Here is a 54,759-nt window from a genome sequence, read left to right as displayed (position 1 = left end):
CGGCGGCGAGGCGGTCCACCGCAACGCCAACGCCCTCATGTACGACTCCGTCTTCGACGTGGTCGACCTCGACCCCTTCGGCACGCCGATGCCCTTCGCGGACCCCGCCTTCGCCAACACCCGGGACCTCGTCTGCGTCACCGCCACGGACACCGCCCCGCTGTGCGGTGCACACCAGAAAAGCGGAATCCGGAAGTACGGCTGTCTCCCGCAGAACACCGACTACCACCCCGAGATGGGCCTTCGGACGCTCCTTGGCGCGATGGTCCGCACCGCCGCTCGCTACGACAAGGCGGCCGTCCCAATTCTCTCGCACGCGACGCGCCACTACGCGCGGGCGTATCTCGAACTCGACGAGCGGGCGACGAAGGCCGACGAACTCCTCGAATCGACCGGCTTCGTCTATCACTGCGAGGACTGCCTCCACCGCGAGGCAGAGCACTCGCTCATCGCCCACCCACCCGAGGCGTGCGCCAACTGCGACTCGACCCGGATTCTCGAAGCCGGCCCCATCTGGCTCGGTCCCGTCTCCGAACCCGCGTTCGCCGAGGCCGTCCGCGACGAGGTGACGGACGACTTCGGGACCGCCAAGCGCGCCCGAAAGCTCCTCGACACGCTCGCGGTCGAACTCGACACGCCGACCCACTTCGACCAGCACCGCCTGTGTAAGCTCTGGGGGCGCTCGGCCTCGAAGATGGAGACGTTCCTCGAAACCCTCCGCGACGCAGGCTACGACGCTACCCCCGCGCACTACCACGGAACCGCGTTCAAGACCGACGCGACGGTCGCGGAGATTCGCGAGGCGACCGCCGCGCTCGACCCCGAGGCCTGAGAGCAACCCCGCGGCCCGAGCGCCCCGAACCCGAGCAACCGCCCCCGGAACCGCCTCACGCCGCCGCGTCGGCGAGTAGCTTCTTTGTCTCCCGTGTCGTTTTGGTGATACGTGAGCGCCAAGATTCGAACCGCCGTCCCTCTCGCACGGACCGTCGTCGACACGATTCGGGAGAAGGAAATCTCGTTTCTCGCGGCCAGCATCTCGTACTACGCGCTCGTCTCGCTGATTCCGCTTCTCGTCCTCGGCGTCGTCGTCGCCACCGCGGTCGGCGGCGCGGAGTTGCAGGCGCAACTCCAGTCGCTCGTCGAGCAGTATCTCGTCCCGACCGGGCAGGACCTCGTCGAGGAGGCCCTCACGGACCGAACCGGACAGGGAAGCGTCGGGGCGGTGAGCCTCGCGTTGACGGTCTGGGGCGCGCTGAAGCTCTTTCGTGGCCTCGACATCGCTTTTTCGCGGATCTACGGCTCCGAGGCGGGCGGTATCCTCGACCAACTTCGCGACGGCACCATCGCCCTCGCCAGCATCGGCGTCGGCACCATCGGCGTCGCGGTGGTGACCGCGCTCCTCGGCCTCCTCGACGTGCCGTTTCTCCAACTGCTCTCGCCGCTTCTGTTGCTGCTCACGCTCTGTGCGGCGTTCTTCCCGCTGTACTACGTCTTTCCCGACGCCGACCTCTCGCCGCGGCAGGTCGTCCCGGGAACCGTCCTTGCGGCTGTCGGCTGGACCGTCCTCGGGATTGGCTTCGGCATCTACGCGTCGGTGGCCGGCGCGTCGGTCGCGGGTGCGCTGGGGACGCTCCTGTTGCTCGTGACATGGTTCTACTTCTCGGGGCTCATCCTGCTTTCGGGCGCGGTCGTCAACGCGGTCCTCGCGGGGGTCGGCGGCGACGCGCCGCCCGCGGAACCGCGTGACACGCCGGGGGGACCGCCCGGAGTGGACCGGCAGGTACAACATACGGGAGGCCGACATGACGCTCGTACGGATATGAGCGACGACCGAGGTGACACCGATGGGCCGCGGACGGAGGACGCCGGCGACGCGAAGACCGGCGCGTCCGTCTCCCCGCGCGGCGCTCCCGACATCGAGGAGCTGGAATCGCAGGTCGAGGAACTCCGGGCCGACCTCGACGCGTTCGAGGACGACGTGACGGACCGGACGGTCGAAAAGCCCAAGCTCGAAGCCGAGTTGAAGCGCTACGTCCGCCGCCGGATGCGCCGCGGCAAGGCCCGCGGCTGGGGTCCCTACCTCGTGCTCGGCTACGGCGTCGTCCTCACGCTCGGCGCGTTCTACTACCTCCAGTCGGACCTCATCGCGGTCGTCGCCATGCTCATCATCTTCCTGTCGACGCTCGGGCTCTACGTCCTGTTCGTCATTTTCGGCATCGGCCTGAACGCGCTCGGCCTCCCCGGCCGCGCCGTCGACGCGGTCCGCGAACGCCGCGGCTGAGATGTTCCGGTTCGCACTTCCCCTCCAGACCCGCGGCTTCGGCGAGCTAGCGCTTGCGGACGCACCGGACGCGCTCGTCTTCCTGTTCGGGCTCGTCACCCAACTCGGCGACCAGTGGTTCTTCTTCGTCGCGTTCACGTCGCTGTACTGGCTCTGTCGCCCTCGAATCACGGCGCGCCCGCGGCGGACTGCGGCCTCCTTCGTCGGCCTCGCGTTTATCTCCCTGTCGCTGGTGACGGCGCTCAAAGTCGGCTTCGCGCTCCCCCGCCCGCCGACGGCCGACATCGCCTCGGCACCGAACTGGCCTGCCCCGCTCGCGGACCTGTTCGTCTCGTTCACGACCGACGACGGCTTCGGGTTCCCAAGCGGGCACGCACTCGGGACCACGGTCGTCTACGGGGCCGCCGCGCTGCTGCTCGACGTGTGGGACCGACGGCGACGCGTCCTCGCCGCCGCGGCTATCGTCGCAACAGTCGCACTCTCCCGCGTCGTCATCGGGGTTCACTACGGTATCGACGTCGTCGTCGGCGTGCTCCTCGGGCTCGTCGTGTTGAAAACCGTCTTCACCGTCGCTGCCGCAGACGACGCCCCCGGCCACCTCGACCCGACGCGACTGTTCGCACTCGCGGTCGGGCTCAGTGCCGTGGCCCTCGCAGTGGTCGTCGCGAGCGGGGCGTCGCACCACACGGCAAACGCGTCTGCCGCTCTCGGTGGGTCGCTCGGCGGCCTCGTCGGCTGGTCCCGGCTTTCTGACCACGAGTCGCTGCCGACACTGTCGCTTCCGGCCGCATTCGTGTCGCTCCTCGCTGCGGGCGCGCTCTGGGTCGCTGCCGACGCGCTTCAGGTGGTTCCAATCGCGATTCTCGCGACCGGAACTGCCGTCGCGTTCATCCTCGTCGCGCCGCGGATACAGGGCCGACTGAGCAACAATGCGGCGGCTGGGGAAGCTGCCGGACGGTAGTCGAACAGGGTACCGATTTAGGACGCTAGTCGGGCGGCGAAGAATGTCCACGGGTCGCTGTCTTCCCCGTCGCCGTCTGCTTCTTCGGCCTCGGTTTCTGCGTCTACGTCCTCAGCCTCGGTTTCTACGTCTGCGTCCTCGGCGTCAACGTCTTCTCCGTCTCCTTCGTCCGGGTTCAACGTCTCTGGCGCGCCCCACGTGTCGGTGACGCGGAACCCCGCGTTCTGTAGTTGCGCGCGCGTCTCGTCCGCACCGGCGATGTTCCACTCCATTCGAACACCGCTTTCGAGCCAGTCGGGGTTCTCGCCAGCCCACTCGTCCGACCCTTCACACAGGAGGACGCGGCCACCGGGCCGAAGGACCCGCGCGAACTCGTCGATGACTGTCTGGTGGTCGTCCATCGGAACGTGAATCAGCGACCAATAGGCAACGACGGCATCGAAGGTGTTCGATTCGAACGGGAGTGTCGTCATATCCCCCTGCAGAAGCGGTGCGTTGGGGACGTTCTCGGCGGCCCGCGACAACTGCCCGCGCGAGAAGTCGAGTCCAACCGGGTCCGCTTCGGACGCCAACCGAGACAGAATCGGTGTCCCCTGCCCGCAGCCCGCGTCGAGTACGCGAGGTGACGCAGAGAGCGAATCGAGAAACTCCGCGAGAATGTCTGTTCCATCTCCATCACCAGTGCGCTGTTCGGCGTACACTGGAGCCAAGTCGTCGTATCCCCGACGAACGTCGTCTTTGTTCACTCTCACTGACCACTGGTGGCTCTCGATGTTGTAAGTGCCTTGTGCTGTTCTGAGAACAAGTCATCTGACTATCCGCCCGGTTCTGCCGCTCTCGGTGGTGGGGTCCGAAAGATAAGAGACTGCGTGGAGTTCGTCGCGCTTAGAACGTCTCGAGGTACCGGTCGAGTTCCCACTGGGAGACGTCGACGAGGTAGTCCTTGAACTCGGAGCGCTTGGCTTCGACGAACTTCTCGTAGACGTGGTCGCCCAGGGCGTCCTGGATGACTTCGTCCTCTTCGAGGGCGTCGACGGCGCCGCCGAGGTCCTTCGGGAGCGTCTCGATGCCGTACTCTTCGCGCTTCTCCTCGTCGAACTCGTAGATGTTCTCGCGGACCGGGTCGGGACAGTCGAGGTCCTTCTCGACGCCGTCGAGACCGGCGTGGATGAGCGCGGCGAACGCGAGGTACGGGTTACAGGACGGGTCGGGGAAGCGGGCCTCGATACGCGAGGCGGCCGGCGTGCGGGCGGCCGGCTTGCGGATGAGCGCCGAGCGGTTGCGGTCGGACCACGCGATGTAGACCGGCGCTTCGTAGCCGGGGACGAGGCGCTTGTAGGAGTTGACCGTCGGGTCGGCGACGGCCGTGATGGCAGGCGCGTGCTCGAGGATGCCCGCGACGAAGCTCTTGGCCGTGCCGCTCAGGTCGAACTCGTCGTCGCCGTCGTGGAACGCGTTCTCGCCGTCCTGGAACAGCGAGATGTGGGTGTGCATGCCGGACCCGTTGATGCGCGGGATGGGCTTGGGCATGAACGTCGCGTGGAGGTCGTGTTCGGCCGCGATGGCGCGGACGACGGACCGGAAGGTGGCGACGTTGTCGGCCGTCGAGAGGGCGTCGTCGTACGTGAAGTTAATCTCGTGCTGACCCTCGGCGACCTCGTGGTGCGAGGCTTCGATGTCGAAGCCCATGCTCTCGAGGCCGTAGATGATGTCACGGCGCACGTCGGACGCGAGGTCCTTCGGGGCGAGGTCGAAGTAGCCGCCGGCGTCGTTCGTGACGGTCGTCGCGCGGCCGTTCTCGTCTTCTTCGAACAGGAAGAACTCCGGTTCGGGGGCGACGTTCACGTCATAACCAAGCTCCTCGGCGCGGGCGATTGCGCGCTTGAGGACGCCACGCGGGTCGCCGCTGAAGGGCTCGCCGGTGGACGTGTTGAACACGTCACAGATGAGACGGCCTGCGGCACTGTTTTCCTTCTTCCGCCACGGGAGGACGGCGAACGTCGACGGGTCGGGTTCGAGGCGCATGTCGGACTCCTGAATGCGCACGAAGCCGTCGATGGAGGAACCGTCGAAGTAGATGCCCTCAGTGAACGCCTTTTCGGCCTGCGAGGCCGGGATGGAGACGTTTTTGACCGTTCCGAGAATGTCGGTGAACTGGAGTCGGAGGAAGTCGACATTCTTCTCTTCGATCTCGTCGATGACTGCCTGTGCCTCGTCGCTCAGGCCGCCGTCGGTGAGTGCGTTGTCTTCCGTCATTTTCCTGAACACGCGATTCGAACACCCGCACTATAAAGACCTTTCCGCTTAATGCAATTCCCCGCACCTTGCCACAGAATTGGATATTCGTAAAATTCTAATGCCCCGGGACGGTGTGTAGATGTAATGACGTACGAAAACCTCGACGCGAAGCTCATCAACGCACTCCTCGGCGACGGCCGAGCGAGTCTGCGAAGCCTCGCCGAAGAACTCGACGTGTCGGTCACGACCGTCTCGAATCACCTGCGAGATCTCGAAGACGAAGGCGTCATCGAGGGATACACGCCCCGCGTCAACTACGACGCGCTCGGCTACGACGTAACCGCCGTCATTCAACTCAAAGTCGAGGGCTCAGCGCTCCCCGACATCACCGAACGCCTCCGCGCCGAAAAACAGATGATCTCGGTGTACGAGGTCACCGGTGACTACGACATCATCGCCATCGGCAAGTTCCGCGACACCGACGGCATGAACACGCAGATCAAGAAACTGCTCACCGACGCGGACATCCGCGAGTCCAACACCTCGGTCGTGCTCAACTCCGTCACCGAAAACGAGCAGTTCGAACTCGACCTCGACCAGTAACGCCGTCAGACGATTCGCGTTTTCACGTCTCGCATCTCCGACTTACAGTAGGGGCACCGATACCTCGTGTCGAAGCCGTCGGGCGTCGTTTTCGTCGTGGTCTCTATCTCGTGAACCGCCACGTCGCGTCCACACTCCCGGCACTGAACCGCTGGCATCGATTCGTGTTCGTCGATTATTCGAAATAAACCTACTGGGGTATGTGTATTGTTGTCACACTCCTGTCTATAGACGGAAGGGCACCGCTTCGACTGGAGAATCCGCGGGCTTCGGTCGATACGCTCCGTCCGAACCCCACGTTTCCGTGTCGATTTCGGCGGCTGTTAGAAGGCTCCTGTTTCGACTGGAAAACCCGACGACGCAAAGCGATTCTCCGGGAGATAAACTGGAGACGAAATGTTGCGAGTTGTCCGCGAACGGGAGAGCGCGTCGCCGACCCGGTCAGAACTCGTCTTCGAAGACGAACGTGCCGTTCCGCTGGACGACCTCGCCGTCGACCTCGATGACCGACTCTTCGGACATGTCGACGATCATGTCGACGTGCTCGGCGCTCTCGTTGAGTTCGTTCTCTTCGCCGACCGTCTCGGGGTACGCCGAGCCGACGGCCATGTGGACGGTGTCGCCCATCTTCTCGTCGAACAGCATGTTGTAGGTGAACTGGTCGATGCTGCGGTTCATGCCGATGCCGAGTTCACCGAGGTAGCGCGCGCCCTCGTCGGTGTCGAACACGCCGTCTAAGACCTCTTCGTTCCCCTCGGCGGAGTAGTCGACGACCTCGCCGTCCTCGAAGCGGACGCGGACGCCGGAGACCTCGCGGCCCTGCCGGTACAGCGGCAGGTCGAAGTAGACCTCGCCGTTCACGGAGTCCTTCACGGGCGCGGTGAACACCTCGCCGCCGGGGAGGTTGTGTTCGGCCGTGTCGTTGATGGCGGTGTTGCCGGCGATACTCATCGTCACGTCGGTCTCGTCGCCCGACTTGATGCGGACCTCGTCGCCGTCGTTGAGGATGTCGACCAACTGCTGTTGGAGTTCGCCCTGTGCGTCCCAGTCGAGGGTGACGGCGTCGTAGACGAAGTTCTCGTAGGCCTCGGTGCTCATGCCCGCGAGCTGGGCGCTCCCCTTCGCGGGGTACTGGGTGAGACACCAGCGCTTCGAGAGCATTTCGCCCTGCACCGGTTTGTACGCGCGCTTGTACGCGGCGTTCGTCTCCGGCGGCACGTCGCTCTGTTCGGTGGCGTTCGTCTCGCCGCGGACGCGAATGATGACGTCCGTCTCCTCGTAGAGCGCCAGCACGTGCTCGGGGGTCTCGTAGTCGTCGTCGCCGGCGCGGAGGAACGCGCGGGTAAACCGCGGGTTCGCGTCCATCGCGACGACGTTCGCGCCGCGGTCGCCGAGCAGTTCGTGAATGGCCGTGACGAGGTCCTCGGCCACCGAGGGCGCGGAGACGACGACGTTGTCGCCGGCCTCGACGCTCGTGGAGTGGTCGACGATGGTCTGTGCGTGCTCGCGGATGCGCGGGTCCATACCGCGTCGTGTGTGTCCCCGGGGCAAACACCTTTCGAAGCGCAAATATTGCGACACCGCGGGGAAACGCCCCGCGGACCACCGTTTATTTCTCCGTCGGCGCGGTCTCTCCGCGCATGATCGACCTCCGAAGCGACACCGTCACGCTCCCGTCCGACGAGATGCGTGAGGCCGCCCGCGACGCCGACGTCGGCGACGACGTGTACGGCGACGACCCGACCGTGAACGAACTCGAAGCGCGCGCGGCCGAACTGGTCGGCACGGAGGATGCGCTGTTCGTGCCGTCGGGGACGATGGGCAACCAAATCGCCGCCCGCGTCCACGCCGCCCCCGGTCAGGAGGCGCTCGTGGACGCGAAGGCGCACGTCTACAAGTGGGAGGTCGGCGGCTTCGCCCAACTGTCGGGCCTGCAGGTCCGCGCCTACGACGCCGGCGAGCGCGCCGCGCCGACGCCCGAACAGGTCCGCGACCACGCCCGCGAGGAGTCGCTTCACGTCGCCGGCACGGGCGTGCTGTGTCTCGAAAACACCCACAACGCCCGCGGCGGCGTCGCGATTCCGAAAGCCGATATCGACGCCGCGGCAGCGGCGGCTCACGACCTCGGAATTCCCGTCCACCTCGACGGCGCGCGCCTGTTCAACGCCTGTGTCGCCCTCGACGAGGACCCGACGGCGATGGTCGAACACGTGGACACGGTGATGTTCTGTCTCTCGAAGGGGCTCGGCGCGCCCGTCGGCTCGGTGCTCGCCGGTTCCGAGGCGTTCATCGAGGACGCCGTCCGCGTCAGAAAGCAGTTCGGCGGCGGTATGCGACAGGCCGGCATCATCGCCGCGCCGGGGCTCGTCGCGCTCGACAATATCGACCGCCTCGCCGACGACCACGCGAACGCGACGGTCCTCGCCGAGGGTCTCGACGCCGTCCCCGGACTGTCGGTGCCGACGCCCGATACGAACATCGTCGTCGTCGATTCCGAGGGTGCGGGGCTGACGGCCGACGACTTCGTCGAACTGTGCGACGACGCGGGCGTCCTCGGCGGCACGTTCGGCGAGTACCACACCCGCTTTACGACGAATCTGAACGTGTCGCGCGCGGAAGTCAAAGAAGCAGTCGAGCGGGTCGCACAGGCGGTCGAAACGCGGTAGGTGTCCTCAGCCAGTCGCAAGCGCGACGACGAACCACAGCACGCCACCGAGGGCGAGTGTGATACCTACCCCCGTTGCCAACTTCCGTTGGAGCTTCTCCGCCTTCGCTGGTGCCTCCACTCCCGGGGCGAAACGAGGTTTTTCGCCGACATCGGCCGCCTGTAGATGTAGCCGCCGGCGGCGACGAACATGACCGAGGGGGCGATTTGCGTGAGGTCCATCTACAGTTCGGGTTCGATGTAGACGAAGTGAACCCGGTTGTCGGCCGCCTTGAGTTCGGCCTCGATGTCGCTGATGTGGTCGTCTATCTCCTCGGTGTCGAGTTCGGGGTCGAAGCTCACGTCGAGGGCGACGAGCAGTTTCTCCGGGCCGACGTACGACGCGCGGAACTTGTCGATGTGTGCGACGTGGGGGTGCTCGCGGACGAGTCTCCGAATCTCCTGTTCTTCGTCCACGGGGACGCTCTCGCCGATGAGCAGGCGCTTGTTCTCCCACGCGAGCGCGATGGCGAAGCCCATGAGCAGTATCCCGATGAGGAGCGCCGCGCCGGCGTCGAACAGCTCGTTGCCCGTGAGTTCGGTGAGGCCGATGCCGACGAGTGCAAGCATCGCGCCGGCGAGGGCGACGGTGTCCTCGGTGAACGCCGTGAGCGTCGTCACGTCGCTCGTCTCCCGGAACGCCTCCACGAGACCGCTCCACTCGTACTCCTCCATCTGCCGGCGGAGTTCGGCGTTCGCCTTCAGGAAGGCGTAGCTCTCGAAGGCGATTGCGCCGAGGAGGATGGCGACGTTGACCAACACAGGCTCGATTTCGAAGCCGAGCAGGAAGAGCGCCTCACCGCCCCCGCCGTGGCTGGGGTGCATCAGGGCGTCGTAGCCGTGTTTGGCTGACTCCCAGCCGGCGATACCGAACAGCATCACGGAGACGAGAAACGAGTAGAAGAACTGCGATTTCCCATAACCGAAGGGGTGCGACTGCGTCTCGTCGCGCTTGCTGTCGCGGATGCCGATGAGGAGGAACACCTGGTTACCGGTGTCGGAGATGGAGTGATACGTTTCGGAGAGCATGGAGGGGCTCCCGGTCGCGAGATAGCCGAGGAACTTGAGAATCGCAATCGCCCCGTTCGCGAAGAGCGCGGCGACGACGACGGACGTACTGCCTGCCATGTCGTGGGCCACTCCCCCCGCTCGGATAGAGCTACCGACGAAGAACTGGGACACCGCTCGCCGACTGCGGCGACCCCGTCCGCCCCCGACCAGCCTCGACCGGTCCCGACGACCCGACACCGCAGTCGGTAGGTTTCAATCCCTCCGGCGCTTACCCCGGCGCATGCTCGTCATCGTCTCCGACACCCACAGCACGGACGGCCATCGTCTGACGAACCGAACCCTCGACGCGGTCCGCGAGGCCGACCTCGTCGTCCACGCGGGCGACTTCATGCGCGAGTCCGTCCTCGACGCGTTCATCGACGAGGCCGACAGCTTCCTCGCGGTCTACGGCAACAACGACGGTCCCGAGATTCGCGACCGGATTCCAGTCGCGCGAAACGTCACCTACGGCGGCGTCGAGTTCGCGGTGACTCACACCCGCCGCGGCGGGAACACCGCGCTTTCGATGTTCGGCCGCGAGCGCGGGGCCGACGCGGTCATCTTCGGCCACAGCCACCGGCCGGGCTTCGACGGTACCGGGCCGATTCCGCTCCTCAACCCGGGGAGTCACGCCCAACCGCGGGGCAACCGCAAGGCGCACGCGGAACTGGAGGAACTGCCGGACGGCGGACTCCGCGGGCGACTCGTCACCGTCGACGGCGACATCTTCGAGACGTTCCGTATCGTCCCTGACGAGTGATGCAGTGGAGTCCGGCGGAGGGCCGGAAGAATCAGCGGGAACAGGCTGGGGAAGCCTGTTGGGGACAGTCCGAGGCCGCGCGAGACGACGGGGTGAGGGGCAGGGGCACGGATGGCAGTCCCGTCGCCGTTGGGGGCCACGCGCGACCTCGTACTCACTCCTACGGGTGACGGTATCAAATACGCACCGTAAGCTCAAACAACCGTTTTAGTCACGCAGCACGCCCACCGCGACCCACGCGAGAAGCACGGTCAGCCCCCCGAGGAAGAACAGCGTCCCCGGCGAGAGCGACCCGATAGTCTGGGCGAGTCCGCCCGACCCGCTCGTGAGCTGCGCCGCGGTCTCCGTAGCCGTCTGTGCGGCCGTCGTGTCCGGAACCGCCGTCGGCGTCGGCGTCGCGGCCGCGGTTTCCGCGGCGGTCTGTGTGGCTTCCGTTACCGTCCGCGTCGACTCGACCGCGGTCCGGGTCGCCTCCGCGGTCTGCGTCGTCGAATCCGCCGTCGTGGTCGCTTCGGCGATGCTGAACCCGCCGTCGCCGTCGGTCGTCGTCGCGGTTTCGGTAGCTGTCTGCGTCGCGGTCTGCGTCGTCGAGTCCGCCGCGGTCGTTGCGTTGGCCGAATCGGCCTGATAGGTCGCGTTGAGGTCGCCTCCCGACCCGCCGCTCTGGCCGGCCTCGGAACCGCCAGCGCCGTCCGCACTGCCGGCCGAGTTGCCGAAGCCGAACGGGAGCACCGACCCGGTTCGAGCGAGTCGGTTTACCACGGCCGCGCCGATACCGAGGACGCCGACCCCGCCGATGAGGCGCGTGAGCGCGCCTTTCAGTCCCTTCGTCTCGTCCTCGCGCCCGGCGACGACGACGAGCGCCCGGTCCGCGGGCGTGTACACCTTCATCTCGCGGCCCTTCTCGGAGTACCTCGTGTCCGCGACTTCGATGAGGCCCGCTTCCGAGAGGTTTCCGAGGTGGTACTGGACGTTCTGGAGAGACGTGTCGACCTCGGTGGCGAGGTCGGAGGGCGTCGCCGGCGACTCGTGGAGCGACGCGAGGACCGACCGGGCGGTCGACGAGGAGATGGCACCGAGCAGGTCGTCGGCCTCGTCGCTGTCGAGGCCGATAACCTTGGGGTCTCGGTCGTCCCGGTCGTCGTCCGGGTCGCCCGGGCTGGAGGGGATGAGGTCGGCCATCGAATCCGCGTTACTCGCGTTTTCTCATGAGTGTTCGTATTCTTTCACGACCCGTCGCCGAAATTGCTATACCTCGTGCCCGCCGAACCCATCCACATGACCGACCCTTTGGTCGTAGACGGCCTCGTCGACTTTCTCGCGGGGAATCCCGTGTTCGTCGGGCTGCTCGTCGCGTTGTTGCTCTTCGTCTTCTTCGGGTATCTCCTCGTCCGTCGGACGCTCCTCGGCCTGAGCGAGGGGTACGACGAGGCGCGCCGCCGCTGATGGACGGGACAACAGCCGACGCCGACGACCGCCGGGGTGTCGCCCCGTGGTAGCCGCCGCGACGCTCGCCACGTTCGTCGTCGCCGCTCTCGCCAGCCTGTTCATGGCGTGGGCCATCGGCGCGGGGTCGTCGGGGTCGACGCCGTTCGCGCCCGCGGTCGGAGCCAACGCCATCTCGGTGATGCGCGCGGGCTTCATCGTCGGCCTGCTCGGCTTCGCCGGGGCGTTCCTGCAGGGCGCGAACGTCACCAACGCGGTCGGGACGGAACTCATCGGCGGCGTTACGCTGACCGCGGGGGCTGCGGTCGTCGCGCTCCTCACCGCGGCGGTGCTCGTCGCGCTCGGCGTCTTCGCGGGCTACCCCATCGCCACCGCCTTCACCGTCACCGGCGCGGTCGTCGGCGTCGGCCTCGCCATGGGTGGCGACCCCGCGTGGGCGAAGTACCAGCAAATCGTTTCGCTGTGGGTTCTCACGCCGTTCGTCGGCGGCGGGGCGTCGTACGCGACCGCCAGACTCCTCCGCGCCGACGGCGTCTCCGAGCAGTGGACCGTCCCCGCGCTCGCCGGACTCGTCGGCCTGCTCGTCGCCAACATGGAGTTCGCGGGGCTGGGTGGCGCGTCGGGTTCGGCCTCAGTCGCCCGGGCCGCTGCAGTCGAACTGACCGACCTCGCCGGTCTCGGCGAGACGGTTTGGTTCGTCGCCGCCTCCCTTTTCGTCGCGCTCGTCGCGGCCGCGATCGTCGGTCGCTGGGTGACGACCGACAAGACCCGCGGTCAGCGGCGATTCCTGCTCGTCCTCGGCGGCCTCGTCGCCTTCTCGGCGGGCGGCAGTCAGGTCGGCCTCGCCATCGGGCCGCTCGTTCCCCTGCTGGACGCGGTCGCGGTCCCGCTCCCGGCGCTCCTCGTCGGCGGCGGAGTGGGCCTCCTCGCTGGGTCGTGGACCGGCGCGCCGCGCATGATTAAGGCGCTCGCGCAGGACTACTCCTCGCTCGGGCCGCGGCGCTCCATCGCGGCGATGATTCCCTCGTTCGCCATCGCCCAGACCGCCGTCGCCCTCGGCGTTCCCGTGTCGTTCAACGAGATTATCGTCAGCGCCATCATCGGCTCCGGCTACGCCTCCGGCGGGTCGGGCGTCTCCCGGCGGAAGATGCTGTACACGGTCCTCGCGTGGGTCGGCTCGCTCGCGCTCGCGTTCGGGCTGGGCTACGGCGTCTTTACGCTCGTGTCGAGCGTACTCGGTCTGTGAACGTTCGTGGGCTCCGCGTCGCGCTCGCCACCCTCGTTTCTGCCCTCTGGGCCGTCTTCGGCGTCTACCACGTCGCGATGGCGGTCGTGACCGGCATCTCGCTCCGCGGGTTCGCCTTCGGGAGCGTCGGCCTCGGTGCGTTCGCGCTGGCGATTCGCTTTCGCGGGCGGGCGCGACGCCTCGGCGACGGTACCGCCGACGCGACCGGGTTGGCCTTCCTCGCGCTGGTGTCGCTGGCGCTCGTGGTTCTCTCGTTTACGCTCCTCGGGTGAGTCGCGCCGACGACGGTTCGAAAACGAGTTCAGTTGGATGTCGGGACGAACGGAGTTCGGATCGGGACGAAACGGGTTCGGTCGGGTTGGACCGGTCAGGGCCGGTCAGGTGTCGGGCTCGACTTCCGCTTCCTCGTCGCCGCCGTCCTCGTCGTCGCCGTTGCCGTCGGTCGCTTCGATGCCCGCGTTGGTCCGGATGCGCGCTTTCATGATGCGCGTGTTGTCGACCTGCTCGATGCGGATGACGATGTCGTTGTAGCTGATCTCCTCGCCTTCCTCGACGAGGCGGCCGGCGCGGTTGAAGATGAAGCCAGCGAGCGTCTCGAACTCCTCGCCCTCGGGGAGTTCGATGTCGAGCATCTCGTTGACCTCGTCGATGTTGACCTCACCGCGGACGAGGTAGGTGTTCTCGTCAACCGCCTCGAACGGCTCTTCTTCGTCGCCTTCGAGGATGTCGCCGACGATTTCCTCGACCATGTCTTCGAGGGTGATGAGCCCCTCCGTGGTCCCGAACTCGTCGATGACGACGACCATCTGCATCCGAGTGTCCTGCATCTCGGCCATGAGTTCGTCGACGTTCTTCGACTCGGGGACGTGGAGCGTCGGCGAGACGATGTCGGCGATGCCGACGCCGCGTTCGCCGTAGTACTTCTCGCGGACGAGGTTTCGGATGTTGACGATGCCGATGATGTTGTCGAGGTTACCGTCGTACACGGGGACCCGCTCGTGGTCGGCCTGCACGCACGTCTCGATGGCCTCGTCGATGGTCGCGTCCTTCGGGACGGCGGTCATGTCGAGGCGCGGGGTCATGACCTCCTTGGCGATCGTCGAATTGAACCGGAAGATGCGGTCGAGCATCTCGCGTTCTTCCTCCTCGATGACGCCCTCGCGCTCGCCCGTCTCGATAAGGTTCTGAATCTCGTCGCGGGTGACGTAGGTCGTTTCGATGGCGGTCTGACCGCCGGTGACCTTGTTGATGACGCGGGTCAGGTAGTCGAAGAAGACGACGAGCGGGAGCAACAGCAGCTCGGCGTACTTGAGGGGCCGCGCGATGCGGAGTGCCCACGACTCGGTGTTTTCGACCGCGTAGGATTTCGGCGCGCTCTCGCCGAACAGCAGGACGACTGCCGTAATCCCGAACGTCGCGATTGCGACCGCCTCTCCCTGTTGGAAACCGACGAAGACGAGCAGTCCGGTCGATATCGAGGACATCGCGATGTTCGCGATGTTGTTTCCAACCAGAATGGTCACGAGAAGCCGGTGCGGGTCGTCCTTGAGCGCTTTCACCCGCTCCGCGCCCGGCACACCGTCTTCGACCATCGAGTCGACGCGGTGTTTTGCGAGCGAGAACATCGCAATCTCGGACGAGGAGAAGAACGCCGAGAGGCCGATCAGGACGATGATTCCGATCACGCCGAGGACCGTTATCGTCGTGTCGTCCAGCGGAATGTTCGAGACCTGTGCGGCCGCGAGTGTCGTGGCTGGTGGTGACTGTAGCGGCGGCAAACCCATGTAACTACACTGTCTTGCGCGGGACCGGAATTAAGAGTTGCCCTCGAACCCCTCTCGGTCGGCGTCTCGTCCGCCCTCGTCGGCTCCGTTGGCGAACCGCGAGAACGCCGATTCGATGCCCCCGGCTCGGCGCGACACCGTCTAACTGGCCGAGGCGGTACGTCGCCGACCCGATCTTGCGGCGCGGATGCCCGCGAGCGAAGGGCTTAGGCGACGCTCTTCCCAACAGCCGTCCATGTCCGACGAGCAACCGGCGATTACGCTGTACCGACTGCAGGCGTGCCCGTACTGCGAGCGGGTCGTCCGCACGCTCGACGAGCAGGGCCTCGCCTACCAGTCGCGGTTCGTCGAGCCGATGCACTCCGACCGGAACGTCGTCAAGCGCGTCTCGGGCAAGCGCTCGGTTCCGGCCATCGTCGACGACAACACCGGCGTCACGATGTCCGAGTCGGCGAACATCGTCGAGTATCTCGAAAACACCTACGGGGAGGGAGCCTGATGGTCGACTTCGACGTCGTCGACCTCCCCGAGCACGACGCGCCGGAACCGGGCGACACCGCCCCGGACTTCACCCGTCCGCTCGTCAACGACGAATTCTGGGAGGACGCGTCTCTCTCGGACCTCACCGCCGACGGCCCCGTCCTCCTCGTGTTCCACACGATGGCAGGCGCGTTCCCGGCGACGTACGTCTGGAACGAACTCCGCGACCGCGGCGTCCCGGAGGACGTGCAGACGGTCGGCGTCTCCATCTCGTCGCCCTACGAGCACAAGTCGTTCCTCGAAGAACGCGGGGTAGACGCCCGCCTGTTCTCTGACCCCGCGGCCGGCGTCGCGGCCGACTACGACCTCGAACACGACCTCGACGGGATGGCCGGCGTCACCGAACACCGCCCCGCCGTGTTCCTCCTCGACGAGGTGCGAACGGTCCAGTACCGCTGGGTCGCCGACGAGTGGCCGGACTTCCCGGACTACGAGGAACTCGCGGACGCGCTCGCCGGCCTGTAGGCCACGCGCTCGATTCCCGTCGCGCCGTCCTGCGCTGTTCCACACCTCCGCCCCGCACGGAATCGCCGTTTCGTCACGCTTTTTCGCCCGTTGCGCGTCCGTTCGTCCATGAGCGACGACGACGTACAGCGTGCCGCCGCCGCCATTCGCCGCGGCGAGGCGGTCGTCTACCCGACCGAGACGGTCTATGGCATGGGCGCGGACGCGACGAACGCCGACGCGGTCGAACGCGTCTTCGATATCAAGGGCCGCGACCGAGACAAACCGCTCTCCGCCGGCTTTCCCGACGTGGACGCCGCGCTGGCGCACGTCGTCGCCGACGAGCGCGAGGAGGCGTTCATGCGCCGGTTCCTCCCCGGTCCGGTGACGGTCGTCGTGGAGCGACGCGACAGTCTGCCGGACGCACTCGTCGCCGGGAAAGAGCGCGTCGGCGTCCGCGTTCCCGACCACGAACTCGCCTTGGATCTCTTCCGCGCGGCCGGGACGCCCGTCACGGCAACCAGCGCCAACCGCTCCGGCACCGGGAGCATCACGCACCCCTCGCAGCTCTCCGACGAGATTCGGGACGCCGTCGCTGTGGTCCTCGACGGCGGGACGACGCCCGGCACCGAGAGCACCGTCGTCGACCCCGGTCGCGGCGTCGTCCACCGCCGCGGCGCGATGGCAGACGATATCGAGGCGTGGTTAGACGAACACGCCGCCGACGCGTAGCCCGACGGGCGTGCCAACGAGGCGACGCGTAGCAGGCGGCGTCGCCGCCTGCGGAGCCTAACCTCACCGGCCGAGCCCCATCTCACCGGCCGAGCAGCGACGACAGCGACCACGTTTTCACGCCACAACGCCCCCGGTAGGCGCACGACTCGCACTTCGAGGAGTCGCGGAGCCGCGACGGGACGAAATCGAGGTTGCGGGCGATGTGGAGCGCCCGCCGGTACGCCGCCTTGTTCCCGGTCGTGAGCCTGACCGTCCGGACGACGCCGACCGCCGGGTACTCGACCAGCGCCCGCGACACCGACGCCTCGCGCTCCCACGAAAGCGCCTTCGCCAGCGCGACGGCCCTGACGCGCTGGGGTTCCCAGACGCCGCGCTCGGGCGGTTCGCCCGGCGAGACGAGCGACGGAACCGGCGGTTGGTCGTCCTCGTCGCCGTCGTCGGGCGACCGCACGAGTTTGTGCGCGATGCCGCGGCAGTCTTTCCCCGAGAGGAGCACGTCACGGGCGACGGGGTCGGTGAGCGCGTCCCAGTCGTCGCGGTCGTGGAGGCGAGCGAGGTTCTCGCGGTACGCCGACGGCGACACCGAAATCGGTCGCGTCGCGAGTTCGTCGGCGGGGCCGTCGAGCAGGGCGGGATACTCGAAGGCGAGCGCGCGAGCGTCGCGAACCGCGGGCGGCGGCGCTCGGTCGTCGTCGCGGCGGGCGTAGTAGAGCTGTCGCGGACAGTACGCGGCGCGGGCGAGATCGGATGCGGCGACGAGGGAGGACACGGGACGGGCTGGCTCCGTTATCAGATAAGAAGGTTCGCGCGAGTGTGTCGCAGAGGCGGCGGGGTCGACCACCCCACGCGTCGTCCGGCTCGCCGCCGTGGGTGAATTAATACGGCCGCGCCCCTTGGCTTACTGACATGGCATCGACCTCCATCGGCTCGTGGTTCCGGATGACGCGTCCCGAACTCGCCGTGTTCGTCTCCGGGGTCACGAGCATGGGGTTGGAGATTCTCGCCGGTCGGATGGTCGCCCCCGAGTTCGGCAGCAGCATCTACACGTGGGGGAGCATTATCGGCGTCTTCCTCGCGGCGCTGAGCCTCGGTTACCACCGCGGCGGGCAGCGGGCCGCAGCGGCGTCGAACGGCGCGCTCGTCCGCGTCTTCATCGGCACCGCGGCCTACATCGCGGGCGTCATCCTCCTCGGCGACCTGTTCATCCAGTCGACGGCGAGCCTCCCGCTCCCGAGCCGATTCGCGTCGCTTCCGGCGATTACGCTCCTGTTCGGGCCGCCGACCTACTTCCTTGGCTTCATCAGCCCCTACGCGGCCGAACTCTCCGGGCGGTCCGACGTGGGCGCGGCGTCGGGCCACGTCTACGCCGTCGGCACCGTCGGCAGCATCATCGGCGCGTTCGCCACCACGTACTTCCTCATCCCCTCTCTGAGCGTCACCAACATCGGGCTCGTCTTCGGACTCATCTCGGTCGTGACGGCGCTCGCACTCGCCCGCCCCGACATCGGCCGCGACGAGGCGGTCTGGAGCGTCGGTATCGCCGCAGTCCTCGTCCTCGCGTCGCTGACCGGCGGCGTCGGTCTCGACTCCCGCGGAACGACGGTCTACCACACCCAGACCGCCTATCAGGAGCTCCGCGTCGCCGACGCGGGCGGAACGCGGACGCTCCACCTCGACGGACAGCCCCACAGCGCGATGGACCTCGACGACCCGACGCGACACGTCTTCGACTACACCTCGTACTTCCACGTCCCGTTTCTCCTCTCGGACGACATCGACCGGGTGCTGTTCGTCGGTGGCGGCGGGTTCACCGGCCCGCGCGTGTTCTTGGAGCAGTACCCGAACGTGACCGTCGACGTGGTCGAACTCGACCCGGAAGTCGTCTCCGTCGCCGAGGAGTACTTCGGCGTCGAGGAGTCGCCGCGGCTCAACGTCCACACGATGGACGGTCGGCAGTACCTCAGAGAGACGAACCGGACGTACGACCTCATCGTCCTCGACGCCTACCGGAAGGACAAGGTCCCGTTCCAGTTGACGACTCAGGAGTTCATGCAGCTCACGTCGGACCGCCTCGACGAGGACGGTGTCCTGTTCGCCAACATCATCTCTGCGCCGAGCGGCCCGGCCTCGCAGTTCTACCGCGCGGAGTACAAGACGATGCGGTCGGTCTACCCGCAGGTGTACAGCTTCCCCACCGCGGGGAGCGTCGCCGTCCAGAACATCGAGGTCGTGGCGACGAAAGACGAGACGCTCGTGACGGCCGAGGAGCTACAGGCGCGTAATCAGCGCCGCGACATCGGCATCGACCTCGCGGCCGAACTCACGTCCTACCGGAACGACGAACCCACCGACGACGTGCCGCTTCTCACTGACGACCGCGCGCCCGTCGATAGCCTCTTGGACCCGATGGTCGGCCAGCGATACGTCGTCCAGCGGACGAACGAGACGAACGAGAGCGAAGCAGACGCCGCCGCCTCCGCCGTCGATGCGCCTCCGGTCACCCCGTTTGTCACGGTGGTCCGCGCCTGACGACCCCGTCGTCCGGGTGTTTATTGTGACCCGAGACCCCCCGGTTTCGCATGGGAATGAGCGACACCGCGGTCGGGTCGGCGACCGGCGAACACGAACACACGAGTCGGTGGCCGCTTGTCACCACCGGTGGTGTCGCTGGACTGTACGCCGGTGCCGGCCTCTTTCTCGTGGGATCGCCCCTCGTGCCGACTGCAATTCCGCTCGTTCTCGTCGGCCTCGGCGTCAAACAGGACATCTTCCCCAGTCAGGAGCAAGTCGCACGCACTCGCGCGACCCAGACCGGTGAGTACGACCTCTACTGCGCCGAACTCTGTGGAACGGGACACAGCAGGATGCACGGGCAGGTCGTCGTGATGGCCCAATCGGAGTACGACTCGTGGGTCGACGCGAAGACCGCTTCGAGTGGCACTGCGACAGTCGAATCGGCGACGAACAACTCGACGGCATCGGCGGTGGCGAGGAATCCCTCCTCGACGCCGGCGTCGACGACGACCGACGCCGCGGTCCGTCCACCTACCGCGTAACGCTCGCGGGAGACCTGGCTATCCCGTTCTGTCGAGTGCCCTGCGGTACGCTCGCGGTCCCGCCACGGCGGCAGTTCCCAACACCATGAGCATCGCGCCGGTTTCGAGTCGCTGGCTGCTGGTGCTACCGGGCGCAATGAGACCCGTGATGAGCAGGACTCCCGCGAGGAACATGAGGCCGCCGAGAACGTCGAGTGGTTGAATTGACACCGTAATCGAGAGGATTCCCGCTCGCTGCAAAAATCTTCTCGCCGCCGTTCCGTGGGATCGGGTCGCCGACTGTTTGCGACGGAGTTTGCGTGTCTCTCGGACGCTTTGGATGCTTGACTGTCGCGCTCGCGTCGAAACACGTCGCTAGGTAAAACCGAGTTGAGACTCCTCTCTGTTGGGTTGGACGTAGCAGCAAAACGGGCCGATTTGTTCATGAACCCAATGGGACCACCCGACTGTTGAACCAAGCCGAGACCTCACTTCGTTCGGTCTCGTCGGGTTCAAATCCGTTTTTTGTCCATCCACCACGAACTCGGTGTGCTCGCACACGCTATGCGGTGCTCGGAGGTGAGTTCGCGTAGAAGTGGGACCGCCCGGATTTGAACCGGGGTCACGGGCACCCAAGGCCCGAAGTATACCAGGCTAACCCACGGTCCCGCATATACGTCTCTCCCCGTCGCGGAGTAAAGGGTTTCGTTCCGCCCCGTCAGGTCAGGGGGAAGAAGTACGCGACGCCGAGCGTCGTCACGACCCCGAGAAGCAACTGTAGCGGGCCGCCGACGCGGATGTAGTCCGTGAACTTGTAGCCGCCGGGGCCATAGACGAACAGATTCGTCTGGTAGCCGACGGGAGTCATGAAGGCTGTCGAGGCCGCGAACATGACCGCGAGGACGAACGAGAACGGGTCGGCCCCGAGCGTCGTCGCGGCCTCGATGGCGACCGGAATCATGAGCACGACGCTCGCGTTGTTCGAGATGACGTTCGTCAGGAGCGCCGTCACGAAGTAGAACACCCCGAGGACGGCGATAAGGGGGAGGAAATCACCGGTCATCACGACCAGTTCCGCGAGGAGTTCGGCGGCCCCGGAGTTCTCCATCGCGATGCCGAGCGGGATGACGCCCGCGAGGAGGAAGATGATGTCCCACTGAACGGCGTCGTACAACTCGGTCGGCCGGAGACACTTCGTGGCGACCATGGCGAGCGCGCCGAGGAGCGCGGCGACGACGATGGGCAGGAAGTTGAGCGCGGCGAGCGCGACAACGCCGGCGACGATGCCGACTGCGACGGGAATCTTCGACTCGCGGTAGTCGTGGCGCTCGATTTCCTGGGCGACGATGAAGTTGCGGTTGTTGTCGAGGCGCTCGATGCTCTCGACGGTCGCCTGCACGAGGAGCGTGTCGCCGACGCGGAGCGGGAGGTTGTCCATCCGCCGGCGGATGAGTTCGCCGCCGCGGCGGAGCGCGAGCACGGTCGCGTCGTACCGCTGTCTGAAACTCGCCGAGGCGAGCGACTCGCCGACCAGTGCCGACCCCGGTGCGACGACGACTTCGACGAGGTTCTGGCCGCGGTCGGCGAGTTCGAGTTCGTCTTCGGTGACGGTCGCCGGTACGAGGTCGAGTCCCTCTACGTCGAGCAGTTCGACGAGCGTGTTGCGGTCGGTCCGGAGGGTGAACACGTCGCCCGGCTGAATCTCCTTCGGGCCGAGCGGTTCGAGGAAGACGCTCTCGCCGCGGATCAGCTGGAGGAGGTCCACGTCGAACTCGGTTTCGACGAGCGCCCGCTGGACCTGTTGGCCGACGAGCGGGGAGTCCTCGCGGACGACGACCTCGGTCAGGTAGTCGGCCATCTCGAACTCCTCGGTGAGGTCGCGCCGGGGCTCGATTCGCGCCGGCGTGAGCCGCCGGCCGATTGTCATGAGGTAGACGACGCCGACGGCCATGACCACCGCGCCGAGCGCAGTGAACTCGAACATCGAGAAGGGCGCTTCGCCCGTGATGCGCGAGTAGACGTCGCTGGCGAGGATGTTGGTCGAGGTCCCGATGAGCGTCAGCATGCCGCCGAACATCGAGGCGTACGACAGCGGTAAGAGGAGCTTCGAGGGTGAGGTCTGCCCGCGCTCGGCGAGATCGGTCACCATCGGCAGCAGGATGGCGACCGCGGCGGTGTTGTTGATAAAGCCGGAGATGGGGCCGACGACGCCGACGGTCGCGCCGAGTTGCCGGAGTTCGCTATCGCCGGTGAACGTCGATATCTTCGCGCCTAGAAGCTGGATGATACCGGTTCGCTGGACGCCCTCGCTGAGGATGAACATCGCGAGGACGGTCAGCGTCGCCGTGTTGGCGAACCCTGAGAGGGCGTCGCCGGGGTAAGAGTCGAAGAGAACGATAGGTGCGCCGAGCATCCCCGCCGAGGCGAGCGCCTCCGAGGCGGGTTGAATCAGCATCAACGACACCATCACGCCGATTGCCGTCACGTCGACCGGCACGGGCTCGGTCGCGAAGAACGCCAACGCGACGAGGATGACGGCGAAGACGACGAGGATATCCGGCGTTATCGCTACCACGCGGTCATCGACGCGTCGGCGGCCAAAAAGCGTGCGGGATTCGGAATATCAGCCTCGGCCGAGCGTGTCGGTCGCTACCGGCCTTCCTCGTCGAGTTCGAGGTCGGCGACGATTTCGTACGGTGACGACCCCTTTCGGATGCCGTCGAGGATGGCGAACGCCTCTCTCGGCGAGAGGAACTGCCGCGTCACGGCGAGCCCGAGCGGGGTCGGGTCGAGGCCGTCGATGAAGCCCCACTCCAGAAGCTTGCCCACTGCGTGGGTCGTCGGCACCTCGCCGAGCATCCGGTTGTTGAGCGCCTTCGCTTTCTTGCCGGCGACGACGATGTTCGCCAGCGTCTCTTCGACCGCCGAGGACTGGTCGTACTCCGTGCGAACCTCTTCCATCTCGCCTTTGAGGAGCTTGAACGCGACCTCGTCTTCGGTCATCTCCATCGTGTTGTGATAGCTGGCGTCGGGTTCGACGAGCAGGTAGACGACGCCCTTGTCGTGGTAGTCGGGGCGGCCGGCGCGGCCGAGCATCTGGCTGAACTCCTGGACGGAGAGCCACTCGATGCCCATCGCCAGCGTGTCGAAGATGACCTGTGACGCCGGGAAGTCGACGCCGGCGGCGAGCGCGGCGGTCGTCACGACGGCCGCGAGGTCCTGATTGGCGAACTGTCGTTCGACGCGCTTTCGCTGGCCGTAGTCCAGGCCGGCGTGGTACGCCGCGGCGTTGTAGTCTATCTTCCGGGAGATCTCGTGACACCGCCGCCGCGAGTTGGTGAAGATGATGGTCTGGCCGCGGTAGCCCTTCGAGGACTTCGAGTCGAACGCCTGCCGCACGAGGCGGTTTTCGATGCGCGGCTTCTCTTGGCCGTCGGCGAAGGTCACGTGGCGCTCGATGGGGACGGGGCGGTCCTCGTACTCGACGAGATTGGCCCGGAGGTTCTGGGCGAGCCACTTCGGGTTCCCGACGGTCGCAGAGAGGTAAATCCACTGCGCGCCGCCGTAGCTCTCGCGGCGCTTCGCGCGGGCCTCGCAGTAGTGTTTCAGGCGGGCTATCATCCCGTCGAGGCGGTGGCCGCGCTCTTCTTCTTTCAGGGTGTGGACCTCGTCGATGACGACCGTGCCGATGTCGCCGAGGTCCTTGCCCGTCCGGAGCGCGTGGTCGATGCCCTCGTAGGTGCCGACGATGACGTCGGCGTTCGGGTCGAAGCGGTTGCCGTCGTCGTTGATTCGGCTCGCGCCGACGCGGATGGTCACCTTGCCGAGGTGGCTGTAGCGCTCCTTGAAGTCCTCGTGCTTCTGGTTCGCGAGCGCGACCAGCGGGACGAGAAACAGCATCTTCCCGTCGTCGTTCAGCATTCGGTTGATACCGGCGAGTTCGCCGACGAGCGTCTTCCCGGTCGCCGTCGCGCTCACGACGAGTTGGTCGTCGCCGTCGAGCAGTCCGTTGTCGATGGCGAGGCTCTGGACGGGGAGCAGGGTGTCGAAGCGCTCGGTCAGCATCGACTTCAGGTTCGGGTGGAGGTCGAGCGTCTCCGTTTCGACCAGCTCCACGTCCTCGGTCGTCGCACTGATGGTGTCGAATTTCGTCAGGTCGGGGTCCAACTCGCCCTGCAGCAAGTTCGTGATGCGGGTCAGGTCGCCCGTCTCGTAGAGGAGTTCCTCCAGGCGCTCTTGGGCCGCCTGCGTGAGCCCGCCCGCGAAGGAGAGTTCACCCTCCAGTTCTTGGACGGCGCAGTCGCGACAGATGTGCTCGTGTTCGGCCTTGATGGCCGTGTCGTCGGTGATGGGCGAGTACCGACCGTTGACGGCGCAGCGGCGGCAGGTCCGAACCGTCAGCGCCTCCAACTGGTAGCCGTCGAGCATCTCTTTCAGCTCGTCGCGGCCGGCTTTCGGCGTCTGTTGTGAGATGCGGATACGGGCGGCTGACCGGGCGAGCTCGACGAACTGACTCGGGTCGCGCGGCGAGTCGTTTCCCTTTCGAGTCACCAGAAAGCGCAGGGGACGAGGCCCCGCGTTCGTCTCTTTGAGTTCGAGCTTGCCGCGGAGCACCCGCTTTCCGTCCCGGCGGGCGACGACGAGGTAGTCGTCTCCCGTCTGGTGGAGAAACAGCGTGTCGACGCGGGTGACCTGTTTAGACACGGTGCCTGCTACGGCGACGTGGTATTTCAGCGATTCGCCTGCGAACGCTCTCGACAGCGACCCGCATGCGGCTCCGCACCTCGACCGCTACGGCCACCGCCCCTTGACCACGCTCAGGCGTCGGCGTCGTCGGCGAGTTCGATGGCGTCGTCGCCGTTGGGGACCGCACAGAGGAACGACCCCTCCTCGTCGGACTCGTTTCGGTACCAGTGGACGACGCCGGCGGGAATCAAAAGCGAGTCGCCGGCTTCGACCTCGTACTCTTCGTCGCCGATGCCGACGACGTACCGACCCGAGAGGACGTACTGCTCGTGTTCGACCTCGTTGGTGTGTTTCGGCACCGACGCGTCGGGGTCGAGGACGAACCGCCGGATGGCAAAGTTCGGCGCGCCGTCGGCCTCGGAGACGAGGACGCCCTTCGACATCCCGTCGGCCGCGCCGACCCGCTCGTACTCGATGTCCGCGCTCCGCTTGACCACCGGCTCCGGTCGGGAATCGCTCATGACTCCCCGTCGATTGCCCGCCCGCGTAAGCATTTCCCCGTCTCTCCGCCCTGACTGCTTAAGGCCCCTCCGGGGTTACTACGGGTATGCGAGGAATCCGCATCGGTAGCGCCTTCGGCATCCCGATAAAGTTGGATCTCACGTTCCTCATTGTTCTCCCGCTTTTCGCGTGGCTCATCGGCTCGGACGTGGCGAATCTCGCGCTCGTCGTCAACGACCTCTTCGGCGCGAACATCGACGGCGCGGCCATCTCCGCGGGGTCGATGCAGTGGGTGCTCGGGAGCGCGGCCGCCATCGGCCTGTTCGCGGGCGTCCTGCTCCACGAGTTCGGCCACTCGCTCGTCGCCATGCGCTACGGCTACGAAATCGAGTCCATCACGCTCTGGCTCTTCGGTGGCGTCGCCCGGTTCAAGGAGATACCCGAGGACTGGAAACAGGAGTTCACCATCGCCGTCGCCGGCCCGCTCGTCTCGGTCGCCATCGGCGTCGTCTCCTACGCCGGCTTCCTCCTGCTCCCTGAGTCGCAGGCCCCCGCGCAGTTCGTCCTCGGCTACCTCGCGCTGGTGAACGTCTCGCTCGCCGTGTTCAACATGCTCCCCGGCTTCCCGATGGACGGCGGGCGTGTCCTCCGGGCGCTTCTCGCGCGCAACCGTCCGCACGCGAAAGCGACCCAGATGGCCGCCGAGGTCGGCAAGGTGTTCGCGTTCCTGCTCGGCCTGTTCGGCCTCTTCTTCAACCTGTTTCTCGTCGCGCTCGCCTTCTTCATCTACATGGGCGCGTCCGGCGAGGCCCAACAGACGGTCCTCAAGGCGACGTTCCAGGACGTGATCGTCCGCGACATCATGACCGGCCGCGAGGACCTCGACGTGGTCGACGAGCGGACCTCCGTCGCGGAGCTTCTCGAACGCATGTTCGTCGAACGCCACACGGGCTACCCGGTCCTCAGAAACGGCAACCTCGTCGGTATGGTCACTCTCGACGACGCCCGCGGCGTCAAAGAGGTCGAACGCGACGCCTTCCGCGTGGACGACATCATGAGCGACGAACTGGCGACCATTACCCCCGATGCCGACGCGATGGACGCCATCGCGCTCATGCAGGAACGCGGCGTGGGCCGCCTCCCGGTCGTCGACGAGGCGGGCGAACTCGTCGGGCTCGTCTCCCGGTCGGACCTCGTCACCGCCTTCAACATCATCCGCAGTCGCGGGTCGCTCGACGCCATGCCCCGCTCCGACGCCGGCCTCGCCCAACTCCGCTGACCGGCCAGCCGCCCGCTGGCTCGGTTACTCGCCGTCCGTTTTCTCTCCGCGCGCCGCCATCACGGCCGCCTCGCTCTCGTAGAGGTCGACCGCCGCGTTCGCCCGGAACCACGCCATCGCCTCGTCGAGCACCGCCGGGTCGCCGCCGGTGAGTTTGATTCGCGTCGGCCCGCCGCTGTTGGGGTAGCTCCCGACGCCGACGCCGAACCGCTCGGCGACCTCCCCGAGTTCGCGGGCGACGGCCCCTTCCGGTGCGTCGGCGTAGCACTCCCGTGACTGCGCATCGCCCGCGAACCGCTCGGCGATGCCCTCGAACATCGGCTTCATCTCCGTGGGGATACCCGGCAGGACGTAGACGTTCCCCGCCCGACAGCCGGGTGCGAGGCCCTCTTCGTTCGGGAGTACCTCGGCGTCGGCGGGCATCGAGGCGTACCACTCCGGTTCGAGGTCGAAGTCGATGTCGGGTCGGCGTTCGAGAATCGCCGCGATGGTCGCTTCGACCTGCGTTTCGGCCTCGTCGTTGACGACGAACGCCCTGTCGAGACCGGCGGCGACGGCCTCCATCGTGATGTCGTCCGGCGTCCCCCCGAGGCCGCCGGTGACGAGCACGGCGTCGAAGGCGGCCGCCCAGTCGGCGACCGTCTCCGCGATGACCTCGTGGTCGTCGGGGACCGTCTGAATCCGCGCCACCGTCGCCCCGCCCTCGGTGAGCCGTCTGGCTAACCACGTCGCGTTCGTGTTCTCGATGTCCCCCGCGAGCAGTTCGTTGCCGACGGTGACGATGGCGACCTGCATGGCCGGGTCGTAGGACGCCCGATAGAAAGACGTGCTCGTTTCCGGTGTTCCCATCGGGTTGTCGGCGACGGCCCCGCTATCGACGGTTCGAGACGGCTCTCGCTCGGCGTTCGAGCGCCGAAAAACGAGGTGGACCGACGGCGATACTGCGGAGCGACGGTCACCCCGTCGGAACTGTTGGGCCGACGGGTGCTTCGTTGTCCTCCGGGTCGCCGCGGTTGAGTATCGCGTCGCGGATGCGGTCGAACACCGAGTTGTCCGCGCGGAGTTGGGTACTCATCCCACGTTGAATGTTGTTCAATGACATACTTGGTTCTGGTGGGCGTGTCGTCAGTTCAGGTGCGAGAATTGAACGGCGTGAGGCTCCGCCTCACGTACTCACGCTCGTTTCACTCGCGTGAACCTCGGTCGCTCTGCTCACTTCGTTCGCATCGCTCCCTGATTCAATCTCGCAGCCACACCTCACAGTACAGTTCGAGAATGGGTTCGCGCACGCTACGCGGCGCTCACCGGTCGAAATGTAAAGAAGAGGTCCAGGTGCGAGAATTGAACCCCGGTCGCTCACTTCGTTCGCTCCCCGATTCAATTCTCTCGGTTCGACGTCGCACATTCTCGTGAGTTCTCGCGGTGCTCGCTGACGCGAGCACACGCTCGAAAGAGTGAGAATGTGAAGAAGGTCCAGGTGCGAGAATTGAACCTCGGTCGCAACAAGTTGCTCCCTGGCTCAATTCTCGCAGTCGTCCCTCACAGTACATTTCGAGAATGGGTTCGCGCACGCTACGCGGCGCTCACCGGTCGAAATGTAAAGAAGAGGTCCAGGTGCGAGAATTGAACCCGCGTCTCAGCCTCCACAAGGCTGAAGGATAGTCCACTACCCCAACCCGGACACGCTGCAATCCTTCCTAATCCGCTACGACTAAAATACGTTACGCTACGGTCCCGGAATGACAGTACGTAACAGAGCTCACCCGCGTCGCCGACGCTGCGTCGGCGAGCGGGACGCTTTTGCCGCGGAGGCCCGAAGTCACGGGTAGCAGTGGCTATCACCGACAAGATTTATCTCAAAAACCACCGCCAAATCGTCTCGCAACTGGATACGAACATCCCCAAGCGCGTCTTCAGTGGTGCGACCCTCGAAATCCTCTACTCCGGCGAGGGGCTCGCCAAGGTTGACGACGCCACCCGAGACCGCCTGCTCGACTTCGCGCAGGACTTCCTCGACTGCGAAAATTCGGACGACATCTACACCGGCTACCCCGAGCGCCAGTTCATCGAGTACCTGCTCGAACTCCGCGCGCAGGGCCTCGGCCCCGACGCCATCGTGGACGTGATGAGCGACGACTACATGGTGTACGCCTACCCCGGAGACGTGCTCTCGTTTCTCGACGACGCGGTCCGGACGCTCGAATCGGTCGAGGCGCTCGCGGACGTGGAAGGAAACAGAGAGATGCAGGACGACGCGCGGCGGGCGAAGCAGGACCTCGTCGGTCCTCGCTGAATATCGGTGAGCGTGGACGCCACAGAGGACAGTACAGCGCTTAGCCGAGGCGGAACGACGGCTCGTCGCCCGTGTCGAGGTCTTCCAGTTGGATGACCTCTTCGACGTCGTCGTGGTCGTTTTCGACCTGCTCGCGCAGGTAGTTCACGTAGCCCTTGTGCTCTTCGAGCTGTTCGCGGAGGTGTTCGGCCTCCAGTTCGAGGCGCTCGTGCTCGCGGATGAAGCTCTTGGGAACCTCCACGGTCGGGGGGAACGACTCGTCTTCCCCCTCGCGCAGCTTTTCGAGTTCGTGTTTGGGGACGACCTGCACCTGACCGTCGTGGGCAACTAACGTGTCCACGTAGTCGCGGAAGACGGCGGACAGGGAGATGTCCCGCTCCTCGGCGATCTCCCGAAGGGTCTCGAACGCGTCCTCGTTGACGCGAAACGAGATGGTCTTGTTCTTGTTGCCCATGATATTCGTCGGTCCGTGGTGAGGCCACTTAATGGTTCGTCAGACGAGGGGTCGCGGGCGTCGTGATTCGTCAAAAAAGGGGCGTATGACGGTGGAAATCGGCCGTCAGTCGGCGTTTGATACGTTTGGTGGGTTCGTCGACCGGTGCGCGCCCCGCTGACGCGTCTGGTCGCGGGCGAGACGCTCGCTTACGCGCTCAGTTCGTCGGCCTGTTCGAGGCTTTCGAGCGCGGCGATGGCGGCGCGTTTGTACTCCTCGGGGTCGAGGTCGTAGTGCTCGCGGGCCATCCGCGCGTACTCGTTGCCCTCGTCGTCGAACGCCGCGATGCGGTCGAGCGTCTTGTCCGCGGTCTCGGTCACCCAGCGGTCGCGCGTGGCCGCGTCGACCTCGGTGATGGACTCGGGGCGGACGGAGACGTTGATGCTGCCGTCGTCGGTCTCGTAGGTCCGCGGCTTGCCGACGACCGCGACGTAGGCGGGCGCGTCGAGGTCGCGCAGCGCGCTGGCAGCCTCGGGCTGATACTGGCCGGCGTAGACGAAGAACGTCCCCGTCGGGTCGACGATGCGACCGCGCCAGTACTCGTTGTCCTCGCCGACGTCTTCCTTCTCGGTCAGCGTGCCGACGAGGAAGACGCGGTTCGCGCTCTCTCCCGTCGGGAGCAGCAGGTAGACGGGCGCGCGCTCGTCGTCGGACTCTTTGAACGTGTAACCGGCGTCGTTGAACTCCTGTGCGAAGACGCGCCGGGCGACCTCTCGGGTGGGGATTTCGTTGGAACTCATTTACATCGACCTCGCTTTGATGAGCAGTTCTTCTGCGTCCGCCGGCTCGCTCAGCCGCTCGACTTCGTTGGCGAGCACGTACCGACCCAGCGTCGGACCGGTGACGCGGTAGTAGAACCCCACGAGGTCACCGCGCATCTCCTCTTCGACGATGGTGGTGTCGAGGGCGTCCATGGCCATCTGCTTCGCCTCGTCCAGTTCGATACCGGTCAGCTCCTCCGTCATCTCGCGGTTGAAGATGACTTCGTGGACCTCCTCGCCGTCGTCGACGACGGCCTTGATGCGGAGGTCGAACTCGCCTTCGACGCTGCCGTGTTCGGAACAGCGCCCGTTCTGGAGGACGCGCGTACAGCCCTCCTCGGGACAGCGCTTGATGAGGCCGCTCCCGGACTGGATGTCCACGAGCGCGCCCTCGACGCTGGTCGAGTCGTCGCCGACTTCGATCTCTTCGTCGAGTTCGGTGATGCTCGTCGTCCGGTTGAGCTTCACGGAGAAGTTGCCCTGGTACTCGTCTGTGACGACGTTGCCGAGCGCGTACGACTTCCCCTCTTCGAGTTCGGGGAGTTCGGACGTGGTGAAGGCGATGAACTTCATCCGCCCGGAGTCGTCGCCGAGCAGGCCGACCTGCGCGACGGACTCGCTCCGGGGTTCCCAGAGTTCGACGACCTTCGCGCGCACGTCGACCCACTGCTCGTCTTGGTCGATGTCGTTGAGCAGGGTCTGTTCGTTCCCGCCGGAGCCGCCGGCGAGCTCGTCGCGCTCGATGCCGGCCTCGTCGAGGTAACTGTTGACGACGCTCCGCCGCGCTTCGTCGACGGGGACACGGTACTCGCTGACGAGGCTCTCTAATCGTTCTTCGACTTCGTCCGCGGACACGTCTAGGTGGTCCGAGAACTGGTCGGCTATCTCAGCCGCGTGGGTTCGCAAATCAGTCATGGTCTACCTCGCCTCCACCTTGGTTTCCATTGGGAGGCATACTGAGCTTGGATGCGTACTCATATAAAAAGTTGCAAACGGCGCAGTGAAAGTGAACGTCACGCCGGAGAGCGCGTCAGAACCGTCGCACCGAGCGAGGAATTGATAGCCTCGGAGACGCATTCGACAGCATGGACGACCGCCTCGAAAGCATCATTCGCAGCGCCGCTCGAAACGCCGGCAAGCGCTACGAGGAGGCCAAACGCGCCTATCGAGACGGTCGCGACTCGTCTCCGGCGCACTCCCTCCCGCGGGACGGTGAGGGCCGCGCCAAAATCGTCTGTCGCCGCCACGCCGAGCGCCGCGCCGTCGCCGTCGACGGGAAGGGCCGCCCCGCCTGCTTCGACCCCGACCACCCCGACTGTCAGGGCTGTGTCGAGGACATCCGCGAAGGGATGGTCGAGACGTGGTAGGCGGAATAGTCGAGCCGTGGGCAGCGATATGGTCAGCGACGTGGCCGGTGACGTAGGCCGCGACGTGGTACGGTTTTGAGGCTGTAGCGCCACCCACCGATATGGACCGACCACTCGTCGCGCTCGTCCTCGCCGGCGGCACCGGCACCCGCCTGTACCCCGCGAGCCGGAGCGACCGGCCCAAACAGTTCCTCCCGCTCGGCGGCGACCGCTCTCTCCTCGCCGAGACCGTCGCCCGCGCCGATTTCGCCGACCACGTCGTTGTCTCGACGCGCCCAGAGTTCGCGGACGGCGTCGCCCACCACGCGCCCGACGCCGAGGTCGTGGTCGAACCCGCGGCCAAGGACACCGGCCCGGCGCTCGTCTACGCGACCCACCGAATCGCCGAGTTGTACGACGACCCGGTCGTCGTCGTCCTCCCGAGCGACCACCACGTCGGCGACGGCTTCGCCGAGGCGATGACCCGCGGCGCACGCGTCGCCGCCGACACCGGCGCACTCGTCGCCTTCGGCGTCGACCCGACCCGCCCGGACACCGGCTACGGCTACATCGAACCCGGCGCGGACCGTGGCGACTACCGCGACCTCGCCGCGTTCCACGAGAAGCCGGACGCCGAGACGGCCGCCCGCTACGTCGACGAGGGCTATCTCTGGAACGCCGGGATGTTCGCGTGGACGCCAGAGGCGCTGTTTTCCGCTGCGCGCGACTCGCCGCTCGCGCCCCTCCTCGATGCCCTCGACGCCGGCGACACGGACGCCGGATTCGAGGCGGTCGAGGGCGTCAGCATCGACTACGCGGTGATGGAGCGCGCCGCCGACGCGGCGGTCGTCCCGGTCCACTTCGAGTGGGACGACCTCGGTTCGTGGGACGCCCTCGAACGAATCGTCGCCGCCGACGAGGACGGTAACGTCGCGCTCGGCGACGACCCGGTGTTCGTCGACGCCGCCGACAACGTGGTCGCTACCGACGGCGCGAACATCTCGCTCGTCGGCGTCTCCGACCTCGCGGTCGTCGCGTGGGATGACCGCGTACTCGTCGTGCCGAAAGAACAAGCGCAGAACGTCCGCGACGCGGTCTCGGTCCTCCGCGACCGCGACGCGTTCTGAGACGGGTCGAGCGCCGCGTCAGGCGCTCCGCAGTCGCCCGCCGTCGACTGGGACGCAGGCCCCGGTGACGAAGCTCGCGCGGTCACTGGCGAGGAACGCGACCACGTCGCCGAGTTCGCGCGGGTCGCCGACGCGGCCCAGCGGAATCCCGTCGGACCACGAGTCGAGGCCCTCCTCGTAGGTGTCGTGGTCGCCGCGCTCGACGGCCGCCTCGACCAACTCCTCGATGCGACTCGTCTCGTGTGCGCCCGGCAGCACCGCGTTCACCCGCACGCCCGGCGCGAGTTCGCGCGACAGCGACTTCACGAGGCCGATGACGCCGCGCCGGACCGCGTTCGAGAGGATGAGGTCGTCGATGACTTCTTTGACCGACGTGGAGGTGATGCAGGTAATCGTGCCCGCGTCGCTCGCTTCGAGGTGCGGCCGCGCCGCCCGCACGGTCCAGACGGCGCTCATGACGAGCATGTCGAACGCGCCGTACCACTCCTGTTCGGTCAGGTCGGCGAAGCCGCCCGGCGGCACGCCGCCGGCCGAGGTGACGACGTGGTCGACGCCGCCGAACTCCTCGACGGCCGCCTCGACGAGCGCCTCGACGTCGTGCTTGCTCGTGATGTCGGTCTCGACGCCGAGCACGTCGCCGTCGAGGTCGCCCAGTTCCGATTCGGTCGCCGCGAGGCGCTCCGGGTCGCGCCCGCAGACGACGACGTTCGCTCCTTCGTCGGCCAGCGCCGCGGCGCTCGCGCGCCCGAGGCCGGCCGAACTCGCCGTGACGACGACCGTGTCGCCGTCGAGTCCGAGGTCCATGTCCGGTGCGACGACCGCCGCGAGCAAAAGCGTGGGCCTCGCGGCACGACGTGGGGTGAACCGGAGGCGTCGGACGCGACGCGGTTCCAGCGCGGGTGCGCGGTCAGACTCCGTCGGCGTGCCGGCGGACCCGGACGCGCCCGTCGCTCGTGACGCCGACGAAGAGTTGTTCTTTGATTTCTCTCCCTTCCACCGCGTCGCCGGCCGCGTCGGAGACGATCTTCATCAGGTCCGGCGCGGTCTGGTTCACCTTCACGCCCGCCTCGTCGCAGGCGTCGTACACCTGCTTGGGCACGTCGTAGAGGTCGCTTCCGGCGGGGACCTCGACGCGGACCGGCGCGGTGAGCGCGTCGACGAACGTCACCGTCTCGCGGGCCTTCTCGACGTTGGCGCGGGCGCTGGCTTCGATGCTGGAGACGTTCGCCCGCGAGGTGCCGAGGGAGTCGGCGATAGTCGACTGGCGGATGTCCCGCTCGCGCAGCGCGAGCACCTCCGCTTGCCTCCGGGTGAGGACGCTCGTCTCCGGGTCGAACCCGGCTCTATCGAGGAGTTCGTCTACGTCGGGGACCGTCTCGTCGTCGCGTCCGGCGTCGCTCATACCTCGGGGTAGGTCTCGGGGGTGAAAAAAGATACAGCAGGCTGACTGTCCACGGGACGCCGCCGACGAGTCGGCGTTATTCGCCCCAGAAGTTGTCTCGGCTCCCGAGCGCCTCGGGGCGCTTCGGGCCGTTGCGACCGCTCTGCTTCTTCTCGGAGTCGGCTCCGGTCTTCTCGCCCGCGTCCGACTCGACGTCTTCGGCTTCGGGGTCCAGCGGCAGGCGCTCGACGATTTTCTTCGCGCGGGCGTGGCTCCCCTTCACCCGGTCGATGCGGACGATGGCGCGCGCGTCCGGCAGGAGCCCGTCCACGAAGACGATGAAGCCGTCTTCGGTCCGGCCGACTCCGGCACCGCTCTCGTGGATGTCCTCGACGGTGACGATGACCTCCTCGCCCGGCTTGACGGGCTGCTGTTTGAGCTCGTAGATGGGGCGCTCGTAGTGGTCGCACCACTCCGCGCCGCCGCGGTCGCCGTAGTACTGGCACCCCATGCCCGCGATTCGTTCTGAGAAGCTCGGGCAGTCGTCCGCGAGTGGACAGTCGGACATGCGGGGAGGTACACTAGGGGCACTCTAAACGCTTGCGGGTAGCCCGTCCGCCGCCGAAACGCTTTCCGTCGCTCGCTCGAACCCCGCGGTATGGCAGAACGCGTCCCCGAGTTCGCACTCCTCATCGGCGTCTTCCTCGGCCTGTCGGCGACCGTCTCCGCGGCGGTTCTCTCGGGGACGCTGTTTCGCCCGCTCCTCTTCGGTGCCGTCGTCTGTTACCCCTTCGCCGCCTTCGGCGTCCTCCGGTCGGCCGACCCCTCGGAGGCGCTCCCGCCGCGGGTCGTCCTCGGCCTCGGCGCGGCAATCGGCCTGCTGACCGCGGCGACCGCCGTCCTCGAACGCGCGACGGTCGAACCACTCGACGGCGTGTTCGCCGCGGTGGTGGTCTCACTTCCGCCTGTCGCCTACGCGGTCCGGTTCGGCGCGGACGTGAACCCGCTTTCCCCAGTCCAGTCACTCGTCTGCTGTGCGGTCATCGGCGCGGCGTTCCTCGCGCTCGCGCCCCGACTCGGAACGGTGAGCGCGCTCCTCGGGTTCGTCCTCGGACTGTCGGGGGCGCTCTACGCCGACGCCCGCGGGTTCCGGCCGACACATCGCCAACAGCGCGCCGGTATCGCCGCGGGCGTGCTCGTCGGCGTATCGGTCGCGGTCATCGGCATCGCGATGCAGCTTCCGCTCGGTCCGACGACGGCCGCGGCCGTGGCGCTCGCGCTCACGCCGAGTCTGTTCGTCGCACTCACGAGAAACCGGGCGCGGCGGAACCACCGCTTTCAGTCGTGATGGCGGCGTGAAAATCTGGACCAAAAAGAACGTAGAACTCAGGCCAGCGGCGTCCGCTCGACGACCGTCCCAGTCCCACCTTTTTCCGGAGTTCGCTCACGCTCACTCCGCAAAAATCTGGACCAAAAACGGAGACACTCAGGCCAGCGGCGTCCGCTCGACGACCGTCCCGTCGTAGGTCGGGTACTGCTCGACGATTTCGCCGTCGTCAACGTCACCGTCTTCGATCATCTCTTCGAGGAGCCACCACGCGACCTCGACATGGTTCGACTTGATGCTGTAGAACTCGTCGGGGACGCCGAGTTCGATGAAGCGCTCGGCGGGCGTGTAGGTCTTGCCGTAGACGAGCGTGCCGTCGTCCGTCACCTCGTCGAACGGGCGGCGGAGGTTGCGGGCCATGCGCTTCAGGCGGTTTCGGTGCTGGGCGGCGTCCTTGAACACGGAGGTACAGAAGTAGACGCGCTCGTGGTCGCCCATCTCGTCGAGGATGGCCTCCTTCGAGCCGTCGACCGCCGACATGTGGCCGTCCTGCAGTTCGTAGCCCTTCTCCTGCATCCGGCGGTAGTTGCCGTCTGACATCTCGAACTCGTTGATGTTGCAGAACTCCGCGGCCCCCTCGTCGAGGAAGTCGAGGAACTCCCGTTCCGCGCGGATGCCCGGGATCTCGAACGCCGGGGTGAGTCCCTCCTCGCGGGCGATGTAAAGGATGTCCTCCCACTCGGTGCCGTGCATGTCGCCCCAGAGTTCGAGCGGCGGGTGGAAGCGAATCTCGTCGAGGCCGGCCTCGGCGAGGCGGCGCATGTTCTCGCGCCCGCCCGTGATACCCGTGTAGAGGTGGATGTGATGGTCCTCGCCGAACTCGTCTTTGAGAAGCGAGATGTAGCGGCAGGTCTTGTCGAGCGCTTCCTGCGGTTCGCCGCCGGTGATAGACGAGCCGAGTGCGTCCATGCGTTTCGCCTCCTCGATGACGTCCGCGTCGGACTCGACCTTTCGCTCGTTGGCGTACACGTCGGTGACGTTCTTGCGATTCTCGCCGAGCGGGCAGTAGAAACAATCGCGCTGGTCGCAGTACCCGTAGACGAACAGCACCATCTTCCCGCCCATGGCGCACTGTTCGCATCCCTTCGAGATCATTCGATTACGGAACCGTACTTGGCGCATCGTCAAAAGGCGTCCGACTTTGTCCGGGGACCTTCCGCTCGCCGGTACGGTTATTGTTGTATATGACTGACAATATTCCATGTCTATCGGTCCCGTCGTCCACGCTGAAGGTCCGGTCCGGGTCCTTCTCGTCGACGATGACCCCGAAACCGTCGCAGACACGGTTCCGGCGCTCGAGGCGTGCGGCCGTCTCGAGATCTCGGCGGTCGACGACCCGGCCGCGGCGCTCGAGGCGCACGCCGAGTCGCCGTTCGACTGTATAGTCACCGAGTTCGAGTTCGACGGCACGGCCGGTCTCGACACGCTGCTCCGCGTCCGCGAGTCGCCGAACCCGCCGCCGGTGATTCTGTTCACGCGGCTCGATTCGGAGGACGTTGTCCGCGAAGCGTTCGCCGCCGGCGTCGCCGACGTGGTCGACAAGCGGCCGACCGACGTGCAACTCGCGGTGCTCGCCCACCGCATCTCGAACGCGGTCGTCGCGGCTCGGCAGTCGACCGAACTCAGCGAGCTGTACGCCTGGCTCCAGGTCATCGCCGAGCAGTCGCTCGTCGGCCTGTACGTGATACGCGACGGCCGAATCGAGTTCGTCAACGAGTACCTCTCGAACCTGCTCGGCTACGACATCGATGAGATAGTCGGTCGGCCCATCACGGACTTCATCGTCGAGGAAGACCGCGCCATCGTCGATGAGAGCCTGAAGAGCCGGGAGCACGGGAGCGTCGAATCGATGTCGTACACCGTCCGCGTCAGCAACCACGCCGACGAGCTGACCACGCTGGAAATCACCGGCCAGCGGACGACGGTCGACGGCGAGCCGGTCGTCGTCGGCACCGCGATGGACGTCACGGCCCGACTGGAGTCCGAACGGCTCCTCCGGCGCTCCGAGCGCCTCACCAGGCAGATAATCTCGTCGCTTCCGGACATGGTGTTCATCTCGGAGCCGACCGAACTGGACATCGTCTACATCAACGACCAGTTCGAGAACGTCTGGGGACGAGACGTGTCGCTCCTCTACGAGGACCCGCGTTCGTTCCTCGACCTCGTCCACGTCGACGACCGCGACCAACTGCGGCGGGCCATCGACGAGATGTTCACCGACATCCGAGACGGCGTCGTCGACGAGCAGTACGAGTACGAATTCCGGTTCATCTCCGAGGAGAGCGAGACCATCCGCTGGGCGAACGCCCGCGCGGTCCCACTCCTCGACGAGAACGGCGACGTGACGAACATCCTCGGCGTGATGTCGGACCTCACCGAGCGCATCAGCCACGAGCGCGAACTCGCCCAGCAGAACGCCCGACTCGACGCTTTCGCCCGCGTCCTCTCACACGACATTCGCGGGCCGCTGGCGGTCGCTCAGGGACGACTCGAACTCGCCCGTGAACTCGGCGACGACGGCCACCTCGACCACGTCGAACGCGCCCACCGGCGCATCACCGACGTGGTCGAAGACGTGCTGTCTCTCGCCCGCGACGAACGGTCCGTCCTCGACGCGGAGGAGGTCTCCCTGGCGGACGCCGCGGCCACCGCGTGGGAGATGTGCTCTTCGAACGCCGGCAACGTGCGCTGTGAAATCGGCGAACTTCCGGTGGTCGAAGCCGACGAGAGCCGGGCGACGCGCCTCTTCGAGAACCTGTTTCGGAACGCGCTTCAGCACGCCCGGGGCGACGCGCCCGACAGCGGCTCCGAACTCGTGATTCGCGTCGGTGCCCTCCCGTCACACCGCGGCTTTTTCATCGAGGACAACGGCCCCGGTATCCCGGGATCGATTCGCGACCGCATCTTCGACTCGGGCTTTTCGACCAAGGACGGCGACGGAAACGGCCTCGGACTCGGTATCGTCCGGCAGATTGTCGACTCCCACGGCTGGATAATTCGGGTCGTCGACGGCGAGTCCGGGGCGCGCTTCGAGGTGCTTTTCGACCCCGTCGGCGAGGCCGGCGCGTCCGACTGACCGGCGCGGCTTGCGGGGGCCACGACCTCGCCGCGACGGCCGTCCGTCCGCCCCGCGAGACCGACCGACCGCACCACCGCGGACGCGCCCCCGAAAGCAGATATATCCCCGTGGCATAGGAGTCAACGATGCTCTTGGTCCTCTGTGTCGACCTCGACGACGACCTCGGCCGCAAGACGGGTCTCTCGACGCCCGTCGTCGGCCGACAGCGCGTCGAGGACGCCGCGGTGGCGCTGGCAACCGCGGACCCGGAGGACTCCGACGTGAACGTCCTCTTTCAGGGCATTCAGGTCCACGACGAACTCCTCGAATCGGAGGACGAGGAGGTCGAGGTCGCGGCGGTCACCGGGTTGGAAGGCAGCGACGTGAAAGCGAACCGCGCTATCGGCGACGAGATAGACACCGTCCTCGCGAGCCTCTCGACCGGTGAGCCCGTCCACGCCATCGTCATCACCGACGGCGCACAGGACGAGTCGGTCCTGCCGGTCATCCGCTCTCGCGTCCCCATCGACGGGGTCCGTCGGGTCGTCGTCAGACAGGCCCAGAACCTCGAATCGATGTACTACACGATGAAGCAGGTGCTCGCCGACCCCGAAACCCGCGGGACCATCCTCGTCCCGCTCGGCATCCTGCTTCTCATCTACCCATTCGTCACCATCGCCAGTTTCTTCGACGTGCCCGGTGCGGTCGTCCTCGGCCTCATCTCGGCGCTGCTCGGCCTGTACACGCTGTTCCGCGGGCTCGGCCTCGAATCCGCCGTCGACGAGGCGGCAAACCGGGCGCGCAACGTCCTCTACGCCGGTCGCGTCACCATCATCACCTACGTCGCCGCCGCGGCGCTCCTCGTCGTCGGCGGCGTCCGCGGGGTCGAACTCCTCGAAACCGTCTCCGACAGCGTCGGCGGTGACCCCGCGCCGGGACTCATCCTCGCGACGCTCGTCCACGGCGCTGTCGAGTGGTTCGCTGCCGCCGGCATCACGAGCAGTCTCGGCCAGGTGACCGACGAGTACCTCCACGACCGGTTCAAGTGGCGCTACCTCAACGCGCCGTTCTACGTGTTCGCCATCGCCATCGTGCTGTACGCGCTCTCCGGCTTCTTCCTCCCCGAGGGCGTCTTCGGCGTCCAGAAGTTCTACCTCCCCGGCCTCGCCGTCGCACTCACGGTCGGCACGCTCCTCGGTGTGCTGAGCACGCTCACGTTCGCGGTGGCGGAGTCGCGCTATCCGACCGGCTCGGACGGCGAGCAACCGGCGTAATCAGTCGCGGGCGGCATCGCCACTCGGCGTGTTCTGTGGTTTTTCGGCATCGACGGTTCCGAACTCGAACTCGCCCCGTTTAGCTCTCGCGGACGATGACGAACTCCGCGAGGTCGCGGAGGTATTCAAGCGGCTCCGAGTCCTCGACGCCCGACGAGTCGAGAGCCGAAAGCGCTTCGTCGGCCTGCTGTCTGGCCCGGCGGTTCGCTTCCTCGGGGGTCAGGTCCGTCACCTGTACGAGCGACGGCCGGCCCATCTCGGCGTCCTGTCCCGTGGGCTTGCCGAGTTCCTCGGCGTCGGCCGTGGCGTCCAGCACGTCGTCGCGAATCTGGAAGGCGACGCCGACGCGGGCCGCGTAGTCGCCGAACGCCTCGACGACGTGGGCGTCGCCACCGGCGGCAACCGCACCGAGTTCGGCGGCGGCGCGGAACAGCGCGCCCGTCTTGCGGTGGGCGAGCTGCATGTACTCGTCTTCGTTGGATGGGACCGCGACCAGTTCGGTCGCCTCGCCCTCGCCGAGTTCGACCATCGACTCGGCGACGATGCGGGTGGCGCGGTCGGACGACGAGAGGAGGGCGAACGCCTCGCCGAGCAGGCCGTCGGAGGCGATGATGGCCGGGCCGTAGCCGTACTCGGCCCACGCGCTCGGCGTGCCGCGGCGGATGTCGGACCGGTCGATGATGTCGTCGACGACGAGCGAGGCGTTGTGGACGAGTTCGACGCCGACCGCGAAGTCGACGGCGTCTTCGGGGGTGCCACCGACGGCCTCGCAGGCGAGGATGGTCACGGCGGGGCGGACGCGCTTGCCCCCCGCGAGAGCGACGTGGTCGAGTTGGTCGGCGAGTTCCGACGGCTCGACCGCCGAGACGACCTCCTCGAGGCGGTCGTTTACCATCGTGACCCGGCGCTCCAGGTATTCCATTGTCGGTTCGTAGGGTTGGGTAGGGAAGTACGTACCGGATTTGGAGAAACCGCGCGACTGGGGTGCGGCGGTAGTCGGAGAAAACGCGCCCCGGAGACGTCGCTCACGAGTTCGCACCGCAAAAATCTGGACCAAAAACAGGTGGTCGCTTACTCGAACTGCTCGATGAGTTCCGGAACGACCTCGAAGAGGTCGCCGACGATACCGTAGTCGGCGATGTCGAAGATGGGCGCGTCGGGGTCGGTGTTGATGGCGACGATGTTCTCGGCACCCTTCATCCCGGCGACGTGCTGGACGGCGCCGGAGATGCCGATTGCGATGTAGAACTTCGGCGTGACGACCTTTCCGGACTGGCCGACCTGTCGGTCCTTCGGGAGCCAGCCGTTGTCGACGATGGGCCGCGACGACGAGAGCGTCGCGCCGAGCGCGTCGGCGAGTTCCTGTACGAGTTCGATGTTCTCTTCTTCTTCGATGCCGCGGCCGACGGAGACGAGCACGTCGGCGTCGGTGATGTCCACGTCGCCGCTGCCGACTTCCTCGAAGCCGGTCACGCGCGAGCGCACGCGAGATTCGTCAAGGTCGAACGAGAAGGCCTCGACCGCGGGCTCACCCGACTCCTCGGCGGCGTCCCACTCGCCGGGGCGGACGGTGACCGCGGCGCGGTCGGCGTCGACCTCGACGGTCGATTCGACCTTCGAGGCGTACATCTCGCGGGTGACGACGAGGCCGCCGTCGTTCTGCAGGCCGATGGCGTCGGTCACGAGCGGGAGGTCGAGGCGCTCTGCGACCGCGGGGGCGTAGTCGAGGCCGTTGACCGTGTTGCCCATGAGGACGTACGTGGGGTCGAGTTCCTCGAAGAGGGCCGCGACGGCCTGTACGTACACGTCGTGGTTGAACTCGTCGCCCTCGGCGACGGTGTGAATCGCGTCCACGCCGGCGAGCGAGAGCTCCTCGGCGAAGGCGTCCACGTCGCCGCCGATGACCGCCAGGTGGAGGTCGCCGCCGGTGTCGCCGACGAGGTCTGCGCCGGCCGTCACGAGTTCGAACGACACGTCGCGGAGGCTTCCGCGGCGGTGCTCGACGACGGCGAGCACGTCGCTCATTGCGCGCCCACCCCCTTCTCGCGGAGGACGGTCGCAAGGTCGGCGGCCTGCTCCCCGGCGTCACCCTCGAAGTAGGTCGCGTCGGACTCGGTCTCCGGCTCGTACACGTCGGTCAGGACGAGGTCGGACTCGACCGCCGCGGCGTCGAGGCCGAGGTCGGAGAGCGCGAGCGGCTTGATCTCCTTCGACTGGGCCTGCCGAATCCCGCGCAGGCTCGCGTAGCGGGGCTCGTTGATACCGGTCTGGATGGTGAGGACCGCGGGCAGGTCAACCTCGGTGAGTTCCTCCACGCCGCCTTCGAGCTCGCGGCGGACGTTCGCCACGCCGCCGTCGGTATCGAGGTCGAGCGCGTTCACGACCGCGGCCCACTCGAAGTCGATTGCCGAGGCGAGCGAGACGCCGGTCGCGCCGAAGCTGTCGTCGTTCGCCTGCACGCCCGTCAGGACGAGGTCGGGGTCTTCCTCCTCGACGACCGCCGAGAGGAGGCGCGTCTTCGCGCCCACGTCGAGCAGGTCCACGCCGTCGAGCGCGTCGTCCCACACGCGGACCGCGCGGTCGACGCCCTTGGCGAGCGCCATGCGAATGGTCTCCTCGGACCGCTCGGGGCCGATGGTGACGGCGACGACCTCCACGTCGTCGTCGCTCTCCTCGGCGATTTGGACGGCTTCCTCGACCGCGTACTCGTCCCACTCGTTGAGGTCGTAGTCGAGGTACTGGTCCGCCACGCGGAGCCCGTCGAGCTCGAAGTCCTCTTCGACCTCGGCGACCTCCTTGACGGTTACGAGAACTTTCATCAACGTTCACTACCGACGGGGGAGAATAAACGTTTTCGCACCGCGGCCGTCGGCGACGCCGTCGCCCGATTACTCCTCGTCTTCGTCCTCGTCGGGGAGCGAGATGAGGTTCTCGCGGCCGAGGCGCAGTTTCTCGACGCGCCCCTCGTCGGCCATCGCCGACAGGAGCTGTGAGACCTTGGCGTCGGACCAGCCGGTCTCCTTGACGATGTTCGCCTGCTTCATCCGCCCGCCGCTCCGTTCCAAGAGGAGTTCGACCCGCTCTTCGTCCGAGAGTAAGTCGAGGTTGATATCGTCGGGCGCTTCGCCTGCTTCGCCGTCGTCGTCACCCTCTTCGTCGGTGCCGAGTTCGTCGGCCGGCTCCGGCATCGGCTCCTGACGCCGCGCAGGCGTCGATGCCGACGGTCCGGCCGTGTCAGCGTCGGCCGGCCGCCGCCGGGCGAACAGGACGACTCCTGCCACGAGCACCAGGAAGATGATGGCACCGCCACCGACGAGCGTCCACGGGATGGCTCCGTCCGACCCTGTGGAAACGTAACTCACGCTTAGTTGCTCGGTCGACTCGAACGTCCGCGGCCCCTCGGCGACGACAGCGTTGTTCTCCAGCGGGATGTCCGTGTCACTGACGGCGTAGCCCGGGGGCGTCTGAATCGTGAGGTTCTGGTTCGACTGCAGCGAGGAGAGCCACGTCCCGCCATCGGCGGCCGAGAAGGCGTCCCCGACGCGCAGTCCCTCGTCGGTCTGTTCCGCGAAGTTCGTCCATGTGAACCTCAACACGAGGACGCCGGTCCCGTTTTCGACGTAGCCCGTCGTTGTCGCGTTCTGGACGGTCATCGACCGGCCGGTCTGCTCGGCGGCCGTCTGGCTGACGCGCTGAAAGAAGGCGGCATCGGGGCCGACGTCGGTGGCTCCCTGCTCGTACTCCTGTACGAACGCTTCGAACGCCGCGGTTTCGTTTCGCGTCTCGAGATCGTAGCGCATCTCGATGCGCCAGTCCGCCGAGCGGTCGTCGCGAACCCGAATCGATATCTCCGTCTGTGGCGACCGTTCGAGACTCGACTGCTGGGTGACGAGCGGTGCGCGGCCGAGGGCGGTGGGCGCTTGCGAGCGCGGGTCGGAACCGAAACCGTCGACTCCGGAGTCGTCGACTGCCGCGTCAACGCCGTGAGCGCCAGCCGCAGTCATATCTGTGGCCGCCGCCGGGACTGCGACACCGGAGACGATGGTGAGGAGGGCAACGATGAGGGCGGCGCTCCGCATACGTAAATCCGTTTCATCCGGCGATGAAAACGCTTTCCATCGATTCAACAGCGTCATACGCTGCCGAGGTGTGTTCTCCTTGGTCACTGTCGTCGACGGCGGCAAGAGGGTCATTTTAGTACCGGCGCCGTGTACCCCCACGTCGATGAAGGCCCTCCCGCTCGTCGTCGTCATGCTTTTACTGGCGTCGCCAGTGCTCGGCGCGGTCGGACCCGCCGACGGTTCGACCCGAGCGGCGGCTCTCGACGGGACGGACCCCGCGCAGGTAGAGTCGCCGTCCAACGAGACGATTCACGTCCTCGATATCCCGTCGTCTGAACTGGTTCAGGCGACGGTCGAAGCACACCACGTCGACCTCGGTCCGTCCCTCGACTTCGCCGCCCTCAGGGCCGGTGAACAGATTCAGACGGGGGCGTCCATCGAGCGCATCGAATCGGCGACTAACGACAACACCCGACAACAGCTCATTCTCGACGAGCTAAACAGCATCGAGCAGCGCGCGATTGCACTGCAAAGCGCGCAACGCTCCGCAATCGAACGGTTCAACGGGGGGGACCTCACCGCGCGCGAACTCCTCGTCGAACTCGCGCGAATCGACGCCGAGGCCCGCGGACTCAACGAGCGACGCGTCGCCCTCCGCGAACTCGCCACCGAGACGCCGGACTTCTCTATCAACTCCGGCCGGCTCGCGGCGCTCGAACGCGAGCTCGACACGTTCACCGGTCCGGTTCGGAAGTACGCCGTCACGGTCATGTCCGGCCAGTCCGACACCGCTCGGTTCTCCGTCCGAACGAGCGAGACGGGCGTCGTCCTCAGCGTCGTGGCCGACGGCGAGTACGTCCGCGAGGCCTACCGCGCCGGGCTCCGCAACCGCGACCAGAGCACGGTCTCTTACGAGGAGGCCCTCGACATCGTCGCGGAGAGTTACCCCACCATCTATTCGAGCCGCGCCGCGCAGAACGGGACCAACGTCATCAGCGCCGGCGACAGCCACCGGGTGCGAATCAACTACGACCGCGGCCAGCTGACCGCCTACGTCGACACCGGAAGCGGGCGCGTGTTCAAGGAATCGCAGACCCGACCCCTCACCTCGATAACGACCAGTGCCGTCGCGACCGAGGTCAAAGACGGCCTCACGCTCACTGTCGACCGGACCTACCCCGGCGGACCGCTCCGGATCCAACTGAACGAAAGCGGAAGCGACGACCCGGTAGACGCGAACGTCACCATCGGGCTCGAGGCCAGCCAGGAGAGTACGCTTCTCGGTCACACCGGTTCCGACGGGATGCTCTGGACCGTCTCGCCGTCGTCTCCCTACACGATTACGGTGATTAAGGGCAACTCGGCGGTCGTCCTCACCACTTCACCGACGTCGATACCCGTCCTCGTGACGAACACGACCGCGGGGACGAACGAGACCGCCGCGATGGCGTCGTCGACGCCGACAGAGTCGAGCGAGAGCGTCTCGGTCGTCTCACACGGTGCGGCGGTCGGTCCGCCGGCAGTCATCTGACCGGAGGTTCTTATGCCATGACGGGGCCACCCCGTCTCGATGTCTCGTCAGTTCCGCCGCTCGACTCGCGGCTCGTCCGTGCTTCTCGGGAGCGTGCTCCTCATCGGTCTCGTGGTCGTCGTCGCGGCTGCCGTGGGCGCGGCGGCGTTCGACGCGGCCGACTCCTCGCCGACGCCGGCCCGACCGACAGCACTATCCCTCGCGGTTTCGGGTGACACGCTGTCGCTGACTCACGAGGGCGGCGCGCCGCTCGACGTGGACTCGCTCGCGATTCGAATCTCCGTGGACGGAGCGCCGCTCGCCCACCAACCGCCCGTGCCGTTCTTCTCGGCTACTGGGTTCCATCCCGGACCGACCGGTCCGTTCAACGCCGCGGCCGACTCCCGGTGGACCGCGGGCGAGACGGCGACGCTCGAACTCGCGGGGACGAACGACCCGGACATCGAACCCGGCGCGACGGTAACCGTCCGCGTCTTCGACGGGGAGACGCCGGTCGCGGCGCTCGAAGCGAGCGCGTCGTGAGTCAGCGGTGACGAAAACGAGCGTCCGAGTCGAACGCGGCGGTCGCGTTTATTCCTCTGGTGCGCGCGCGATGGTCACGATGGCCCGCGGGCTGCCCGGCTGGCGCTGGAGGATGTGGTGTTCGATGTCGACGAAGCCGGCAGCCTCGAACATCCGGTCGGCTTCCTCCTCGTCGTAGAACAGCATGATGGCGTCCGCCAGCTTCTGGAAGACGCCGGATTTCGGGTCGTCGGGACCGACGACGAGCACCTTGCTCCCCGGCTTTACGACGCGGCGGAACTCCTCGAGCGCGGTGACCGGGTTCGGCCAGTACTCGATGGAGCCGGACGACCAGATGACGTCGAAGGAGTCGTCGGCGAAGGGGAGCCGCTCTGCGTCCCCGCGATAGAACCTGACCTCGTCGTTCTTGCCGAATTTCTCCCACGCCTTCTGCATCTGGTGGATACTCTGGTCGAGGCCGTGGACGTCGTCGGTGTAGCGGAGCAGTCCCTCGGTTCCGAAGCCGGTGCCACAGCCCACGTCGAGGACGCGGTCGCCCTGCTGGATGTCGAGCATCTCCAGCGCCTCGTCGCGCATCTCCTCGTTCCAGATGAACGGGTTCACCCGGTCGTACACCTTCGAGAGGTACTTGTAGAACAGGCGGGCCCGCGCTTTGTTTTCGAGGACTCCCATCGCGCCGGGATTAGGACTCACCGATGATAACGGTGCGGATTCGCCGCGCCGGTCGGCGTTCACGGGGGGTGAATCGCCGCGTCTCCCGAGCGTCTGTCACAGACTTTCCGCAAACACCTTATACAGCGCTTGTGCAACGTTCCTGTGATACGAGTATGCCGAGACAAGAGGTTCTCGAACGAATCAAAACGGCCGAGCAGGAGGCCGACGACATCGTTGAAGAGGCCGAGGCCAAACGTGAGGAGCTCGTCGCGGAGGCGCGTCGCGAAGCCGATGAGATTCGCTCCGAGGCCGAAGAAGAGGCCGCAGAGCTCGAATCCGAGCGTCTACAGGAGGGACGCGCGGACATAGAGTCGGAGCGGGAACGCATCCTCGAAGAAGGCGAGGACGCCCGCGACGAACTGGTTGCCGAGGCGGAAGACCACATCGACGACGCGGTCGAATTCGCCATCGGCCAATTCGAGGAGGCGGTTGATGCTCAGACCTGAGCAGATGAGCAAGGTCTCGGTGACCGGTTCCAAGGGCGTCATGCCCGAGGTCATCGAGGCTGTCCACGACCTCCGACTGCTGCACGTCACCGAATACGACGGCTCGTGGCAGGAGGAGTTCGGATTCGAGACGGGGTCGCCCATCGAAGGCGCCGAGAGTGCGTCCGACAAGCTCGTCACCGTCCGCTCGCTCAAGAGCATCCTCGGGGTCGAAGACACCGACTCCGGCCGGCAGCGCATCGTCCCCGACGACGCGCTCGGCGAGCCCCTCGAAGAGATTCGAGCCGAGGTCAATGAACTGGACGACCGCCGCTCCGAGCTCGAAAACGAGCTCCGCGCGGTGGACGAAGAAATCGACGCGATGGAGCCGTTCGTCGACCTCGGACTCGACCTCGACCTGCTTTCGGGGTACGAGACCCTGCAGGTCGTCGTCGGACAGGGGAAGGTCGAACCCGTCGAGCGTGCCGTCGTCGACGCCGACGACATCAACGCCTACGAGATCTTCTCGGGTGAGCGCACGCACGCCATCTTCGGTCGCCCGGTCGACGGTGCCGACGAGATGGCGCTCGCCGACGCGCTCGTCGGCGTCGAGTTCGCTACGCTCGAAGTCCCGGACGCCTCGGGAAGCCCCGAAGAGCACATCCGCGACCTCGAACAGCAGAAGCGCGAAATCGAGTCGAATCTCGAGACCGTCGAGTCCGAGCTTCACGACATCGCCGTCGAGGAGGGCGAGTTCCTCCTCGCGGCCGAAGAGCGCCTCGCAATCGACGTCCAGAAGACGGAAGCGCCGCTTTCGTTCGCGACGACGGAGAACGCCTTCGTCGCCGAGGGCTGGATTCCGACCGAGCGCTACAACACGTTCGCGGGCACGCTCAAAGACGAGGTCGGCGAGCACGTCGCCGTCGAGGAACTCGAACGCGCCGAGTTCTCCCGTGACGGGCACGACCACGCGCGCGAGGAAGTCACCGAGACCGGCGGCACGGCCGCCGCCACCGACGGCGGAACGGTCTCGATGTCCAGCGACGACCCGCCGGTCGTCCAGAAGAACAGCGGCGCAGTCAAGCCGTTCGAAATCCTCGTGCAGGCGGTCAACCGCCCGAGCTACTACGAGTTCGACCCGACCATCATCCTGTTCCTGACGTTCCCGACGTTCTTCGGGTTCATGATCGGTGACCTCGGGTACGGTGTCATCTACACCGCCATCGGCTTCTTCCTCTACTCGAAGTTCGACGACGGCGCGATAAAGAGCATGGGTGGCGTCACCATCGCCGCGGGGCTGTTCACGACGTTGTTCGGCATCCTCTACGGCGAGATATTCGGCTTCCACCTCATCACCGAATACTTCTGGGAAGGCGTGCTCGGGATGTCGCACCCGCCCATCGAGAAGGGACTGTCGCCGGCCACCTCTGAGTGGGCCCTCGGTTGGCTCACCGTGAGCGTCGCCGTCGGTATCTTCCACGTCAACGTGGGGTACATCCTCGACTTCTTCGAGAACTACGAACTCCACGGTGCGAAGGACGCAGTCCTCGAAAGCGGCTCGTGGATCCTCATGCTGAACGGTCTGTGGATCTGGATCTTCAGCGACGCGCTCGGTGGCGTGCCGCCGGAGTTCCTGTTCACCACGTTCGCGGCTGACGGGCTCATCCCGCTCGGCTTCTCCGGCTTCTCGTTCACCGTCGGCTGGATCGGGTTCGGGATGTACGTCCTCGGCGCGGTGCTCCTCGGGATGGCCGAACTGGCCGAACTCGTCGAGTTCGCCGCTCCGCTTTCGAACGTCCTGTCGTACACGCGTCTCGGCGCGGTCCTCATCGCGAAGGCGTCGATGGCGTTCGCCGTCAACCTGCTCGTCTTCGGCGTGTACGTCGACGACCACGGCGGCTGGCACTTCGGGCTCGGCGGAATGCCCGACTCCGCCGCGGTTGCGGCACTCGGCGCGGGTGAAACGCTGAGTTACCACGGCTACGAAGTGACCGAGGTCCTGTTCGGCGGCATCTTCCACACGGGTGCCGCGGGCGTCGTGGGCGGACTGCTCGTCCTCGTCGTCGGTCACCTGGTCGTCCTCGCGCTCGGCGTCACGAGCGCCGGCCTACAGGCCGTGCGTCTCGAGTACGTCGAGTTCTTCAACAAGTTCTTCGAGGGCGGCGGCCGCGAGTACAACCCGTTCGGGTACGACCGCGAGTTCACGACCGAAGACTGACCCTCTCCGGCGATTCTTTTTTGACTTTTGTCCGCTGGAAGCGACTGCTTTTGCAATGACGACGATTCCGCCGTCGTAGACAGACCGCTCCAGACGTTTTGGGAACCTTTATGATACGGCTGACGCCACATGCAGACGTTCGGAGACGACAATCCGGTACTCAGGAACACACAATGATTGAAGCAATTGAACCCCTCATGACTGCACTGCAGAATGAAACCGCTTCCTCGCCCGCTATCACCGCCGACGCTGCGGCGGCCCTCTCGGTCGGTATCGCCGCCTTCGCCGCAGGCTATGCGGAGCGTGGCATCGGTTCCGCTGCGATGGGTGCCATCGCGGAAGACGAGGACCTCTTCGTCAACGGGCTGGTCCTTACGGTTCTCCCCGAGACCCTCGTTATCCTCGCACTGGTCGTTGTCTTCGCGGCCTAAGCACCCCCTCTCTTTCCCATTATGAGTTTGGACAACGTCGTTGAGGACATCCGAGACGAAGCCCGCGCACGCGCAGAGGACATCAGGCAGGACGGCCAGGAACAGGCAGACGACATCGTCGCCGAGGCCGAGGCCGACGCCGAAGAGCTCCTCGAATCGCGGAAGGCGGACGTCGAGCAGCAACTCGAACGGGAGCGCGAACAGGCGCTCTCCAGCGCGAAGCTCGAAGCCAAGCAGGCTCGACTCAGCGCCCGTCGTGACGTGCTCCAGCGCGTCCGCGAGCAGGTCGAAAGCGAACTCGCCGAGCTGGAAGGCGACCGTCGCGAAGAGCTTACCCGCTCGCTGCTCGACGCGGCGTCGGTCGAGTTCGAAGACGAAGACGAGGTCTTCGTCCACGGCCGCGCCGCCGACGAGGACCTGCTTTCGAGCATCCTCGAAGACTACGACGGCTACGAGTTCGCCGGCGAGCGCGACTGCCTCGGTGGCGTCGTGGTCGAGGGCTCGAACTCGCGCGTCCGGGTGAACAACACCTTCGACTCGGTCCTCGACACAGTCTGGGAGGACAATCTGAAGGAAGTGAGTGCGCGACTGTTCGACGACCAATGAGCACTACAGGCGGCTCGAATCCCGAATACGTCATCGCTCGCGTTCGAGCGCGACGTAGTGCCCTGTTCGGCGACGAGGAGTACCGCAAACTGGTCCGTATGGGACCGGCCGAAATCGCTCGGTTCATGGAGGAATCGGAGTACGAGACCGAGATCAACGCCCTCGGGAGCCGTTTTTCCGGCGTCGACCTCATCGAGTACGCGCTGAACCGGAATCTGGCGAAGCAGTTCAACGATATCCTCGACTGGGCAGACGGCCGCCTCTACGACCTCATCGCGCGGTACCTCCGCAAGTTCGACGCGTGGAACGTGAAGACGGTTATCCGCGGTATCTACTCCGGCGCGTCCCGCGACGAGGTCGAATCCGACCTCATCCGCGCCGGCGAGTTCGACGACCGGCTCTTCTCGCGACTGCTCGACGCAGGCGAGATGGAGGAGGTCGTCAGCATCCTCTCCGGCACCATCTTCGGAGACGGCCTCGCGGCCGCCTACGAGGAGTACGAGGAAGTCGGCGTCCTCGTCCCGCTGGAGAACGCGGTCGACCGCGCCTTCTACGAGCAGTTGCTCGAGGGCCTGGTCGTCGGCGAAGAGGCAAAGCAGTACCGCGAGTTCCTCGAAGCCGAAATCGACTTCCGAAACGCCCGCAACGCGCTCCGAATCGCGCGGAGCGGTGCCGACCTCGACCCCGTCGACTACTTCATCGAGGGCGGCACGCTGTTCCGCGCGTCGGAGCTCGCGTCGCTGGCGACCAGCCCGGACGAGCTGGTGTCGAAAATCCGTGACAGCCGGTACGGCGACCGCCTCTCGACGGCCCTTTCGGACCTCGAAGAGGCAGACAGCCTCATCGGGTTCGAGCGTGCCCTCGACGCGGCGCTCTTGGAGTACGCGGACACGCTCGGTTACGTGTTCCCGCTTTCTGTCACGCCAATCGTCTCGTACATCCTCGCCAAGGAGCGCGAGGTGGACAACATCCGGGCCATCGCCCGCGGCCGCGAAGCCGGGCTGGGCCCCGATGCAATAGAAGAGGAGCTGGTCATCCTATGAGCCAGGAAATCGCAGTTATCGGCAGTCCGGACTTCACCACGGGCTTTCGACTTGCGGGCGTCCGCAAGTTCGAGAACGTCCCGGATGAAGCGAAGGACGACGAACTCGACGAGGCCGTGACGCGAACGCTGGAGGACGAGGACGTGGGCATCATCGTGATGCACGAAAACGACCTCGACCACCTCTCGCGTAACGCCCGGCAGTCGGTCGAGCGCAGCATCGAGCCGACGCTCGTGACGCTCGGCGGTTCCGGCGGCGCGAGCGGCCTCCGTGACCAGATCAAGAGAGCAATCGGTATCGATCTGATGGACGAATAACCAAACATGAGTCAGGCAACACAAGATTCCGTTCGCGAGGACGGTGTCATCGCAAGCGTGAGTGGTCCGGTCGTGACCGCCCGTGGCCTCGACGCCCGCATGAACGACGTCGTCTACGTCGGCGACGAAGGGCTGATGGGCGAGGTCATCGAAATCGAGGGCGACATCACGACTATTCAGGTGTACGAAGAGACCTCCGGCGTCGGTCCCGGCGAACCCGTCGAGAGTACGGGCGAGCCGCTGACCGTCGACCTCGGTCCGGGGATGATGGACGCCATCTACGACGGCGTTCAGCGCCCCCTGGACGTGTTGGAGGAGAAGATGAACTCGGCGTTCCTCGACCGCGGTGTCGACGCGCCGGGTATCGACCTCGAAAAGAAGTGGGAGTTCGAACCCACCGTCTCCGTTGGCGACGAGGTCGCCACCGGCGACGTCGTGGGCACGGTCCCCGAGACCGTGACCATCGAACACAAGGTCATGGTCCCGCCGGACTTCGAGGGCGGCGAGGTCGTCGCCATCGAGGAAGGCGAGTTCTCCGTCACCGAGACGGTCGCGGAACTCGACAACGGCGAGGAGATCACGATGCACCAGGAGTGGCCGGTGCGTCAGGCTCGCCCCGCCGCAGAGAAGAAGACCCCGCGCGAACCGCTCGTCTCGGGGCAGCGCATCCTTGACGGCCTGTTCCCCATCGCGAAGGGCGGAACGGCCGCGATTCCGGGTCCGTTCGGCTCCGGAAAGACCGTCACTCAGCACCAGCTCGCCAAGTGGGCCGACGCGGACATCGTCGTCTACGTCGGCTGTGGCGAGCGCGGTAACGAGATGACCGAGGTTATCGAGGACTTCCCGGAACTCGACGACCCGAAGACCGGGAACCCGCTCATGGCCCGGACGTGCCTCATCGCGAACACGTCTAACATGCCCGTGGCGGCCCGCGAGTCCTGTATCTACACCGGCATCACCATCGCGGAGTACTACCGCGACATGGGATACGACGTCGCGCTGATGGCCGACTCCACCTCCCGGTGGGCTGAGGCCATGCGCGAGATTTCCTCGCGTCTCGAAGAGATGCCCGGCGAAGAGGGGTACCCCGCGTACCTCGCCGCGCGTCTCTCCGAATTCTACGAGCGTGCCGGCTACTTCACGACCGTCAACGGCGAGGAAGGTTCCGTCTCCGTCATCGGCGCGGTTTCGCCGCCGGGCGGCGACTTCTCCGAGCCGGTCACGCAGAACACCCTGCGTATCGTGAAGACGTTCTGGGCGCTCGACGCGGACCTCGCAGAGCGCCGTCACTTCCCGGCGATCAACTGGAACGAGTCGTACTCGCTCTACCAAGAGCAGCTCGACCCGTGGTTCGTCGAGAACGTCGAGGACGACTGGGCCGAAGAGCGCCAGTGGGCCGTCGACGTGCTCGACGAGGAGAACGAACTGCAGGAAATCGTTCAGCTCGTCGGTAAGGACGCCCTGCCGGAGGACCAGCAGCTGACCCTCGAAATCGCTCGCTACCTCCGCGAGGCGTACCTCCAGCAGAACGCGTTCCACCCGACGGACACGTACTGCTCCCCCGAGAAGACGTACGGTATCCTCACCGCCATCCACGCGTTCAACGACGAGGCGTTCAAGGCGCTCGAAGCCGGCGTCCCCGTCGAAGAAATTCAGGCCATCGAGGCGGCTCCCCGGCTGAACCGCATCGGTGTGCAGGAAGACTGGGAGGCGTACATCGAGGACCTCAAAGCAGAGATCACCGAGCAGCTCCGCGAGCTGTACTGAGACCATGAAGGAATACCAGACTATCACCGAAATCAGCGGCCCGCTGGTGTTCGCCGAGGTCGACGAGCCGATCGGTTACGACGAAATCGTCGAAATCGAGACGCCCCAAGGCGAAACCAAGCGCGGACAGGTTCTCGAATCCTCCGAGGGCCTCGTCGCGATTCAGGTGTTCGAAGGCACGACCGGTATCGACAGGAACGCGTCCGTCAGGTTCCTCGGCGAGACCCTCAAGATGCCCGTGACCGAGGACCTCCTCGGGCGCGTGCTCGACGGGTCCGGCCAGCCCATCGACGGCGGCCCCGAAATCGTCCCCGACGAGCGTCGGGACATCGTCGGCGCGGCAATCAACCCCTACTCCCGCGAGTACCCCGAGGAGTTCATCCAGACCGGCGTCTCCGCCATCGACGGCATGAACACCCTCGTCCGCGGCCAGAAGCTCCCCATCTTCTCCGCGTCGGGGCTTCCCCACAACAACCTCGCGCTCCAGATCGCCCGTCAGGCGACGGTGCCCGAGGACGAAGACAGCGGCGAAGAGTCCGAGTTCGCAGTTGTCTTCGGCGCGATGGGTATCACGCAGGAAGAGGCAAACGAGTTCATGGAGGACTTCGAGCGCACGGGCGCACTCGAGCGCTCCGTCGTCTTCACGAACCTCGCGGACGACCCCGCAGTCGAGCGGACGGTCACGCCGCGTCTCGCCCTCACGACTGCCGAGTACCTCGCGTTCGACAAGGACTACCACGTCCTCGTCATCCTGACCGACATGACCAACTACTGCGAGGCGCTCCGCGAAATCGGTGCGGCTCGTGAAGAGGTCCCCGGTCGCCGTGGTTACCCGGGTTACATGTACACCGACCTTGCACAGCTCTACGAGCGTGCGGGTCGTATCGAGGGACGCGAAGGGTCTGTCACGCAGATTCCCATCCTCACGATGCCGGGTGACGACGACACGCACCCGATTCCGGACCTGACCGGGTACATCACCGAGGGGCAGATCTACATCGACCGCGACCTCAACTCGCAGGGTATCCGCCCGCCGATCAACCCGCTTCCGTCCCTGTCGCGTCTCATGGACGACGGTATCGGCGAGGGCCTCACCCGCGAGGACCACGCCGACGTGTCCGACCAGATGTACGCGGCGTACGCGGAGGGTGAAGACCTGCGCGACCTCGTGAACATCGTCGGTCGCGAGGCGCTGTCCGAGCGTGACAACAAGTACCTCGACTTCGCCGAGCGCTTCGAAGCCGAGTTCGTCAACCAGGGCTTCGACACGGACCGGTCCATCGAGGACACTCTCGACATCGGCTGGGACCTCCTGTCGATGCTCCCGAAGTCCGAGCTCAACCGTATCGACGAGGAGCTCATCGAGGACTACTACGAAGAAGACGCCGAGTCGGTCGAAGCGGAAGCCTAGACCCCGACGAACGCCGCGTTCGTCCCTCGGTTCGATTCTCCTCTTCTATTCGCGTCGTTCGTCTCCCGAGCCGCGCGGCCGCGCGCCGCCCGCGAGAACTTCCTTACGTCTCGGCCACGACGACCCCACATGGATGCCACTTCGTCTCTCGCTCGCGTCCTCGCGGTCGTCGGTCCCGCCGTCGACCGGGAGCGACTGCTGGACGTACTCTCGCCGCTTTCGGTGTCGGTCACCTCGTCGGTCGGGGCGGCGGGCCAGCGCGCCGAGGACGAACAGGTCGACTGCGTCGTGCTCGCGACC

At 66.3% G+C, this 54,759-nt stretch carries 57 protein-coding genes and 2 tRNA genes (2 of these 59 running past the window's edge); 32 read left to right on the top strand and 27 right to left on the bottom strand.

Annotated features, from left to right (window positions below):
* From AM590_RS06825 to AM590_RS06815, 3 genes are all read left to right on the top strand, one after another.
* Positions 1–832: the 3' portion of a tRNA (guanine(26)-N(2))-dimethyltransferase gene (locus tag AM590_RS06825; protein ID WP_058826803.1), read on the top strand. Its footprint begins 299 nt before the window's first position; the window shows 832 of its 1,131 coding nt (coding positions 300–1,131); the start codon falls outside the window, past its left edge; its stop codon occupies positions 830–832.
* Positions 833–943: 111 nt separating this feature from the next.
* The gene (locus AM590_RS06820) at positions 944–2,281 is read left to right on the top strand and encodes a YihY/virulence factor BrkB family protein (RefSeq protein ID WP_058826802.1); all 1,338 of its coding nucleotides are present in this window, start codon (positions 944–946) and stop codon (positions 2,279–2,281) included.
* Between the two features lies 1 nt (position 2,282).
* On the top strand, positions 2,283–3,242 hold the full coding sequence (locus AM590_RS06815; RefSeq protein WP_058826801.1) for a phosphatase PAP2 family protein: 960 nt from the start codon (positions 2,283–2,285) through the stop codon (positions 3,240–3,242).
* A gap of 17 nt (positions 3,243–3,259) precedes the next feature.
* Here the strand turns inward: AM590_RS06815 and AM590_RS06810 are convergent, their stop codons facing one another.
* Both AM590_RS06810 and glnA read right to left on the bottom strand, forming a co-directional pair.
* Positions 3,260–3,988 (bottom strand): class I SAM-dependent methyltransferase, encoded by a 729-nt coding sequence (locus AM590_RS06810; protein ID WP_058826800.1) that lies wholly within the window; start codon positions 3,986–3,988, stop codon positions 3,260–3,262.
* 139 nt (positions 3,989–4,127) lie between these two features.
* On the bottom strand, positions 4,128–5,498 hold the full coding sequence (gene glnA, locus AM590_RS06805; RefSeq protein ID WP_058826799.1) for a type I glutamate--ammonia ligase: 1,371 nt from the start codon (positions 5,496–5,498) through the stop codon (positions 4,128–4,130).
* Positions 5,499–5,624: 126 nt separating this feature from the next.
* Between glnA and lrp the strand changes: the two genes are divergently transcribed.
* On the top strand, positions 5,625–6,083 hold the full coding sequence (gene lrp / locus AM590_RS06800; RefSeq protein ID WP_004973746.1) for an HTH-type transcriptional regulator Lrp: 459 nt from the start codon (positions 5,625–5,627) through the stop codon (positions 6,081–6,083).
* A gap of 5 nt (positions 6,084–6,088) precedes the next feature.
* Here the strand turns inward: lrp and AM590_RS20775 are convergent, their stop codons facing one another.
* Both AM590_RS20775 and AM590_RS06795 read right to left on the bottom strand, forming a co-directional pair.
* Complete coding sequence (locus tag AM590_RS20775; protein WP_004045356.1) at positions 6,089–6,241, bottom strand: hypothetical protein; 153 nt, start codon at positions 6,239–6,241, stop codon at positions 6,089–6,091.
* Positions 6,242–6,524: 283 nt separating this feature from the next.
* The gene (locus AM590_RS06795; RefSeq protein WP_058826798.1) at positions 6,525–7,607 is read right to left on the bottom strand and encodes an aminopeptidase; all 1,083 of its coding nucleotides are present in this window, start codon (positions 7,605–7,607) and stop codon (positions 6,525–6,527) included.
* Between the two features lie 116 nt (positions 7,608–7,723).
* On the opposite strand from AM590_RS06795, the gene AM590_RS06790 reads away from it, so the two are divergent.
* The gene (locus AM590_RS06790; protein ID WP_058826797.1) at positions 7,724–8,749 is read left to right on the top strand and encodes a low specificity L-threonine aldolase; all 1,026 of its coding nucleotides are present in this window, start codon (positions 7,724–7,726) and stop codon (positions 8,747–8,749) included.
* Positions 8,750–8,970: 221 nt separating this feature from the next.
* On the opposite strand, the gene AM590_RS06780 is transcribed toward AM590_RS06790, so the two are convergent.
* A complete protein-coding gene (locus AM590_RS06780) occupies positions 8,971–9,915 on the bottom strand; it encodes a cation diffusion facilitator family transporter (RefSeq protein ID WP_058826796.1) in 945 nt (314 codons plus the stop codon).
* A 163-nt stretch (positions 9,916–10,078) separates the two neighbouring features.
* On the opposite strand from AM590_RS06780, the gene AM590_RS06775 reads away from it, so the two are divergent.
* The gene (locus tag AM590_RS06775; protein WP_058826795.1) at positions 10,079–10,597 is read left to right on the top strand and encodes a metallophosphoesterase; all 519 of its coding nucleotides are present in this window, start codon (positions 10,079–10,081) and stop codon (positions 10,595–10,597) included.
* 207 nt (positions 10,598–10,804) lie between these two features.
* Here AM590_RS06775 and AM590_RS06770 read toward each other — a convergent pair whose 3' ends face one another.
* Positions 10,805–11,779 (bottom strand): winged helix-turn-helix domain-containing protein, encoded by a 975-nt coding sequence (locus AM590_RS06770; RefSeq protein ID WP_058826794.1) that lies wholly within the window; start codon positions 11,777–11,779, stop codon positions 10,805–10,807.
* 96 nt (positions 11,780–11,875) lie between these two features.
* On the opposite strand from AM590_RS06770, the gene AM590_RS20770 reads away from it, so the two are divergent.
* Genes AM590_RS20770 through AM590_RS06755 form a run of 3 tightly spaced genes read left to right on the top strand, consistent with a single transcriptional unit; the run spans position 11,876 to position 13,561 of the window.
* Positions 11,876–12,043 (top strand): hypothetical protein, encoded by a 168-nt coding sequence (locus AM590_RS20770; protein ID WP_167321013.1) that lies wholly within the window; start codon positions 11,876–11,878, stop codon positions 12,041–12,043.
* Between the two features lie 46 nt (positions 12,044–12,089).
* Positions 12,090–13,289, top strand: coding sequence for an inorganic phosphate transporter (locus AM590_RS06760; protein WP_058826793.1), 1,200 nt, complete (start codon positions 12,090–12,092; stop codon positions 13,287–13,289).
* Complete coding sequence (locus AM590_RS06755) at positions 13,286–13,561, top strand: hypothetical protein (RefSeq protein ID WP_058826792.1); 276 nt, start codon at positions 13,286–13,288, stop codon at positions 13,559–13,561. The genes AM590_RS06760 and AM590_RS06755 overlap by 4 nt, the downstream gene beginning before the upstream one ends.
* Positions 13,562–13,666: 105 nt before the next feature.
* On the opposite strand, the gene AM590_RS06750 is transcribed toward AM590_RS06755, so the two are convergent.
* On the bottom strand, positions 13,667–15,073 hold the full coding sequence (locus AM590_RS06750) for a hemolysin family protein (RefSeq protein ID WP_058826791.1): 1,407 nt from the start codon (positions 15,071–15,073) through the stop codon (positions 13,667–13,669).
* 235 nt (positions 15,074–15,308) lie between these two features.
* Here AM590_RS06750 and AM590_RS06745 point away from each other — a divergent pair, with 235 nt between their 5' ends.
* The 3 genes from AM590_RS06745 to AM590_RS06735 all read left to right on the top strand — a co-directional run bounded on the left by AM590_RS06745 (position 15,309) and on the right by AM590_RS06735 (position 16,789).
* Positions 15,309–15,572, top strand: a complete 264-nt coding sequence (locus tag AM590_RS06745; protein ID WP_004968989.1) for a glutathione S-transferase N-terminal domain-containing protein — start codon at positions 15,309–15,311, stop codon at positions 15,570–15,572.
* Positions 15,572–16,078 carry a redoxin domain-containing protein gene (locus tag AM590_RS06740; protein ID WP_058826790.1) on the top strand — a complete coding sequence of 169 codons (507 nt, stop codon included), beginning with the start codon at positions 15,572–15,574 and terminating at the stop codon, positions 16,076–16,078. Before AM590_RS06745 ends, AM590_RS06740 begins: the two co-directional genes overlap by 1 nt.
* A gap of 108 nt (positions 16,079–16,186) precedes the next feature.
* Positions 16,187–16,789: an L-threonylcarbamoyladenylate synthase gene (locus tag AM590_RS06735; RefSeq protein ID WP_058826789.1), complete on the top strand. Its 603-nt coding sequence runs from the start codon at positions 16,187–16,189 to the stop codon at positions 16,787–16,789.
* A gap of 82 nt (positions 16,790–16,871) precedes the next feature.
* Here AM590_RS06735 and AM590_RS06730 read toward each other — a convergent pair whose 3' ends face one another.
* A complete protein-coding gene (locus AM590_RS06730; RefSeq protein WP_058826788.1) occupies positions 16,872–17,561 on the bottom strand; it encodes a hypothetical protein in 690 nt (229 codons plus the stop codon).
* A gap of 137 nt (positions 17,562–17,698) precedes the next feature.
* Here AM590_RS06730 and AM590_RS06725 point away from each other — a divergent pair, with 137 nt between their 5' ends.
* Together AM590_RS06725 and AM590_RS06720 are read left to right on the top strand one after the other, a co-directional pair.
* Positions 17,699–19,321, top strand: a complete 1,623-nt coding sequence (locus AM590_RS06725; protein WP_058826787.1) for a spermidine synthase — start codon at positions 17,699–17,701, stop codon at positions 19,319–19,321.
* 50 nt (positions 19,322–19,371) lie between these two features.
* Positions 19,372–19,848, top strand: a complete 477-nt coding sequence (locus AM590_RS06720) for a hypothetical protein (RefSeq protein WP_058826786.1) — start codon at positions 19,372–19,374, stop codon at positions 19,846–19,848.
* Positions 19,849–19,866: 18 nt separating this feature from the next.
* Here AM590_RS06720 and AM590_RS06715 read toward each other — a convergent pair whose 3' ends face one another.
* From AM590_RS06715 to AM590_RS06695, 5 genes are all read right to left on the bottom strand, one after another.
* Positions 19,867–20,058, bottom strand: a complete 192-nt coding sequence (locus AM590_RS06715) for a hypothetical protein (protein WP_058826785.1) — start codon at positions 20,056–20,058, stop codon at positions 19,867–19,869.
* Positions 20,059–20,423: 365 nt separating this feature from the next.
* Positions 20,424–20,496 (bottom strand) — tRNA-Pro (locus AM590_RS06710).
* A gap of 49 nt (positions 20,497–20,545) precedes the next feature.
* A complete protein-coding gene (locus AM590_RS06705; RefSeq protein WP_058826784.1) occupies positions 20,546–22,402 on the bottom strand; it encodes an SLC13 family permease in 1,857 nt (618 codons plus the stop codon).
* A gap of 74 nt (positions 22,403–22,476) precedes the next feature.
* Positions 22,477–24,531, bottom strand: coding sequence for a DEAD/DEAH box helicase (locus tag AM590_RS06700; protein ID WP_058826783.1), 2,055 nt, complete (start codon positions 24,529–24,531; stop codon positions 22,477–22,479).
* Between the two features lie 113 nt (positions 24,532–24,644).
* Positions 24,645–25,034 carry a cupin domain-containing protein gene (locus AM590_RS06695; RefSeq protein WP_058826782.1) on the bottom strand — a complete coding sequence of 130 codons (390 nt, stop codon included), beginning with the start codon at positions 25,032–25,034 and terminating at the stop codon, positions 24,645–24,647.
* An 86-nt stretch (positions 25,035–25,120) separates the two neighbouring features.
* Here AM590_RS06695 and AM590_RS06690 point away from each other — a divergent pair, with 86 nt between their 5' ends.
* A complete protein-coding gene (locus AM590_RS06690) occupies positions 25,121–26,293 on the top strand; it encodes a M50 family metallopeptidase (RefSeq protein ID WP_058826781.1) in 1,173 nt (390 codons plus the stop codon).
* 24 nt (positions 26,294–26,317) lie between these two features.
* Here AM590_RS06690 and AM590_RS06685 read toward each other — a convergent pair whose 3' ends face one another.
* Together AM590_RS06685 and AM590_RS06680 are read right to left on the bottom strand one after the other, a co-directional pair.
* On the bottom strand, positions 26,318–27,088 hold the full coding sequence (locus AM590_RS06685) for a molybdopterin-binding protein (RefSeq protein WP_058826780.1): 771 nt from the start codon (positions 27,086–27,088) through the stop codon (positions 26,318–26,320).
* A gap of 813 nt (positions 27,089–27,901) precedes the next feature.
* Positions 27,902–27,974: transfer RNA gene (locus AM590_RS06680), tRNA-His, on the bottom strand.
* Positions 27,975–28,124: 150 nt separating this feature from the next.
* Here AM590_RS06680 and AM590_RS06675 point away from each other — a divergent pair.
* Complete coding sequence (locus AM590_RS06675; RefSeq protein WP_058826779.1) at positions 28,125–28,586, top strand: DUF5814 domain-containing protein; 462 nt, start codon at positions 28,125–28,127, stop codon at positions 28,584–28,586.
* A 40-nt stretch (positions 28,587–28,626) separates the two neighbouring features.
* Here the strand turns inward: AM590_RS06675 and AM590_RS06670 are convergent, their stop codons facing one another.
* From AM590_RS06670 to AM590_RS06660, 3 genes are all read right to left on the bottom strand, one after another.
* Entirely contained in the window at positions 28,627–29,040 is a 414-nt protein-coding gene (locus tag AM590_RS06670) for a ribbon-helix-helix protein, CopG family (protein ID WP_004044633.1), read from the bottom strand.
* 188 nt (positions 29,041–29,228) lie between these two features.
* The gene (locus AM590_RS06665; RefSeq protein ID WP_004973682.1) at positions 29,229–29,819 is read right to left on the bottom strand and encodes an RPA family protein; all 591 of its coding nucleotides are present in this window, start codon (positions 29,817–29,819) and stop codon (positions 29,229–29,231) included.
* A complete protein-coding gene (locus AM590_RS06660; protein WP_058826778.1) occupies positions 29,820–30,755 on the bottom strand; it encodes a replication factor A in 936 nt (311 codons plus the stop codon).
* A gap of 170 nt (positions 30,756–30,925) precedes the next feature.
* On the opposite strand from AM590_RS06660, the gene AM590_RS06655 reads away from it, so the two are divergent.
* A complete protein-coding gene (locus tag AM590_RS06655; protein WP_058568259.1) occupies positions 30,926–31,207 on the top strand; it encodes a hypothetical protein in 282 nt (93 codons plus the stop codon).
* Positions 31,208–31,308: 101 nt separating this feature from the next.
* Positions 31,309–32,313 carry a mannose-1-phosphate guanylyltransferase gene (locus tag AM590_RS06650; protein WP_058826777.1) on the top strand — a complete coding sequence of 335 codons (1,005 nt, stop codon included), beginning with the start codon at positions 31,309–31,311 and terminating at the stop codon, positions 32,311–32,313.
* An 18-nt stretch (positions 32,314–32,331) separates the two neighbouring features.
* Here the strand turns inward: AM590_RS06650 and AM590_RS06645 are convergent, their stop codons facing one another.
* From AM590_RS06645 to AM590_RS06635, 3 genes are all read right to left on the bottom strand, one after another.
* Positions 32,332–33,117, bottom strand: coding sequence for an SDR family oxidoreductase (locus AM590_RS06645; protein WP_058826776.1), 786 nt, complete (start codon positions 33,115–33,117; stop codon positions 32,332–32,334).
* A gap of 103 nt (positions 33,118–33,220) precedes the next feature.
* Entirely contained in the window at positions 33,221–33,715 is a 495-nt protein-coding gene (locus AM590_RS06640) for a Tfx family DNA-binding protein (RefSeq protein WP_058826775.1), read from the bottom strand.
* Positions 33,716–33,791: 76 nt separating this feature from the next.
* Positions 33,792–34,262, bottom strand: coding sequence for a TRAM domain-containing protein (locus tag AM590_RS06635; RefSeq protein ID WP_058826774.1), 471 nt, complete (start codon positions 34,260–34,262; stop codon positions 33,792–33,794).
* A gap of 90 nt (positions 34,263–34,352) precedes the next feature.
* Here AM590_RS06635 and AM590_RS06630 point away from each other — a divergent pair, with 90 nt between their 5' ends.
* Positions 34,353–35,042: a hypothetical protein gene (locus AM590_RS06630; RefSeq protein WP_058826773.1), complete on the top strand. Its 690-nt coding sequence runs from the start codon at positions 34,353–34,355 to the stop codon at positions 35,040–35,042.
* 138 nt (positions 35,043–35,180) lie between these two features.
* Here the strand turns inward: AM590_RS06630 and AM590_RS06625 are convergent, their stop codons facing one another.
* A complete protein-coding gene (locus AM590_RS06625; protein ID WP_049904989.1) occupies positions 35,181–36,176 on the bottom strand; it encodes a radical SAM protein in 996 nt (331 codons plus the stop codon).
* Between the two features lie 106 nt (positions 36,177–36,282).
* Between AM590_RS06625 and AM590_RS06620 the strand changes: the two genes are divergently transcribed.
* The gene (locus tag AM590_RS06620; RefSeq protein ID WP_058826772.1) at positions 36,283–38,157 is read left to right on the top strand and encodes a PAS domain S-box protein; all 1,875 of its coding nucleotides are present in this window, start codon (positions 36,283–36,285) and stop codon (positions 38,155–38,157) included.
* A 128-nt stretch (positions 38,158–38,285) separates the two neighbouring features.
* Complete coding sequence (locus tag AM590_RS06615; RefSeq protein WP_058826771.1) at positions 38,286–39,413, top strand: DUF373 family protein; 1,128 nt, start codon at positions 38,286–38,288, stop codon at positions 39,411–39,413.
* Between the two features lie 79 nt (positions 39,414–39,492).
* Here AM590_RS06615 and AM590_RS06610 read toward each other — a convergent pair whose 3' ends face one another.
* From AM590_RS06610 to AM590_RS06595, 4 genes are all read right to left on the bottom strand, one after another.
* Positions 39,493–40,335 carry a polyprenyl synthetase family protein gene (locus AM590_RS06610; RefSeq protein ID WP_050458509.1) on the bottom strand — a complete coding sequence of 281 codons (843 nt, stop codon included), beginning with the start codon at positions 40,333–40,335 and terminating at the stop codon, positions 39,493–39,495.
* A 149-nt stretch (positions 40,336–40,484) separates the two neighbouring features.
* The gene (locus AM590_RS06605) at positions 40,485–41,438 is read right to left on the bottom strand and encodes an electron transfer flavoprotein subunit alpha/FixB family protein (RefSeq protein ID WP_058826770.1); all 954 of its coding nucleotides are present in this window, start codon (positions 41,436–41,438) and stop codon (positions 40,485–40,487) included.
* On the bottom strand, positions 41,435–42,232 hold the full coding sequence (locus AM590_RS06600; RefSeq protein ID WP_058826769.1) for an electron transfer flavoprotein subunit beta/FixA family protein: 798 nt from the start codon (positions 42,230–42,232) through the stop codon (positions 41,435–41,437). The genes AM590_RS06605 and AM590_RS06600 overlap by 4 nt, the downstream gene beginning before the upstream one ends.
* A 69-nt stretch (positions 42,233–42,301) precedes the next feature.
* The gene (locus AM590_RS06595; protein WP_058826768.1) at positions 42,302–43,492 is read right to left on the bottom strand and encodes a hypothetical protein; all 1,191 of its coding nucleotides are present in this window, start codon (positions 43,490–43,492) and stop codon (positions 42,302–42,304) included.
* Positions 43,493–43,637: 145 nt separating this feature from the next.
* Between AM590_RS06595 and AM590_RS06590 the strand changes: the two genes are divergently transcribed.
* Together AM590_RS06590 and AM590_RS06585 are read left to right on the top strand one after the other, a co-directional pair.
* Positions 43,638–45,005 carry a hypothetical protein gene (locus AM590_RS06590; protein WP_058826767.1) on the top strand — a complete coding sequence of 456 codons (1,368 nt, stop codon included), beginning with the start codon at positions 43,638–43,640 and terminating at the stop codon, positions 45,003–45,005.
* Between the two features lie 39 nt (positions 45,006–45,044).
* Entirely contained in the window at positions 45,045–45,527 is a 483-nt protein-coding gene (locus AM590_RS06585) for a type IV pilin (protein ID WP_058826766.1), read from the top strand.
* Between the two features lie 48 nt (positions 45,528–45,575).
* Here the strand turns inward: AM590_RS06585 and AM590_RS06580 are convergent, their stop codons facing one another.
* Positions 45,576–46,199, bottom strand: coding sequence for a methyltransferase domain-containing protein (locus tag AM590_RS06580; protein WP_004973651.1), 624 nt, complete (start codon positions 46,197–46,199; stop codon positions 45,576–45,578).
* Between the two features lie 155 nt (positions 46,200–46,354).
* Here AM590_RS06580 and ahaH point away from each other — a divergent pair, with 155 nt between their 5' ends.
* From ahaH to AM590_RS06535, 9 genes are all read left to right on the top strand, one after another.
* The gene (ahaH, locus tag AM590_RS06575) at positions 46,355–46,687 is read left to right on the top strand and encodes an ATP synthase archaeal subunit H (protein ID WP_008091423.1); all 333 of its coding nucleotides are present in this window, start codon (positions 46,355–46,357) and stop codon (positions 46,685–46,687) included.
* Positions 46,674–48,884, top strand: a complete 2,211-nt coding sequence (locus AM590_RS06570; protein WP_058826765.1) for a V-type ATP synthase subunit I — start codon at positions 46,674–46,676, stop codon at positions 48,882–48,884. Before ahaH ends, AM590_RS06570 begins: the two co-directional genes overlap by 14 nt.
* Before the next feature lie 173 nt (positions 48,885–49,057).
* The gene (locus tag AM590_RS06565; protein ID WP_004973645.1) at positions 49,058–49,315 is read left to right on the top strand and encodes a F0F1 ATP synthase subunit C; all 258 of its coding nucleotides are present in this window, start codon (positions 49,058–49,060) and stop codon (positions 49,313–49,315) included.
* A gap of 21 nt (positions 49,316–49,336) precedes the next feature.
* Entirely contained in the window at positions 49,337–49,921 is a 585-nt protein-coding gene (locus AM590_RS06560; RefSeq protein ID WP_058826764.1) for a V-type ATP synthase subunit E, read from the top strand.
* On the top strand, positions 49,918–50,964 hold the full coding sequence (locus tag AM590_RS06555) for a V-type ATP synthase subunit C (protein WP_058826763.1): 1,047 nt from the start codon (positions 49,918–49,920) through the stop codon (positions 50,962–50,964). Before AM590_RS06560 ends, AM590_RS06555 begins: the two co-directional genes overlap by 4 nt.
* Positions 50,961–51,281, top strand: coding sequence for a V-type ATP synthase subunit F (locus AM590_RS06550; protein WP_058826762.1), 321 nt, complete (start codon positions 50,961–50,963; stop codon positions 51,279–51,281). Before AM590_RS06555 ends, AM590_RS06550 begins: the two co-directional genes overlap by 4 nt.
* A 6-nt stretch (positions 51,282–51,287) precedes the next feature.
* Complete coding sequence (locus tag AM590_RS06545; protein WP_058826761.1) at positions 51,288–53,048, top strand: ATP synthase subunit A; 1,761 nt, start codon at positions 51,288–51,290, stop codon at positions 53,046–53,048.
* A 4-nt stretch (positions 53,049–53,052) separates the two neighbouring features.
* A complete protein-coding gene (locus AM590_RS06540; RefSeq protein ID WP_042663443.1) occupies positions 53,053–54,459 on the top strand; it encodes an ATP synthase subunit B in 1,407 nt (468 codons plus the stop codon).
* Positions 54,460–54,588: 129 nt separating this feature from the next.
* Positions 54,589–54,759 carry the 5' end (the start) of a bacterio-opsin activator domain-containing protein gene (locus AM590_RS06535; RefSeq protein ID WP_058826760.1) on the top strand. 1,806 nt of this gene lie beyond the right edge of the window, so only the first 171 of its 1,977 coding nucleotides appear in the window; the start codon lies at positions 54,589–54,591; the stop codon falls past the right edge of the window.

Origin of the sequence: Haloferax sp. Q22 (genome assembly GCF_001482285.1) — an archaeon.
GTDB lineage: Archaea > Halobacteriota > Halobacteria > Halobacteriales > Haloferacaceae > Haloferax.
The sequence above is the reverse complement of the archived record's forward strand: the minus strand, read 5'-3'. Positions and strand labels throughout refer to the sequence as shown.

Excerpts from the sequence above, each read along its gene's own strand:
- AM590_RS06815 (WP_058826801.1), top strand. The coding sequence starts at position 2,283 with ATGTTCCGGTTCGCACTTCCCCTCCAGACCCGCGGCTTCGGCGAGCTA.
- glnA (WP_058826799.1), bottom strand. The coding sequence starts at position 5,498 with ATGACGGAAGACAACGCACTCACCGACGGCGGCCTGAGCGACGAGGCA.
- lrp (WP_004973746.1), top strand. The coding sequence starts at position 5,625 with ATGACGTACGAAAACCTCGACGCGAAGCTCATCAACGCACTCCTCGGC.
- AM590_RS20775 (WP_004045356.1), bottom strand. The coding sequence starts at position 6,241 with ATGCCAGCGGTTCAGTGCCGGGAGTGTGGACGCGACGTGGCGGTTCAC.
- AM590_RS06795 (WP_058826798.1), bottom strand. The coding sequence starts at position 7,607 with ATGGACCCGCGCATCCGCGAGCACGCACAGACCATCGTCGACCACTCC.
- AM590_RS06790 (WP_058826797.1), top strand. The coding sequence starts at position 7,724 with ATGATCGACCTCCGAAGCGACACCGTCACGCTCCCGTCCGACGAGATG.
- AM590_RS06780 (WP_058826796.1), bottom strand. The coding sequence starts at position 9,915 with ATGGCAGGCAGTACGTCCGTCGTCGTCGCCGCGCTCTTCGCGAACGGG.
- AM590_RS06775 (WP_058826795.1), top strand. The coding sequence starts at position 10,079 with ATGCTCGTCATCGTCTCCGACACCCACAGCACGGACGGCCATCGTCTG.
- AM590_RS06770 (WP_058826794.1), bottom strand. The coding sequence starts at position 11,779 with ATGGCCGACCTCATCCCCTCCAGCCCGGGCGACCCGGACGACGACCGG.
- AM590_RS20770 (WP_167321013.1), top strand. The coding sequence starts at position 11,876 with ATGACCGACCCTTTGGTCGTAGACGGCCTCGTCGACTTTCTCGCGGGG.
- AM590_RS06750 (WP_058826791.1), bottom strand. The coding sequence starts at position 15,073 with ATGGGTTTGCCGCCGCTACAGTCACCACCAGCCACGACACTCGCGGCC.
- AM590_RS06745 (WP_004968989.1), top strand. The coding sequence starts at position 15,309 with ATGTCCGACGAGCAACCGGCGATTACGCTGTACCGACTGCAGGCGTGC.
- AM590_RS06740 (WP_058826790.1), top strand. The coding sequence starts at position 15,572 with ATGGTCGACTTCGACGTCGTCGACCTCCCCGAGCACGACGCGCCGGAA.
- AM590_RS06735 (WP_058826789.1), top strand. The coding sequence starts at position 16,187 with ATGAGCGACGACGACGTACAGCGTGCCGCCGCCGCCATTCGCCGCGGC.
- AM590_RS06725 (WP_058826787.1), top strand. The coding sequence starts at position 17,699 with ATGGCATCGACCTCCATCGGCTCGTGGTTCCGGATGACGCGTCCCGAA.
- AM590_RS06720 (WP_058826786.1), top strand. The coding sequence starts at position 19,372 with ATGGGAATGAGCGACACCGCGGTCGGGTCGGCGACCGGCGAACACGAA.
- AM590_RS06695 (WP_058826782.1), bottom strand. The coding sequence starts at position 25,034 with ATGAGCGATTCCCGACCGGAGCCGGTGGTCAAGCGGAGCGCGGACATC.
- AM590_RS06690 (WP_058826781.1), top strand. The coding sequence starts at position 25,121 with ATGCGAGGAATCCGCATCGGTAGCGCCTTCGGCATCCCGATAAAGTTG.
- AM590_RS06685 (WP_058826780.1), bottom strand. The coding sequence starts at position 27,088 with ATGCAGGTCGCCATCGTCACCGTCGGCAACGAACTGCTCGCGGGGGAC.
- AM590_RS06670 (WP_004044633.1), bottom strand. The coding sequence starts at position 29,040 with ATGGGCAACAAGAACAAGACCATCTCGTTTCGCGTCAACGAGGACGCG.
- AM590_RS06665 (WP_004973682.1), bottom strand. The coding sequence starts at position 29,819 with ATGAGTTCCAACGAAATCCCCACCCGAGAGGTCGCCCGGCGCGTCTTC.
- AM590_RS06660 (WP_058826778.1), bottom strand. The coding sequence starts at position 30,755 with ATGACTGATTTGCGAACCCACGCGGCTGAGATAGCCGACCAGTTCTCG.
- AM590_RS06655 (WP_058568259.1), top strand. The coding sequence starts at position 30,926 with ATGGACGACCGCCTCGAAAGCATCATTCGCAGCGCCGCTCGAAACGCC.
- AM590_RS06650 (WP_058826777.1), top strand. The coding sequence starts at position 31,309 with ATGGACCGACCACTCGTCGCGCTCGTCCTCGCCGGCGGCACCGGCACC.
- AM590_RS06645 (WP_058826776.1), bottom strand. The coding sequence starts at position 33,117 with ATGGACCTCGGACTCGACGGCGACACGGTCGTCGTCACGGCGAGTTCG.
- AM590_RS06640 (WP_058826775.1), bottom strand. The coding sequence starts at position 33,715 with ATGAGCGACGCCGGACGCGACGACGAGACGGTCCCCGACGTAGACGAA.
- AM590_RS06635 (WP_058826774.1), bottom strand. The coding sequence starts at position 34,262 with ATGTCCGACTGTCCACTCGCGGACGACTGCCCGAGCTTCTCAGAACGA.
- AM590_RS06630 (WP_058826773.1), top strand. The coding sequence starts at position 34,353 with ATGGCAGAACGCGTCCCCGAGTTCGCACTCCTCATCGGCGTCTTCCTC.
- AM590_RS06625 (WP_049904989.1), bottom strand. The coding sequence starts at position 36,176 with ATGATCTCGAAGGGATGCGAACAGTGCGCCATGGGCGGGAAGATGGTG.
- AM590_RS06620 (WP_058826772.1), top strand. The coding sequence starts at position 36,283 with ATGTCTATCGGTCCCGTCGTCCACGCTGAAGGTCCGGTCCGGGTCCTT.
- AM590_RS06615 (WP_058826771.1), top strand. The coding sequence starts at position 38,286 with ATGCTCTTGGTCCTCTGTGTCGACCTCGACGACGACCTCGGCCGCAAG.
- AM590_RS06610 (WP_050458509.1), bottom strand. The coding sequence starts at position 40,335 with ATGGAATACCTGGAGCGCCGGGTCACGATGGTAAACGACCGCCTCGAG.
- AM590_RS06605 (WP_058826770.1), bottom strand. The coding sequence starts at position 41,438 with ATGAGCGACGTGCTCGCCGTCGTCGAGCACCGCCGCGGAAGCCTCCGC.
- AM590_RS06600 (WP_058826769.1), bottom strand. The coding sequence starts at position 42,232 with ATGAAAGTTCTCGTAACCGTCAAGGAGGTCGCCGAGGTCGAAGAGGAC.
- AM590_RS06595 (WP_058826768.1), bottom strand. The coding sequence starts at position 43,492 with ATGCGGAGCGCCGCCCTCATCGTTGCCCTCCTCACCATCGTCTCCGGT.
- AM590_RS06590 (WP_058826767.1), top strand. The coding sequence starts at position 43,638 with ATGAAGGCCCTCCCGCTCGTCGTCGTCATGCTTTTACTGGCGTCGCCA.
- AM590_RS06585 (WP_058826766.1), top strand. The coding sequence starts at position 45,045 with ATGTCTCGTCAGTTCCGCCGCTCGACTCGCGGCTCGTCCGTGCTTCTC.
- AM590_RS06580 (WP_004973651.1), bottom strand. The coding sequence starts at position 46,199 with ATGGGAGTCCTCGAAAACAAAGCGCGGGCCCGCCTGTTCTACAAGTAC.
- ahaH (WP_008091423.1), top strand. The coding sequence starts at position 46,355 with ATGCCGAGACAAGAGGTTCTCGAACGAATCAAAACGGCCGAGCAGGAG.
- AM590_RS06570 (WP_058826765.1), top strand. The coding sequence starts at position 46,674 with ATGCTCAGACCTGAGCAGATGAGCAAGGTCTCGGTGACCGGTTCCAAG.
- AM590_RS06565 (WP_004973645.1), top strand. The coding sequence starts at position 49,058 with ATGATTGAAGCAATTGAACCCCTCATGACTGCACTGCAGAATGAAACC.
- AM590_RS06560 (WP_058826764.1), top strand. The coding sequence starts at position 49,337 with ATGAGTTTGGACAACGTCGTTGAGGACATCCGAGACGAAGCCCGCGCA.
- AM590_RS06555 (WP_058826763.1), top strand. The coding sequence starts at position 49,918 with ATGAGCACTACAGGCGGCTCGAATCCCGAATACGTCATCGCTCGCGTT.
- AM590_RS06550 (WP_058826762.1), top strand. The coding sequence starts at position 50,961 with ATGAGCCAGGAAATCGCAGTTATCGGCAGTCCGGACTTCACCACGGGC.
- AM590_RS06545 (WP_058826761.1), top strand. The coding sequence starts at position 51,288 with ATGAGTCAGGCAACACAAGATTCCGTTCGCGAGGACGGTGTCATCGCA.
- AM590_RS06540 (WP_042663443.1), top strand. The coding sequence starts at position 53,053 with ATGAAGGAATACCAGACTATCACCGAAATCAGCGGCCCGCTGGTGTTC.